Source organism: Alienimonas sp. DA493 (assembly GCF_043951915.1).
In the GTDB taxonomy this organism is placed as follows: domain Bacteria; phylum Planctomycetota; class Planctomycetia; order Planctomycetales; family Planctomycetaceae; genus Alienimonas.
In genome coordinates this window covers 1-56,389 of the sequence record NZ_JBINJD010000006.1, presented here as the reverse complement: position 1 = coordinate 56,389, position 56,389 = coordinate 1, and the positions used below count along the sequence as shown (strand labels likewise).

Annotated in this window: 49 protein-coding genes (1 of these 49 cut by a window edge); 25 read left to right on the top strand and 24 right to left on the bottom strand. The window is 70.8% G+C overall.

The features are described 5' to 3' along the window. Positions 1-569, bottom strand: partial view of an SDR family NAD(P)-dependent oxidoreductase gene (locus ACG2DA_RS01780; RefSeq protein ID WP_395253744.1) — the 5' portion only. It extends 208 nt beyond the left edge of the window; 569 of the gene's 777 nt are visible here — the first part of the coding sequence; its start codon is at positions 567-569; its stop codon lies off the left edge, out of view. Positions 570-1,287: 718 nt separating this feature from the next. Here ACG2DA_RS01780 and ACG2DA_RS01775 point away from each other — a divergent pair. The 3 genes from ACG2DA_RS01775 to ndk all read left to right on the top strand — a co-directional run bounded on the left by ACG2DA_RS01775 (position 1,288) and on the right by ndk (position 3,482). Then, the gene (locus tag ACG2DA_RS01775) at positions 1,288-1,623 is read left to right on the top strand and encodes an ArsR/SmtB family transcription factor (RefSeq protein WP_395253753.1); all 336 of its coding nucleotides are present in this window, start codon (positions 1,288-1,290) and stop codon (positions 1,621-1,623) included. A gap of 126 nt (positions 1,624-1,749) precedes the next feature. After that, positions 1,750-2,889 carry a glutamine-hydrolyzing carbamoyl-phosphate synthase small subunit gene (carA, locus tag ACG2DA_RS01770; protein WP_395253743.1) on the top strand — a complete coding sequence of 380 codons (1,140 nt, stop codon included), beginning with the start codon at positions 1,750-1,752 and terminating at the stop codon, positions 2,887-2,889. A 125-nt stretch (positions 2,890-3,014) separates the two neighbouring features. Beyond that, positions 3,015-3,482 (top strand): nucleoside-diphosphate kinase, encoded by a 468-nt coding sequence (gene ndk, locus ACG2DA_RS01765; protein ID WP_395253742.1) that lies wholly within the window; start codon positions 3,015-3,017, stop codon positions 3,480-3,482. Between the two features lie 15 nt (positions 3,483-3,497). Here the strand turns inward: ndk and ACG2DA_RS01760 are convergent, their stop codons facing one another. The 4 genes from ACG2DA_RS01760 to sucC form a co-directional block, all read right to left on the bottom strand. Further along, positions 3,498-4,346: a DUF4328 domain-containing protein gene (locus ACG2DA_RS01760; RefSeq protein ID WP_395253741.1), complete on the bottom strand. Its 849-nt coding sequence runs from the start codon at positions 4,344-4,346 to the stop codon at positions 3,498-3,500. Between the two features lie 69 nt (positions 4,347-4,415). Continuing rightward, positions 4,416-6,518, bottom strand: a complete 2,103-nt coding sequence (locus ACG2DA_RS01755) for a DUF5722 domain-containing protein (protein ID WP_395253740.1) — start codon at positions 6,516-6,518, stop codon at positions 4,416-4,418. Between the two features lie 44 nt (positions 6,519-6,562). Beyond that, the gene (gene sucD, locus ACG2DA_RS01750) at positions 6,563-7,444 is read right to left on the bottom strand and encodes a succinate--CoA ligase subunit alpha (RefSeq protein ID WP_395253739.1); all 882 of its coding nucleotides are present in this window, start codon (positions 7,442-7,444) and stop codon (positions 6,563-6,565) included. Between the two features lie 91 nt (positions 7,445-7,535). Next, a complete protein-coding gene (gene sucC / locus ACG2DA_RS01745) occupies positions 7,536-8,723 on the bottom strand; it encodes an ADP-forming succinate--CoA ligase subunit beta (protein WP_395253738.1) in 1,188 nt (395 codons plus the stop codon). A 304-nt stretch (positions 8,724-9,027) separates the two neighbouring features. Here sucC and ACG2DA_RS01740 point away from each other — a divergent pair, with 304 nt between their 5' ends. Both ACG2DA_RS01740 and ACG2DA_RS01735 read left to right on the top strand, forming a co-directional pair. Further along, positions 9,028-9,243, top strand: a complete 216-nt coding sequence (locus tag ACG2DA_RS01740) for a CsbD family protein (RefSeq protein WP_395253737.1) — start codon at positions 9,028-9,030, stop codon at positions 9,241-9,243. A gap of 234 nt (positions 9,244-9,477) precedes the next feature. Beyond that, on the top strand, positions 9,478-10,386 hold the full coding sequence (locus ACG2DA_RS01735) for a glycosyltransferase family 2 protein (protein ID WP_395253736.1): 909 nt from the start codon (positions 9,478-9,480) through the stop codon (positions 10,384-10,386). Positions 10,387-10,545: 159 nt separating this feature from the next. On the opposite strand, the gene ACG2DA_RS01730 is transcribed toward ACG2DA_RS01735, so the two are convergent. The 3 genes from ACG2DA_RS01730 to ACG2DA_RS01720 form a co-directional block, all read right to left on the bottom strand. Beyond that, entirely contained in the window at positions 10,546-11,694 is a 1,149-nt protein-coding gene (locus ACG2DA_RS01730) for a DUF6398 domain-containing protein (RefSeq protein WP_395253735.1), read from the bottom strand. 65 nt (positions 11,695-11,759) lie between these two features. Beyond that, positions 11,760-13,076, bottom strand: a complete 1,317-nt coding sequence (locus ACG2DA_RS01725; protein WP_395253734.1) for an adenylosuccinate synthase — start codon at positions 13,074-13,076, stop codon at positions 11,760-11,762. Between the two features lie 102 nt (positions 13,077-13,178). Further along, the gene (locus ACG2DA_RS01720; RefSeq protein ID WP_395253733.1) at positions 13,179-18,278 is read right to left on the bottom strand and encodes a PQQ-binding-like beta-propeller repeat protein; all 5,100 of its coding nucleotides are present in this window, start codon (positions 18,276-18,278) and stop codon (positions 13,179-13,181) included. A 244-nt stretch (positions 18,279-18,522) separates the two neighbouring features. On the opposite strand from ACG2DA_RS01720, the gene ACG2DA_RS01715 reads away from it, so the two are divergent. The 7 genes from ACG2DA_RS01715 to ACG2DA_RS01685 all read left to right on the top strand — a co-directional run bounded on the left by ACG2DA_RS01715 (position 18,523) and on the right by ACG2DA_RS01685 (position 24,753). Next, a complete protein-coding gene (locus tag ACG2DA_RS01715; RefSeq protein WP_395253732.1) occupies positions 18,523-19,206 on the top strand; it encodes a 50S ribosomal protein L25 in 684 nt (227 codons plus the stop codon). Positions 19,207-19,288: 82 nt separating this feature from the next. After that, complete coding sequence (gene pth / locus ACG2DA_RS01710; RefSeq protein ID WP_395253731.1) at positions 19,289-19,897, top strand: aminoacyl-tRNA hydrolase; 609 nt, start codon at positions 19,289-19,291, stop codon at positions 19,895-19,897. 124 nt (positions 19,898-20,021) lie between these two features. Next, positions 20,022-20,444, top strand: a complete 423-nt coding sequence (rpsF, locus tag ACG2DA_RS01705) for a 30S ribosomal protein S6 (protein WP_395253730.1) — start codon at positions 20,022-20,024, stop codon at positions 20,442-20,444. Between the two features lie 133 nt (positions 20,445-20,577). Continuing rightward, positions 20,578-21,108 carry a single-stranded DNA-binding protein gene (ssb, locus tag ACG2DA_RS01700; RefSeq protein ID WP_395253729.1) on the top strand — a complete coding sequence of 177 codons (531 nt, stop codon included), beginning with the start codon at positions 20,578-20,580 and terminating at the stop codon, positions 21,106-21,108. Between the two features lie 114 nt (positions 21,109-21,222). Next, positions 21,223-21,747 carry a 50S ribosomal protein L9 gene (gene rplI, locus ACG2DA_RS01695; RefSeq protein ID WP_395253728.1) on the top strand — a complete coding sequence of 175 codons (525 nt, stop codon included), beginning with the start codon at positions 21,223-21,225 and terminating at the stop codon, positions 21,745-21,747. Positions 21,748-21,956: 209 nt separating this feature from the next. Further along, entirely contained in the window at positions 21,957-23,420 is a 1,464-nt protein-coding gene (gene dnaB, locus ACG2DA_RS01690) for a replicative DNA helicase (RefSeq protein ID WP_395253727.1), read from the top strand. Between the two features lie 160 nt (positions 23,421-23,580). After that, complete coding sequence (locus tag ACG2DA_RS01685; RefSeq protein ID WP_395253726.1) at positions 23,581-24,753, top strand: zinc-dependent alcohol dehydrogenase; 1,173 nt, start codon at positions 23,581-23,583, stop codon at positions 24,751-24,753. 98 nt (positions 24,754-24,851) lie between these two features. Here the strand turns inward: ACG2DA_RS01685 and ACG2DA_RS01680 are convergent, their stop codons facing one another. The 4 genes from ACG2DA_RS01680 to argJ form a co-directional block, all read right to left on the bottom strand. Further along, complete coding sequence (locus ACG2DA_RS01680) at positions 24,852-26,462, bottom strand: arylsulfatase (protein WP_395253725.1); 1,611 nt, start codon at positions 26,460-26,462, stop codon at positions 24,852-24,854. Positions 26,463-26,511: 49 nt separating this feature from the next. Further along, on the bottom strand, positions 26,512-27,690 hold the full coding sequence (locus tag ACG2DA_RS01675) for an aldose epimerase family protein (RefSeq protein WP_395253724.1): 1,179 nt from the start codon (positions 27,688-27,690) through the stop codon (positions 26,512-26,514). 89 nt (positions 27,691-27,779) lie between these two features. Then, on the bottom strand, positions 27,780-30,884 hold the full coding sequence (locus ACG2DA_RS01670; RefSeq protein ID WP_395253723.1) for a proline dehydrogenase family protein: 3,105 nt from the start codon (positions 30,882-30,884) through the stop codon (positions 27,780-27,782). 112 nt (positions 30,885-30,996) lie between these two features. Next, a complete protein-coding gene (gene argJ, locus ACG2DA_RS01665) occupies positions 30,997-32,187 on the bottom strand; it encodes a bifunctional glutamate N-acetyltransferase/amino-acid acetyltransferase ArgJ (protein ID WP_395253722.1) in 1,191 nt (396 codons plus the stop codon). A gap of 98 nt (positions 32,188-32,285) precedes the next feature. Here argJ and ACG2DA_RS01660 point away from each other — a divergent pair, with 98 nt between their 5' ends. Then, the gene (locus tag ACG2DA_RS01660) at positions 32,286-32,570 is read left to right on the top strand and encodes a hypothetical protein (RefSeq protein WP_395253721.1); all 285 of its coding nucleotides are present in this window, start codon (positions 32,286-32,288) and stop codon (positions 32,568-32,570) included. 42 nt (positions 32,571-32,612) lie between these two features. Beyond that, positions 32,613-32,870, top strand: coding sequence for a type II toxin-antitoxin system RelE/ParE family toxin (locus ACG2DA_RS01655; RefSeq protein WP_395253720.1), 258 nt, complete (start codon positions 32,613-32,615; stop codon positions 32,868-32,870). An 8-nt stretch (positions 32,871-32,878) separates the two neighbouring features. On the opposite strand, the gene argC is transcribed toward ACG2DA_RS01655, so the two are convergent. Continuing rightward, positions 32,879-33,913, bottom strand: coding sequence for an N-acetyl-gamma-glutamyl-phosphate reductase (argC, locus tag ACG2DA_RS01650; protein ID WP_395253719.1), 1,035 nt, complete (start codon positions 33,911-33,913; stop codon positions 32,879-32,881). A 129-nt stretch (positions 33,914-34,042) separates the two neighbouring features. Here argC and ACG2DA_RS01645 point away from each other — a divergent pair, with 129 nt between their 5' ends. From ACG2DA_RS01645 to ACG2DA_RS01605, 9 genes are all read left to right on the top strand, one after another. Then, complete coding sequence (locus ACG2DA_RS01645) at positions 34,043-35,263, top strand: hypothetical protein (protein WP_395253718.1); 1,221 nt, start codon at positions 34,043-34,045, stop codon at positions 35,261-35,263. A gap of 14 nt (positions 35,264-35,277) precedes the next feature. Continuing rightward, positions 35,278-35,694, top strand: coding sequence for a four helix bundle protein (locus tag ACG2DA_RS01640; RefSeq protein ID WP_395253717.1), 417 nt, complete (start codon positions 35,278-35,280; stop codon positions 35,692-35,694). 71 nt (positions 35,695-35,765) lie between these two features. Continuing rightward, on the top strand, positions 35,766-36,800 hold the full coding sequence (locus ACG2DA_RS01635; protein WP_395253716.1) for a sugar phosphate isomerase/epimerase family protein: 1,035 nt from the start codon (positions 35,766-35,768) through the stop codon (positions 36,798-36,800). A gap of 107 nt (positions 36,801-36,907) precedes the next feature. Then, the gene (locus ACG2DA_RS01630; protein ID WP_395253715.1) at positions 36,908-38,053 is read left to right on the top strand and encodes a Gfo/Idh/MocA family protein; all 1,146 of its coding nucleotides are present in this window, start codon (positions 36,908-36,910) and stop codon (positions 38,051-38,053) included. A gap of 172 nt (positions 38,054-38,225) precedes the next feature. Further along, positions 38,226-38,708, top strand: a complete 483-nt coding sequence (gene greA / locus ACG2DA_RS01625; protein WP_395253714.1) for a transcription elongation factor GreA — start codon at positions 38,226-38,228, stop codon at positions 38,706-38,708. Positions 38,709-38,715: 7 nt separating this feature from the next. Continuing rightward, positions 38,716-39,798 (top strand): hypothetical protein, encoded by a 1,083-nt coding sequence (locus ACG2DA_RS01620; RefSeq protein WP_395253713.1) that lies wholly within the window; start codon positions 38,716-38,718, stop codon positions 39,796-39,798. 39 nt (positions 39,799-39,837) lie between these two features. Then, positions 39,838-41,175, top strand: a complete 1,338-nt coding sequence (locus ACG2DA_RS01615) for a PQQ-binding-like beta-propeller repeat protein (protein WP_395253712.1) — start codon at positions 39,838-39,840, stop codon at positions 41,173-41,175. Between the two features lie 61 nt (positions 41,176-41,236). After that, positions 41,237-41,440, top strand: a complete 204-nt coding sequence (locus tag ACG2DA_RS01610) for a hypothetical protein (RefSeq protein ID WP_395253711.1) — start codon at positions 41,237-41,239, stop codon at positions 41,438-41,440. Beyond that, a complete protein-coding gene (locus ACG2DA_RS01605) occupies positions 41,385-41,852 on the top strand; it encodes a type II toxin-antitoxin system death-on-curing family toxin (RefSeq protein ID WP_395253710.1) in 468 nt (155 codons plus the stop codon). Before ACG2DA_RS01610 ends, ACG2DA_RS01605 begins: the two co-directional genes overlap by 56 nt. Positions 41,853-41,928: 76 nt before the next feature. Here the strand turns inward: ACG2DA_RS01605 and ACG2DA_RS01600 are convergent, their stop codons facing one another. Continuing rightward, complete coding sequence (locus ACG2DA_RS01600) at positions 41,929-42,231, bottom strand: hypothetical protein (RefSeq protein WP_395253709.1); 303 nt, start codon at positions 42,229-42,231, stop codon at positions 41,929-41,931. A gap of 593 nt (positions 42,232-42,824) precedes the next feature. After that, on the bottom strand, positions 42,825-45,011 hold the full coding sequence (locus ACG2DA_RS01595) for a sigma 54-interacting transcriptional regulator (protein WP_395253708.1): 2,187 nt from the start codon (positions 45,009-45,011) through the stop codon (positions 42,825-42,827). Between the two features lie 165 nt (positions 45,012-45,176). Here ACG2DA_RS01595 and ACG2DA_RS01590 point away from each other — a divergent pair, with 165 nt between their 5' ends. Together ACG2DA_RS01590 and ACG2DA_RS01585 are read left to right on the top strand one after the other, a co-directional pair. Beyond that, complete coding sequence (locus tag ACG2DA_RS01590; RefSeq protein ID WP_395253707.1) at positions 45,177-46,475, top strand: PQQ-binding-like beta-propeller repeat protein; 1,299 nt, start codon at positions 45,177-45,179, stop codon at positions 46,473-46,475. A gap of 83 nt (positions 46,476-46,558) precedes the next feature. Beyond that, complete coding sequence (locus tag ACG2DA_RS01585) at positions 46,559-46,987, top strand: hypothetical protein (protein WP_395253706.1); 429 nt, start codon at positions 46,559-46,561, stop codon at positions 46,985-46,987. A gap of 48 nt (positions 46,988-47,035) precedes the next feature. Here the strand turns inward: ACG2DA_RS01585 and pheS are convergent, their stop codons facing one another. From pheS to ACG2DA_RS01540, 9 genes are all read right to left on the bottom strand, one after another. Further along, complete coding sequence (pheS, locus tag ACG2DA_RS01580) at positions 47,036-48,085, bottom strand: phenylalanine--tRNA ligase subunit alpha (RefSeq protein WP_395253705.1); 1,050 nt, start codon at positions 48,083-48,085, stop codon at positions 47,036-47,038. A 109-nt stretch (positions 48,086-48,194) separates the two neighbouring features. Beyond that, complete coding sequence (gene rplT, locus ACG2DA_RS01575) at positions 48,195-48,560, bottom strand: 50S ribosomal protein L20 (protein WP_395253704.1); 366 nt, start codon at positions 48,558-48,560, stop codon at positions 48,195-48,197. Between the two features lie 127 nt (positions 48,561-48,687). Then, complete coding sequence (gene rpmI / locus ACG2DA_RS01570) at positions 48,688-48,888, bottom strand: 50S ribosomal protein L35 (RefSeq protein WP_395253703.1); 201 nt, start codon at positions 48,886-48,888, stop codon at positions 48,688-48,690. 138 nt (positions 48,889-49,026) lie between these two features. Continuing rightward, positions 49,027-49,569 (bottom strand): translation initiation factor IF-3, encoded by a 543-nt coding sequence (gene infC, locus ACG2DA_RS01565; RefSeq protein WP_395253752.1) that lies wholly within the window; start codon positions 49,567-49,569, stop codon positions 49,027-49,029. 123 nt (positions 49,570-49,692) lie between these two features. Beyond that, positions 49,693-50,772, bottom strand: coding sequence for a flagellar motor switch protein FliM (fliM, locus tag ACG2DA_RS01560; protein WP_395253702.1), 1,080 nt, complete (start codon positions 50,770-50,772; stop codon positions 49,693-49,695). A gap of 177 nt (positions 50,773-50,949) precedes the next feature. Then, positions 50,950-52,209, bottom strand: coding sequence for a glutamate-5-semialdehyde dehydrogenase (locus ACG2DA_RS01555; protein WP_395253701.1), 1,260 nt, complete (start codon positions 52,207-52,209; stop codon positions 50,950-50,952). Positions 52,210-52,460: 251 nt separating this feature from the next. Continuing rightward, positions 52,461-53,159, bottom strand: a complete 699-nt coding sequence (locus ACG2DA_RS01550; RefSeq protein WP_395253700.1) for a Crp/Fnr family transcriptional regulator — start codon at positions 53,157-53,159, stop codon at positions 52,461-52,463. 138 nt (positions 53,160-53,297) lie between these two features. Next, positions 53,298-54,527 carry a Glu/Leu/Phe/Val dehydrogenase gene (locus ACG2DA_RS01545; RefSeq protein WP_395253699.1) on the bottom strand — a complete coding sequence of 410 codons (1,230 nt, stop codon included), beginning with the start codon at positions 54,525-54,527 and terminating at the stop codon, positions 53,298-53,300. Positions 54,528-54,603: 76 nt separating this feature from the next. After that, positions 54,604-55,743 (bottom strand): hypothetical protein, encoded by a 1,140-nt coding sequence (locus ACG2DA_RS01540; protein ID WP_395253698.1) that lies wholly within the window; start codon positions 55,741-55,743, stop codon positions 54,604-54,606. Between the last annotated feature and the right edge of the window lie 646 nt (positions 55,744-56,389).

The window sequence follows — 56,389 nt, the reverse complement described above, 5'->3', positions numbered from 1 at the left end:
CGCACCTCCGGCGCCAGCGAGACCGCCAGCGACCGGGTGAAGGCCATCACGCCGGACTTAGCGACGGCGAAGAGCTCTCCGCTGTCGCCGTCCATGCCGGTCGCGGCCTGATCCCAGCCGACGTTCAGAATCGCCCCGCCGCCCCGCTCCCGCATCGCCGCCCCGACTGCCCGGGAGAGGGCGACCGTGGCCGTCACGTCCACCGCCAGCAGGGCGGCGAGCTTCTCCTCGTACGACAGCGAGCGGCCGGCGCCGGTCAGCAGGTCGACGCCGGCGTTGTTGACCCACACGTCGGGCGTGCCGAGGGCGGCGGTTGCTTCGGCGAGCAGCCGGTCCCGCTCCGCCGGCTCCGCCAGGTCTCCGACGAACCGGCCGACCGCGGAGACCTCCTCGGCGACGGCCGCCAACCGATCCGCGGAGGCCCGGCAGGTGAGAAACAGCGTCGCCCCGGCGGCGTGCAGTTCCCGGGCGATCGCGGCCCCGATCCCGCTGCTGGCGCCGGTGACGACTGCCGAACGGCCGGGCAGCGCCGCAAATCCAGCAGGCGGGCCGGAGATGGGATTCGGCATGAGACGGTCGTGATGCATTGGGAGCGATGGATCATTCATCAGGCGCCTCTGCCCGCCAAATGGGCAGGGTCGGTCGGCGAGACGCCGCGGCCGTTCGCCGCACTGAGGCTAAGACATTTTTTCACCGGTGACCGGGGTGCAGACGCTATTGGCCTCGCAATGAACGCAACTCTAGCAACGGAATCGAAAATCTGCATGAAGACTCAGCGGCACGGAAATCGACTGTTGACTACGAGTCCCGTACTGTAAGACTCCTGCGAACCGCCTGATGGGTCTCCCCCCGCATCCCCGGCCAGCGGCCGTCACGAGTCTCTCGTGCCGAAGCCAGACGCGGGATTGCCGTTCCGGCGGACGCCCCGCGGACGACGAGCCTTTGGCACGCCGCTTGCGGATGCGTTGATCGGACGCCCGCCCTCCCCGTGAGACTGACGTGCGACCGTTTTCCCGACCTTGGGTCGGCTCCACCCACACTACGATATCCGGCCTCTGTGCCGACCCACACCACGGACCTCTATCAATGCTCGCCACCGCCGTCGCCGAACCGGTTAACGACGTTCGTCACGCCGACGCCCCCTCCCCTTCCATCCGCACCGCGGCCACGAACGTGACCGGTCGGGCCGGGTTGGCCCACCGCTCCGACGACGTCCTGGAGGACGACTTCGGCGCCGGTCTGACCGACGTGGAGCAGGACGCCGAATCCGACGGCCGGTTCCCCGTCCTGCCGGACGCCCTGGAGCAGGACCTCGTGCAGGTCTTCAAGCTGCTCTCCGACGAGACCCGGCTGCGGATCCTGCTGTACCTGGCTCGCGAGGGCGAACTGCACGTGACCGCCCTGTGCAAGCGGCTCTCCCAGAGCCAGCCGGCGGTCTCGCACCACCTCGCCCTGCTCCGCAACGCGGGCATCATCGAGCCCCGCCGCGACGGCAAGCACAACTTCTACAGCATCCGCCAGCAGCGGTTCGTCGGGTTGATCTCCGAGTTCTTCGCCACCGTCCGCGACCCGGAGACGGACGCGGTCGAGTTCGACGAGTTCGTGCTCAGCAAGAGCGAATAACCCGTCCCCCGACGCGTTTGATCGACCGCCCGCGGCCCGGACGCATCGAGCGTCCGGGCCGTTTTGCGTAGGATGCCGCCCGAACCCCCTTCGACCCGCCCCGGGGCCCCCGCCCCCGCCCGCCCGATGCCGCAAACGTCGCCCCGCCCCGCCAAGCTCGCCCTCGCCGACGGCACCGTGTTCACCGGCGAACACTTCGGCGCGACCGGCGAAGCCTTCGGCGAAGCGGTCTTCAACACCAGTCTGACCGGCTATCAGGAGATCCTCACGGACCCCTCCTACGCCGGGCAGATCGTGACGATGACCTACCCGGAGATCGGCAACTACGGCGTGAACGCCGACGACGTGGAGTCCAAGGGGATTGCCGCCCGCGGGTTCGTCGTGCGGGAGCTGTGCCGCCGGCCCAGTAACTTCCGCAGCGAGAAGCCGCTGTCGGCCTACCTCGAGGAAGCGGGCGTCGTGGGGATCAGCGGGGTCGACACCCGGGCGCTGGTCCGCCGGCTCCGCAGCGCCGGGGCGATGACGGCGGTAATCTCCACGGAGACGCTGGACGACGCCGCCCTCGTCGAGAAAGCCAAGAGCAGCCCGGACATCGTCGGTCAGGACCTCATCAAGACGGTCATGCCGGACGCCCCCCGGGACTGGGCCGAGCCGCTGCACGAATTCGCCGCTCCCAGCGCCGCGCAGGCCACGCCGGGGCACACGCCGCACGTGGTGGCGATCGACTACGGCATGAAGTGGAACATTCCCCGCCACCTCGCCGCGATGGGCTGCAAGGTGACCGTCCTGCCCGGCACCGCGACGGCCGCCGAGGTGAAAGCCCAGAAGCCGGACGGCATCTTCCTCTCCAACGGCCCCGGCGACCCGCGGCCGCTGGACTACGCCGTCGGCACGATTCGGGAGCTGCTGGAGGACGGCGTGCCGATCTTCGGCATCTGTCTCGGCCAGCAGTTGCTCGGGCTGGCCTGCGGCGGGGAGATCGAAAAGCTGAAATTCGGCCACCGCGGCGCCAACCAGCCGGTGCTCGAAAAGGAGACCGGTCGGGTCGAGATCACCAGCCAGAACCACGGCTTCGCCCTCAAAGCGGACAGCCTGCCGGCGGACGTGGAGGTGACCCACATCAACCTCAACGACGACACCGTCAGCGGCATCCGCCACAAGACCCGTCCGGCCTTCGCGGTGCAGTACCACCCGGAAGCCAGCGCCGGCCCGCACGACAGCGGCCACCTGTTCGCCCGCTTCCGCGAGATGATGTCGAAGGCGTGAGGTTCAAGGCGGAAGGGCGAGGGGGGGGGGGAAGGCGGAAGGAACTGCGGCGTCGCGTTGAGGAACGGGCGGGGGTGTGTCATCTTTCCCCTCCGCCTTTCGCCTTCATCCTTCCGCCTTCCCGCATGGCCCTCGAACGCACCCTGATCCTCGTCAAACCGGACGCCGTCCAGCGGCGCCTGACCGGGGAGATCCTCTCCCGGCTGGAGCGGAAGGGACTGAAGATCGTCGGGGCGAAGATGCTCCGCATCACGCCGGAGCTGTCCCGCCAACACTATGCGGAGCACGTCGAGAAGCCGTTCTATCCGGACCTCGAAGGGTTCATCACCAGCGGCCCCGTCGTCGCAGTGTGCGCCGAAGGGCCCGGGGCGATCGCCGTCTGTCGGACGCTGATGGGGGCCACCAACGGCCGCGAGGCCGCTCCCGGCACGATCCGCGGCGACTACGGCCAAAGCCGCAGCATGAACCTGATCCACGGCAGCGACGGTCCGGAGGCCGCCGCCCGCGAGTTAAATCTGTATTTCAAGGACGAGGAGCTGTTCGAGTTCGACAAGCTGATCGAACCGGTCCTCTACGAAGCGGCCGAGGCCTGACTCGGCCGGGCGGCGTCAAACAAGCGCTTCGTCCCGCCGGGCAGGATGTTCAGCGCCGCACATCGGGCAGCGGTCGGGGTCGGCGACAGGCTCGTCGGCTCCGACGGGCAACGCTTCGCCGCACTCCCGACAGGTCGCGGCGAGGTCCCGCCCTTCCCCGACGTCGGGTTCGGACCGCTTCTCCTGACGCCGTTCGCTCTGCCAGTGGAACAGCGTGCGGAACATCCAGATTGCCGTCGCGGCGCTGGCGACGCCGATCAGCGATTCTCCGATCGACAGGTAACAGGCGGTCTTCGCCATGGAGAAGTCTCCAACGCCCGGTTCCTGCATCGCCATGCGGGCGCTGACTTGGCCGAGGACGCCGCCCAGCAGCCAGAGACCCCACCAGACCCGCAGCAGCCCGGGGACGCGATTATCCTGCCAGTGCTCCGGCACGCCGCCCTCGGACCGCGGCCGGCTGGCTCGGAAGTACTCCGCCATCGCCTGATACGGCCGGACGAGGTTCAGGAACGGCACGAAGTACCACCCCACCGCCCACCCGGCGGCGTACTGCACCCGCGGGGCCAACGTGTGAGCGTTCGCCCCGGCCCGGTAGGTCAGGCAGAGGAAACAGATCGCGGTGACGAGAAAGATCAGCACCGCCAGGATGGCCGCGGCCCCCACCGCGACGGACATCGAATCTGCGTCAGCCTGCAGGGCGAAGTCCTGCGCCACGTCCGGGGACTCGGCCCGCTCGTAGATCGACACTTCCCACAGGTTCAGCGGGATCAGCACAACGTCCACCGCCGCCCCGAAGGCCAGTAGCGCGACCACCGCGGTCAGTAGCAGTCCGCCGGACCTGTACTGGTAATTTTTGCGAGCCACGGTCGACTGCCGAATGAGGAGCAGGGATTTCCCGGGGTTATCGCGGGGCCGGCCGCCCGTTGCGAGCGTTTACGGATCGTCCCGCTCCGCCGGTCCGCCGGGGGCGCCGACGGCGTCCAGCAGCCAGCGCCACCGCGCTTCTTCCGGAGTGCCGAGGTCTCGGTAGACCTCCCACGCCAACTTCTTTGGGCCGTCCGGTTCCTCGGGGGTCGGTTGGCGCCGCAGGCCCAGTCGCAGCGGCCCCTCGCCCGGGTGGTCGATCCAGCGGTGGTTGTGGAACGCCTCGACCACCGTCAGTTCCCGCAGCCGATCCCAGGTGTAGAGAAACGCCGCCGCCTGCACCCGTTCATGCTGCGCCCGCTCGGCGGGATCGTCCGTCTCCGGCGTGTGGAACCCCTGTTCCGACAGTAGCACGCCCCGCACGACGCCCTCCACGGCGCCAGGCGGGCGGAACCGCAGCTCCGGGCGGTGCAGAAAGCGTTCGAGGACGGCCAGATTGCGGGGGGTGATCATCGGCGTGTCGTCCCGGTCGGTCGGCAGACGATCGCTCCACGGCGTCGGCCGCAGGAGACTTTCCGGATAGGGGTGATAGGCGACGCCCCACTCGAAGTCCCCCTCCCGCCGGGACAACGCCGCCAAGTCTTCGAGCAACCGCTTGGGCGCGTAGGTCCGCCAGGTCGGGTCGGGCGGCTGGTCCCAGTGGTGGGTCAGCGAGACGAAGGTGCGGGCGTGCGGATCGTTGCGCCGCGTCAGGGCATGGGCCAGACGCATCGCCCGGTAGTAGGTCTCCAGATACCGCAGCGGCGGCTGCTCGCCCATGTTCGTCCAGTGGGCGCCCTGGTCGATCTCGTTGTGCAGGATCCAATTGACGATGCGGCCGTGATCCTCGCCGGCCGAGCCGTCCGCGGGTCGGGCGTAGCGGTCGCTCAACAGGGCGATCGCCGCCCCGTAGGCCGCGACGCCCTCTTCCGTAGCGAGGTTCGGCATGGCGTAGGCGGCGCCAGCGTTCACCGCTTCCGGGTGCGCCAACGTGCGACCGAACTCGTTCTCGGAGAACGTGATCAGCAGGATCGCGGAGACGACGATTCCCTGCTCCGTCGCCGGACCGATGAGCGCGTCGTACCGGCGGAGGGCGTCGTCGACGGCGTACCAGGTGCGCCCGGCGTGGCGGAACGGCGTTCGCCCCGGCCCGGGGGTCGTGCGAACGAACAGGCTCAGCGGGACGTTGATCGTGGCGTTGTGAATGCCCAGTTCGGTCCAGTCCGACCGCGGCCCGCGGTCGGAGATCCCGCCCAGCCCCTTTACCGACCGCGGCTCCAGGCGTCCGAGAGCACGGCGGGCGGCGACGGCCGTCGGATAGGCGACGTGAGAGTTCAAGACCCAACGGTCCCGCTCTCGCCGGGCGAGCGCCCAGCGGGAGGTGACGCGGTCGCCCCCGTCGGTCGAACGCGGCAAGCGCGCTCTGAACGGCCCCGTGGGCAGTTCCTCGACGGCCCGGGCGTGCGCCGCCTCGATCCGCATCGCCGTCGGCGCCCACGGGAAGATTTCCACCAGCGTCGCCGGCCGCTCCGCCCGGCCGACCAGCCGAATCTCCTCCTCCAACGCGACGACCCGCTCGATCGCCGAGGGGAAGTCCGCGTCGAGCACCGCCTGCACCGCCGCGGCGTCGCGCCGCTTGCGGTCGCGTTCCCGCTGTCGCTCGGCGGCGGAGCGACGTTCCGATTCGTTGAGCGGCCGCAGTCGCAAACCGCGGACGCTCAGCGCCACACCGGCGCGGCGGCCGAAATCCAGCCGCAGCTCCCGCGTCGCCGGGGTCCAGCGGCCGCCGGACGCCTCACGGAGGTTCACCGCGAACCGGGCCCAGCCCTCCGCCTTCGCCAGCGGCCCGGCGTCGATCGATCGTAACTCCGCGAACGGCGAGCCGTAGTAGACCCGCAGGCCGTCGACGCCGTCCGGGCAGAGGTACTCGAACTCGAGCACGACGGCGTCCGGCTCCGCCGCGGCGGGGTCGAGCGGCCGCAGGGGGACGTACGGGTCGGCGCCGGTCGTCGTCAGCGTCGCCCCGTCGTCCATCGGCGTGATCGTCAGGTCGTGGGCCGCGGCGGCGTCCCACGTCAGCGGGACGTCGGATGGGCCGCACAAAATCAGCAGGAGCGGGGCGAGCGTGAGCATCGCCCCACCCTAGCCGGCGGGAAGAATCCTCGCCGTCCCGCCCGCTACTTCATCGCCCGCTGCACCGCGGCGCCCATGTCGGCGGGGCTTTCGGCGACTTCGACGCCGGCGGCCTTCAGGGCGGCGATCTTCTCCTCCGCCGTGCCGCTGCCGCCGGAGATGATCGCCCCGGCGTGGCCCATCCGCTTGCCCGGGGGGGCCGTGCGGCCGGCGATGAACCCGGCGACCGGCTTGGTCACGTGTTCCTTGATGTACTCGGCGGCCTGCACCTCGGCGTCGCCGCCGATCTCGCCGATCATCAGGATCGCGTCCGTGTCGTCGTCCTGCTCGAACAGTTCGAGCAGGTCGATGAAGGTGGTGCCGATGATCGGGTCGCCGCCGATGCCCACCGCGGTGCTCTGGCCGAGGCCGACGTTGGAGAGCTGCCAGACGGCCTCGTAGGTGAGGGTGCCGCTCTTGGAGATCAGGCCAATCCGGCCCGGGGTGTGGATGTAGCCGGGCATGATGCCGATCTTGGCCACGCCGGGGGTGATGATCCCGGGGCAGTTCGGGCCGATCAGCCGGGACTTCGTCTTCGCCACGAAGTCGTACGCCTTGACCATGTCCAACACCGGGATGCCCTCGGTGATGGCGACGATCAGGCCGCCGCCGCGGCTCTCGAAGGCGTCGGCGGCCTCCATGATCGCGTCGGCGGCGAAGGGCGGCGGGACGAAGATCAGGGAGCAGTTCGCCCCGGTTTCCTCGACGCACTCGTCCACGGTGTTCCAGACCGGAAAGCCGTCCACCTCCGTGCCGCCCTTGCCGGGGGTCACCCCGCCGACCAGCGGCGTGCCGTACTCCCGGCACTGCTGGGAGTGAAACAGGCCCGCCGACCCGGTGATCCCCTGCGTGAGGACCTTGGTGGCGGAGTCGACGAGAATGCTCATGCGGGCGGCGGGGCTGTGGGGTCGCCGGGAACGGCGGGATCGGTGCGGGTGAGGAGAGTCGGCGCGAGCGCCGGCGGAAAACGCCGGGGGATCAGGCGCTCAGCGACGCGACGACCTTCTGGGCGGCGTCGGTCAGGTCGGCGGCGGTGGCGATGTCCTTGCCGCTGTCGGCGAGCATCGTGCGGGCCTTCTCCACGTTCGTGCCCTCCAGCCGGACGACCAGCGGCACGGTGATGCCGACCTTCTCGTAGGCCTCCAGCAGGGCCTCCACGACGTAATCGCACCGCATGATCCCGCCGAAGATGTTGACGAGGATCGCTTTGACGTTCGGGTCGGCGAGGATGATCTCGAACGCCTCGGTGATCGCCTCGACGCTGGCGCCGCCGCCGACGTCCAGGAAGTTCGCCGGCTCCCCGCCGTGCAGCTGGATCAGGTCCATGGTGCTCATCGCCAACCCGGCCCCGTTGACCAGGCAGCCGATGTTGCCGTCGAGCTTGACGTAGCTGAGCCCCGCCTTGCCGGCGCGGATCTCGCTTTCGTCCTCTTCGGTCAGGTCGCGGTACTCGCCGAGGTTCTTGTGGCGGAACAGGGCGTTGCCGTCGAAGCTGACCTTGGCGTCCAGGGCGACGAGGTCGCCGGCGCCGGTGACGACCAGCGGGTTGACCTCCGCCATGTCGCAGTCGGAGTCGAGGAAGAACCGCACCAACGCCGGCAGGAATTTGGCGGCGTTGCGGACGGCCTTGCCCTCCAGGCCCAGCTGGAAGGCCAACTCCGTCGCCTGGAAGGCGTGAAGGCCGTAGCCGCCGTCGACGGCCACCTTGAGGATCTTCTCGGGGGTGTTCTCGGCGACCTCCTCGATGTCCATCCCGCCCTCGCTGGAGGCGATCAGGATCGGCGTGCGGCGGTCGCGGTCGACGGTGACGGCGACGTACAGCTCGCTGGCGATGTCGAGGCCCTCCTCGACCAGCAGCGTGTTGACCTTCTTGCCCTCCTCGCCGGTCTGGATGGTCACCAGCGTGGAGCCGAGCATCCGGGCGGCGTTTTCCTTCGCCTCCTCGGCCGACTTCACCAGCACGACGCCGGCCTGCTCGGCGTGCTCCTTGAAGCGGCCCTTGCCGCGGCCGCCGGCGTGGATCTGGCTTTTCACGACGGCCAGGCTGCCGCCCAGTTCGCCGAAGGCCGCGGCGACTTCGTCGGGCGAGGAACACACGATGCCGCGCGGCGTGGGCACGCCGGCGTCGCGGAACAGTTCCTTGGCCTGGTACTCGTGAATCTTCATGGCGGGAGGGTAAACGGGCGGACGCGGAGGCGGAAGCGTGCGGGGACGGTCCGCCGGACGCCGACGCGGGAACCCGCCGCCGAGTCCGCGAGAACTCCCCCGTCCCGGCTGCGCTGGCCGGAGCGTCCCCGGATCGCCCCCGGGGTCCCGCCGGACGTTCGCCGGGCGGCCGCACGGCGTCTCCCCCGATGCCCCCACCCCAAGTCGGGGCGACGATGCGGATGTGCTCCTCGGCCGACCCGGCCTTCACCGTCCGGCCGTCCGCCCGAGGATCCCCAACCTCGTTCGAAGAAGGGACAGACCGATGAACTGGGACCGAGTCGCCGGCAACTGGAAGCAACTCAAGGGCAAAGCGAAGACTGAGTGGGGCAAGCTGACCGACGACGACCTCGACGTGGTCGACGGCCAGCGGGACGTGTTGATCGGCAAGGTTCAGGAGCGATACGGCATCACCCGGGACGAGGCCGAGCGGCAGGTCGACGAATTCGGCGCCTCCCGCACCGTCTCAGGCAGGCCCTGAACTGACCGGCGACGCCCCGCACGTCGCCCCCGACGGAGAGGTTCTGCAGAGCGGCGCAAGCGGGGGGAGACCCCGCGGCGAAGCGTGACGAACGAATCGCCCGTCGAGCTCTCGCTTCAAACTGGCGGGGGCGTCCGCTCCGCCTTTCCACAGCGGGGCTCGCGCAGTTCAATCGTCCGTCCGCCCCGCATCGCCCGCCGTCCCGGGCGGGCGCCGTCCCCGCAGCTGTTTGCCGTGCTCTTTAGCGTCGTCGTTCCGACCTACAACTACGGGCGGTTTCTCCGCGCGGCGTTGGAGTCGGTCCTGGAGCAGCCGGGCGACGATTACGAGACGATCGTCGTCGACGACGGCTCCACCGACGACACGCCCGCGGTCATGGAGCGGTTCCTCGCCGACCTGCCGGACGACGACCGCGGCCGCGTCCGGTCCGTGCGGCAGGAGAACGCCGGGCCGTCCGCGGCGAGAAACCGCGGGGCGGCGGAGGCGACCGGCGACTATCTGCTGTTCCTCGACGCCGACGACCGGTTGCTCCCCGGGGCGCTGGAGCGCTTCCGCCGGGCGGGGGCGGCCGACGGAACCTTCGACCTGATCTTCGGCGGCTACGAGGCGGTCACCCCCGAGGGCAAACGGACCCCGCGGCCGGCCAAGCCGCTGAGCGAATCGAACCGGATGAACTTTAAGCGGTTCCTGCGACGGAAGCTCGGCAGCGTACGACTCGGCGCCGCGGTGATCCGTCGGGAGCGGTTCGCGCAGCTCCGCTTCCCGGAGGGCGTGCATCACCATGAGGACGTCGTGCTGGTCGCCCAGTTGCTGGCGACCGGGCGGTGCGCGTCATTCCCGGAGCCGGTTCTCGCCGCCCTCAAACACCCGGACAGCCTGCGGCACGACATCAAGGGGCTGGAATCGGCCTCCACGCAGGCCGCCGACGCCCTGTTCGACCCCGCCGTCCTGCCGGCGGAGATGATGACGATGCGGCGGGAGTACCAGAGCGACTTCTTCCTCACCCAGTTCGGGGCGCTGGCCCGGGCGGGACGCTACGCCGACGCCCGGGCGGTCTACCGCCGGGCCGTCCGCGAATACCCCCGCCACCTGCTCCGCTGGGCCAAGCTGCGACGCTACCTGCGGATCGCGTGCAAGCGCTGAGGGACCGCCCCCGTGAGCGCGTTTCCCGGTGACTGATCGCAGCAATCCCAGCCCGGAGCGCAAGCTCCGGCGGCGCCGCGTTCTCCCCGACGGCTGCGCCGACAGCCGATGCTTGCGCATCGGGCTGGTATCAGCCGCTACGGACTTGCAGGAACCGCGTTAGCGGGGACCGCGTCTCCGCCGCCCGCGACCGCGTCGGGGGGCCCTCGCCAGGGCGACGGCGTAGTGAACCATCGCTAATTGGGTTCGCAGGCGATCCACCCCCGGGTGGTCCGGGGCGATCTGCTCGCACATTTCCAGGTCCGCTTGCGCCGCGTCGTAATCGCCGATCGCCCCGTGGTACTGCCCCATCAGGACGTGGAACCCAAGAAACTCGCTGACGTGAAAGCGTCCCTCCCGTTCCGGGTACAGCCACGCCAAGGCCAGGCGGTTCTCGAACACCGCCGGCACCTCGTCGGCTCGATCCGCGTCGAGGAGTCGGTGGGCATAGTTCAGTCGAGCGAATAGATACTGCGGGAACCGGCGGTAAGTGCGTTCGATCTCCGCGTCCGCCTCTTTCCCGCGGCCGGCAGTTTGCAGGGCGACGCACAGAAAGTTCCGGAGCGGCGGGTGGTCCGGATGGCGGTCGATCAGGGTCCGGATCTCCGGCAGCCGCCGCGCCGCCTCCCCGGCGAGGGCCGCGGCGCCGACGGCTTCGATCGCCTCCCGCTCGGCCGACGGCAGCGCTTCCAAGTAGGCGTCCGGAAACGGTTCCTCGGTGATCTCGTACTCAAGCAGATGGACTTCCTCCGGATCCCCCGCCCCGGGCGCCGGCCCACCGAACGCCGCCAGCGGACTCCGCTTCCGACGCTCCGACAGCATCCACTCCGGGTCCAGCGGGGAGAGGTCCAACCCCTCCCGCAGGACCCTCGCCTTGTTGTACATCGTGGCCGGGGAGACGCCGCACGCCGCCGCGATCTCCTCGGCTCGCAGGTGCGGGTCTTGCGAGGGGTCGGTGAGGAAGTTGACCGAGCCAACGCTGTAGACCACTCCCGCCGCCCAACTCTCCGCCTTCCCGCGGCCGACCGGAGCCCCCTCCTGGCAGAGCGCGGCGGTCATCGCCCGGCAGAGGCCGCGGTACTCGTCCGTCAGGTGGGCGTCGCAGACCGCGTCGGTCCGTTCCACGATCTCCAAGAACCGCGGTCGAAGTTTGAGGGGAACCTCGTCCAGCAGCGGGCCGGCGTCCTCTCCCTCGTCGTCCCCGGCGCGTCGCGTCATCGGCTCGCCCTCGTCGGTGTTGAGATCGCCCCCGCCCGCCGGGTGCGGCACCGCACTCTACCGGAGGCCCGTCGGCGGCGCCCAACCGGGCCGGCCGAGCCCCCGCCCGGGCGGCCTCACACCCGGATGGTCTGAGCCCGGTCCGGGCCGACGCCGACGTATTTCAACTCCGTGCCCAGCACCTCGGCGACCGTTTCCAGGTAGGTGCGGGCGTTCGCCGGGAGGTCGGCGTAGGTGCGGCAGCCCGTCGTGTCCTCGCTCCAGCCGGGAAGCGTGCGGTAGACCGGCGTCGCCTCGGCGAGGTCGTCGGCGTGGCTGGGGAAGTCGGTCGTGCGTTGGCCGTTCAGCTCGTAGGCCTCGCAAATTTTCACCTCCTCGAAGCCATCCAGCACGTCGAGCAGGCTGACGGCAAGGGCGTCCACGCCGGAGAGGCGGGCGGCGTAGCGGGCGGCGACGGCGTCGAACCAGCCGCAGCGCCGCGGCCGGCCGGTGACGGTGCCGAACTCGTTGCCGCGGGTGCGGATGCGGTCGCCGGTCTCGTCCTCCAGTTCCGTCACGAACGGCCCGCCGCCGACCCGGGTGCTGTAGGCCTTGACCACGCCGAGCATCGTGTCGAGGTGCCGCTCCGGCACGCCGCTGCCGGGGTGCACCCCGCAGCCGGAGCTGTTCGAACTGGTCACGTAGGGGAAGGTGCCGTGATCGATGTCCAGCATCGAGCCCTGGGCGGCCTCGAACAGAATGCTCTTCCCGCTGTCAACGGCGTTCAGCAGGTAGGCGGTGGTGTCCGTGAGGTACGGGCCCAGCCGCTCCGCGAAGCCGAGGTAGCGGTCGGCGATTTCGTCCGCGTCGAACGGTTCGAAGTCCCCCTTCCCGGCCGAGGCGGTCATGGCCCCAAGCAGGCGGTTCTTGAAAGCGCACACCTCCGCGACCCGCCGGCGGAAGCGGTCCGGCCGCAGCAGGTCGCCGGCCCGCACGGCGTGGGTGCGGCCGGCCTTGTCCCGGTAGCAGGGGCCGATGCCGCGGAGCGTGGTGCCGATCTTCTGCTGGCCGGCGTCGCCGCGGTCGGTTTCGAGGGCGGCGTCCTCGGCGAGGTGCCAGGGGAAGATCAGGTGGGCCCGGTCGGAGATCAGCAGCTCCGTGCCCTCCGGCGGGACGGGGCCGCCCATCGACTGCTCGGCCCGGTCCATCTCGTTGAGCAGGGCCGCCGGGTCAAGCACCACGCCGGTGGCGATCACCGCGGTCTTGCCCGGGTGCAGCACCCCGGCGGGCAGCAGGCTGAGTTTGAACGTCTTGCCGTCGAACACGACCGTGTGTCCGGCGTTGTTCCCGCCGAGGTAGCGGCAGACGACGTCGTGCTGATCGGTGAGGACGTCGACGAACTTCCCCTTCGCCTCGTCCCCCCACTGCAAACCGATCACGCTGGTGGCGGGCATCCGGACGAAACTCTGGGCGGGGGGTTGAGCGGCAAAAAGACGAACGACGCGCGGTTCGCGCCGCGCGCCGACGCCCCACCCTAGCGATCGTCGCGGCGTTCGTCAGCGCGGCGGGCCGGCATCCAATCGCCGCCGCAGCGCGTCCCGTTCCAGCGCCTCGCGGGCCGCCCTGAACCGGGCCTCCGCCTCGCCGCGGGCCTGGAACCGTTCGATCGCCCGCCGACGCTGCGGCTCCCGGGCCGCCTCCCGCCGTTGGGCAGCCATGCGGGCCGCGGCCCCGGGGAGAATCTCGGCGGACGCCGCATCGATTGCGTCCTCCTCGCCGGATGAATCTTCCCCGTCGGCCGCCGCGGGCTCGGCGGCGGGCTCGACCGGGAGGAGCCGCACCCGCCAGTACTCCTGGGTGCGGGCGTTCGTGTTCCACAGGTGCAGGGCGTCGCCGGCGGGCGTCACGGCGCTCTGCTCCAACTCGTCGAGCACCGGGACGACGGTCCGCAACAGCTCCCGGCCGGTCGCTTTATCGAGGGCGAGGACCTCCACCTCGGTGAGCTGCCCCCGCGGGGCGTCTTTCTCCGCGGTCAGCAGCGTGACGAACGCGGCCCGGTCGATGCCGTCGTGCAGCAGTTCGACGCCGGGGGCGTTCGTCCGCCACAGCCGTCCGCCGCCGCGGGAGAAGACGTCCAGCGTGCCGCCGATCGTGGTGGTGGGCAGATCGTCGATGCTGTACTGCCGGGAGGAGCCGCGGCTGGGCCGGGCGACCAGCAGCACGCGGTCGGCGTCGGACAGCGCCGCCAGCGATGCCCCGCCGGTGTTCACCCCGCCCAGCACCGTCGAGGCCCCGGTGCGGAGGTCCACCAGCAGGCCGTCGTCCTCCGTGTCCTCGTCCCCGTCGTCGGGGGTGACGATCACCGCCGTCGGCGGGCCGGCCTCGGGCAGGACGATCATCTTCGCCTCGCTGTCGACCCCGCGGATCCACAGCGGGCGGTCGTTGCCCGGATCCCAGGAGGTGAAGAAGTACCCGCCCGCCGGGCCCTCCACGACGTGCACGACGCCCGCCCCGGCGATCGCCAGCGCCCGGGCGGCGACGTTCAACGCCCGGTCGGCGGCCTCCAGCGGAGCGCCCTCGCGGGCCGTCAGGGCCAGTCCGCCCTCCCCGGCGCTACTGCGGGGGGTCACGATCACGGCGGTGGAGGTCGCCACGGCGACGGCGTCCTCCGGCTCCAGCCGACGGCGAACCCAGATCGTCTCGCCGGTCAGGGCGTCCAGCACGGTGAGGACGCGGTCCTCCAGCACGACCACGACCTCGGCGTTCGCGGCGACCACCCCGCTGAGCGGCCGCCGTGAGGTGGTCCGGGCCCAGCGGGCGGCCCGCTGCATCGTCCGCGGCCCGCCTTCGGTATGCGCCGGCACGCCCAGGGCCAGATCGCCGGGGGCGGCCGGCTCGGCGCCCTCGACCGGGCGGCTCCACAGCGTGGCGCCGGATTGCGGGTGCAACGCCGCCACGGCGCCGCGGGTTACGGCGAAGATCACGCCGCCCGCCGCCGCCACCGCCGGTCGGGCCGTCGTCCCCCCGGCGCCGTAGGAGAGGAACGCCTGCTGCCCCCGCATCTGGATGAGTTGCCGGGCGGTCGAGTACGGCGTGTCGCCCAGCAGCGGGAAGCGGGCCGCGACCGTCGGCCGGACGCCGGAGGCGTCCGCGGCGCCGACGTTCAGCACGTCCAGCCGGGTGCCGTCGCCGGAGGCCACCAGCACGTGGGAGCGGAAGAACGGCCGCACCGTCGCCGGGGCCGGCAGGGCGGACGGCGGACGGACCTGCAGATCACCCGCCAGCGCCTCCAGAACGGCGGCGGACTCCGCATTGTCTCCCGCAGACTCGCCCCCTAACTCCCGCAGACTCCCAAGCAACGCCTCGGCCCGCTCGGCGACGGCGTCGTCGCGGTTGTCGGCGAGCCGGAGGAGGACCAATTCCGCCGCCCCCGCCCGGCCGGCGGGCGTTGCGGCGTCCGCGGCGGCGAGAGCGGCCTCCGCCCAATCCAAGGTCGCCTCGGCGATCGCCGGGTGGAAGGGGAGCAATTCCGCAGCGGGGGCGGTCGGGGGCAGGCCGTCGGCCGCGTCGGCCAGCCACGTTTCGGCGAGGGCGTCCACGGCCTCGCGGCCGGCGACGGCCGGGGCGGAGGCCCCCTCGCGGCCCCCGGCCTCCCAGATGAGGCGAAGCGCCCGAGAGACGTCCCGACTCAGCCGCACCTCCGCGTCCGGGGCGGGGGCGTCCGGCTCGGCGGCGGGGGGCGGCGGGGCCCCGCCCTCCGCCGCGGGCGCCAGCGGGTTCGCGTCCGGCACGGCGCCCTCCCGCAGCCGATCCTTCATCAACTCGCTCAGGGTCGCGACCGCCTTCGCCGGTTCCCCGCGAACGCGAAGCCGATCGGCCCGCAGACGGGCGGCGGCGATCTCACGGGCCGGGGTGTCGGCGAGGCTCGCCAGCCGGTCCAGCAGTTCGTCCTGCCGGTCCGGCTCCGGCGACGGCTCGCCGGGCGCCCCGAGGATCGCGTCCCGCAGGGTCGCCCGCAGCAGGCTCCGGTACCGCTCGGCGTCCGCGGGGGAGAGGCCCGGCGGCGGAGCGTCCAGCGGGGCGTCGCCCCGGATCGCGTCGAGCTTCGCCAGCACCTCGGCCGTTTTGCGGGCGGTCCGCAGCAGCTCGGCCTCCCGGAGGGCCAGCAGCGGCCCGGCCGGCGCGCCGGAGTCCGCCGCGGCGGCGAGGTCCGCGGCCAGGCCGGCCCGGTCCTCGAACCCGACGAAGCCGCTGGGGCCGACGCTCAGCAGGCGTCCGCCGGAGACGCCCAACGCCCCCAGCCCGCGGGCCGGGCCGCCGGCGTCGGTGCGGCGGGAGATTTCGACCCGCTCGCCGGTCGCGGCGTCCAGCGTGATCAGCGCCCCGCCGGAGACCGGCACCAGCAGCCGGCCCCCCGCCACCAGCGGCATCCCGCTGGGCCGGCCGAGCTCCTTCGGCAGCGTGTAGGTCCAGACGCGGGCGGCGCCGTCCACCAGGGAAACCGCCGCCAGACTCGCCGGACCGACCAGCACGAAGGCCCCCTCCTCCGCCGTGGGCTTGCCGAGGGCTTTGTTCCCCGCGAAGACCGAGCCCGGCAGCAGGGCGGCGACGGCCTTCCAATCGCGGCGGCGCTCCGGCGGCCGGGAGGGCCACAGCGGTTCGCCGGTCAGCAGGTCCAGGCCGTACAGGCGATCCTCGCCGGGCGGGGTGACGATCAGCTTGCGACCGAGAACCCGGGGCGGCCCGGGCCGCCAGTAGTCCTTGAGAGCCTGCGGCAGGACGTTCGCGGAGTTCATGCCGATCCGCAGGTTGCGGAAGCCGCCCCCGCCGACGTCCTGCTGTTCGTACACCCGCTCGACCCACAGCACCTCGCGGGTGAGGCGGTCCACGCCGGCCACCCAGCCGACGGTGGTGGGCACGACGATCACGCCCCGCTCCACGACGCACCAGGCGCCCCACTCCGCCCGGACGGGGTCCTCGTTGATGGAGGCCTCCGCCGTGGCGACGTTGCGGTGCCAGCGGGCCCGCCCGGTCACCGGATCCAGGCAGAACAGGTCGATCCGCCGCAGCCCCTCCGCGGCGACGCGCTCCGCGACGACGAACAGGTCCCCGCCGTCGACCGTCGGCGCCGCCAGCGGCCGCCAACCGGCCAGCGGCAGGTCGAACGGTTCGTCCCGCAGGGTCCCGCCGACCTCCCAGTCCAGCCGCCCGGTGTCCAGCCGGTAAGCGACCAGCCGCACCGGCCGGCCGAGGGCCCCGGGCGAGCGCCCCGTCAGGCTGATCGGGGGGCCGGCGGGGTCTTCGTCGGCTTCCAACAGGAAGACGCGGGCGCCGTCGGTCGTCAGCTTGCCGAACGCCGCCTCGCGGTAGACGGCGGAGACGGTCTCGTTGCGCTCCGCTTCGCTCTGCGACCGCGAACGCTGGTAGCTCATCCGCCGCTGGGACGCCCCCCGCACCGCCAGGCCGGAGTCGCGGCTGCGCCACTGCACCTCGCCGGTCACGGCGTCGACCGCCACCACCCCGGCGGTCGTGCGGGAGAGGGCCAGGTCGCGGCCGCCCACCGTCACCGTCAGCGGCTCCCAGACCGGCAGCAGGGCGGCCCCGCTCCGCTGGAGGCGGTCCACGGCCTCACGGAAGTCCTCCCGCTCCGTCGGGTCGGCGACGATCGGCACGGACCACCGCGGCACCAACAGGGGGTCTTCGATCCGGGCCGGCGGAACCCCCTCCCCCGCGGCGTCGGCCCCCGCGAGGGCCGCGGGCACGCCGTCGGCCTCGGCGGCCGGCGGCAGACCGAGGGCCTCCCGGGCGGCGGGGGACGTCGCGGCCCACAGCTCCGCGGCCAGTTCCGGGCTCCCGCCCCGGGCGAACGCCGCGACGACCGCCGCCCGCCGGCGGGGGTCGTTCAGCAGGAACGCGGCGTGTTCGGCGTTCCGCAGTAGGTCGACGAACCCCCGGACCGCCAACCCCGGCTCCCCGCGGTCGAGGTGCAACAGGGCGAGGCGGACGCGGGCGTCGCGGGCGGCGTCGGTCGTGGGGAACCGCACCGCCACGTCGCGGATCGCGGCGGCGTCGCCGTTCGCCACCGCCTCGTCCAGCGCCTGCCGAGCCGCTCCGCCCAAGCGACGCTCCAGCGCCCGGCGCTCGCCGGCGGGGAACTGCTCGAACAGCCGCCGAGCCTCGTCCACCACCGTGGCGGAACGCCCGTTGGAGAGCCGCACGACCTCCCCCTCCGCCTCGCCGAGGATGAAAAGCAGGGCGTCGGAGGCCCGGTCCCAGTCGCCGGCCTCGATCGCCCGGCTGATCGCCTTCAACTGGCGGACGCGTTCCGGGTTCTGCGGGAAGCGGGCGTCGACCGAGTCCGCCTCCCCGTCTTCGGCGGGGAAGTCGTACCGCCCGGCGCCGGCCGCGGGTTCGGCGAGGGGCCGGGCCGCCTCCTCGCCGGTCCCGTTCTCGAATTCCTCCAGCAACCCCAACGGCTGCTGCCCCCGCGCCGAGGGGACCAACCCGGCCGGGGCGAAGGCGGCCGCGGCGACCGACAACAGCCCGACCGCCCGCAGCGCCGTCGCCCGCAGCCCGCCCGCCGACGGGCGGCCCCCGCGGCGGACGCCCCGGCCGGGATCGGGGCGGCGGGAACCGAGGCGGAACGGGTGCGACACGGGGGCGACTCCGACGGCGACCGGGGCGGGTGCGGGGTCCCAGTGTACCCGCGACGGCGCCTCACGTTCCCCCATCTCGCCGCACGTCCCCCCGCGCGGCCGGGGGGTCGCGGATTGCTTGCGCGACGGTCGGTTGATGGTCCGGGCGGGGGCCGATACCCTGCCCCGCTTCTCCGAACCGCCCCCGCCGCGCCCGGTCCGCCAAGACCCCGGCCGGCCCCGTCGATATTTCCGTTCGCTCCGCATGGCCGCCGACCCCACGCTCCTCGCCGAATCCCGCACCCGGCCGGGCACCGCGGAGAGCCGCCGCCTCCGCGCCCGCGGCATCGTGCCCGGCGTCGTCTACGGCCACGGCGAGGGCTCCGTGGGCATCGCCGTGCCCGCGCACGACCTCCGGCCGATCCTCGCCAGCGGCCATCAGGTGGTCGACCTGAAGCTGGACGGCAACGTGCAGAAGTCGATCTTCAAGGAGGTGCAGTACGACACCTTCGGCCAGCACGTCCTGCACTTCGACCTGCAGCGCGTCAGCGCCGACGAGAAAATCGAAACGGACATCCGGGTCGTCTACACCGGCGTCGCCCCCGGCTCCGAGGCGGGCGGGGTCGTCCAGCACGATCTGGACTCGGTCCACATTCGCTGCTCCGCCGTCTCCATCCCGGACCAGATCGAGGTCTCGGTCTCCGAGATGCAGGTCGGCGACGAAATTCGCGTGGCGGATCTCGTCCCGCCCGAGGGCGTGGAGTTCCTGACCGACCCGCACACCCGCGTCGTGCACGTGATCGACGCCGACGAACTCGCCGCCCGGCAGGAAGCCGCCACCGAGGCCGCCACCGTCGACGCGCTCGAACCCGAGATGGTCGGCGAGGGCGACGAGGACGCCCCGGCCGCGGAGGACGACGACGCCCCCGCCGACAAGGAGGAGGGCTGATCGTCGTCCCGCCCGCCCCTCCGGAGGTCCGCCTCCGGCTTGAGCGGGGCGTCGCGGACAACTGCGGCGCGGGAGTCCTGCGATGAAACTGGTCGTCGGTCTCGGTAATCCGGGCGACCGCTATCGCGGCACCCGGCACAATGTCGGTTGGGAGGTGCTGGCCGAGTTGGCCCGCCGCCACGCCCCCGACGCCCGGCCGGAGTCGAACTTCGAGGCGGAAACCCTCCGCGTCGAGGTTCCCCCGGGGAAAGGACGCCCGGTCTTCGAGAGCGCCAAGGCGCTGCTCGTTTCGCCGCTGACCTACATGAACCTGTCCGGCCGCAGCGTCGCCGCGGCCACCCGGTTCCACAAAGTCGATCCGGCCGACGTGCTGATCGTCTGCGACGACCTGAACCTCCCGCCCGGCCGCCTGCGGCTGCGGGGGAAAGGGTCCGCCGGCGGGCAGAACGGCCTGAAGGACGTGATCGCGAAGCTCGGCACGGACGAATTCCCCCGTCTGCGGGTGGGCGTCGGCCGCCCGCCGGGCCGCGTCAGCGCCGCCGACTACGTGCTCTCCCGGTTCACGCCGGAGGAGCGGACCGAACTCGACCTCGCCGTGCAGGACGCCGCCGACGCCGTCGAACTGTGGCTGACCCGCGGTCTCCAGACCGCGATGAACGCCGCAAACGCCCCGCCGCCCGGCGGGGACTGACCCACCGCCCCCACACTTTTCCCCGTTCCGCACCCACCGCCCGTCCGACGGGCGGCCGCCCGCACCCGATCGGCGCTCCGGCGCCCCTCGACCGCCGGCGGTCCAGCGACCCACGCCCCACGCCATGCCCGCCACCGCCGAAGCCCCCTCCGCTGAGTCCTCCGAACACGCGCACGACCCCGCCGTCGAGGGGCTGTACGAGGGGATGTTCGTGTTCGACTCCGCCGACTACGCCACCGACGGCGAGGAGTACGTCGCCCGCGTGCTGGAGCTGATCGAGAAAGCCGGCGGCTCCGTCGACGCCGACCGCATGTGGGTCGACGGCCGCCTCGCCTACCCGATCCGCAACAAGCGGAAGGGCGTGCACCACATCGTGCTGTTCCGCATGCCCCCCGGGAACGTCAAGGACCTGGACCGGGCCTGCAAGCTGGAGGATCGCATCCTGCGGCACATGGTCATCCGGCCGCCGGAAGAGATCTACCACGCCACCGTCGAGGTCGTGAACCCCTCCGAAGAGGGCGACGACGAGGTCGAGATTCCGGAGTGACCCGCCGCCCCGGCGCCTGACGGGTTCCCCGAAGAAATGGGGCGCCGGTCGGGCGGCCCGGGGTTCCGTCCGGCGGCGCCGCTTCGTAGTGTACGCACCGCCAGTTTGCCTCCCGACCCGCGAAAGCCCGCCCGTGGCCGCCAGCTTCAACCGCGTCATCATCATGGGGAACCTCACCCGGGACCCCGAGGTGCGCTACATTCCCAGCGGGATGGCGGTGTGCGACCTCGGCGTGGCCGTGAACCGGTCGTGGTACGACAAGCAGTCGAACTCCCGAAAGGAAGAGGTGACGTTCGTGGACGTCACCCTGTGGGGCCGCACCGCGGAGGTCGCCGGCGAATACCTGTCGAAGGGCCGCAGCGTTCACATTGAGGGTTACCTCAAGATGGACGAGTGGCAGGACAAGACCTCCGGCCAGAAGCGGACGAAGCTGAAGGTCGTCGCCGACAGCATGCAGATGGTCGGCGGCCGCGGCGACGACGACGGCGGCGGCCGGTCAGGCGGCGGCGGCTCGGCGGGCGGCTACCAGCGGGGCAACCGCGGCGGCGGCGGCGGGCGGCAGTCCTCCGGCGACGACTTCGGCGGCTCCTCCGGCAGCCCGGCCGACGACTACTACGACCAGAGCGCCCCCGCCGACCTCGGCGACGACGAAGTCCCCTTCTGACGCCCCCGCCGCTCTGACGCCCCCGCCGACGTTTCCGCCCCCCGTTTTCGCATCTGCCCGCCGGCCGTCGCCGCGCCTTTCCGAATCAACACCCTCACGTTCGCTGACGCTCCGATGACCTCCCCCACCAAGAAACGCGCCCGCACCTCCCGCAAAGGCGTCGGCGGTTCGAGCAACTCCTTCGTCGAAGTCCTGCTCGCCGAGCCGATCGTCGGTCAGGGCGACCGCGGGGAGATCGTCCGCGTGCGGCCCGGCTACGCCCGCAACTACCTGCTGCCGATGGGCCTGGCGACCGTCGCCACGGAGAACAACAAGCGGCAGGTCGCCAAGCACCAGGAGCGCGTCAACCAGATCGAGGGCGAACGCCTCAAAACCCTCAAGACGACCGCCGACTCCCTGGGGCGGTACTCCGTCACCCTCGAGGCCAACGCCAACGAGGAAGGCCACCTGTACGGCTCGATCGTGCAGACGGACATCTCCAAGGCCCTCAAGGATGCCAGCTTCCCGGTCGAGCCGGATCAGGTGAAGCTCGAGGGCCCGCTGAAGGAGCTGGGCATGTACACCGTCAAAATCGAGCTGCACGAGAAGGCCAAGGCTGACGTGAAGGTGTGGGTCGTCCCGGCGGCGGCCAAGGGCTGAGGCCGGTCCGCGTCGGTTCTCGCCGCATTGGTTGCCGTCGCGGCGGGGCCGACTGGCGCGATTGTGCGGCCGATCGGGCGAATCCCGTGTTCGGGAGACGGTGAACCTGTGTTCCCGCCGCCCGACGGCCGACCTAGAACGAACGGCTCCCGAGCGCGTCCCGCCGCCTCGGGCGCCGATCGTCCGCACTGACAGGAACGCCCGTCCCGATGTCCGACCGCTTCGACTCCGCCCCCGCCCCCTGGGACGCCGACGGCGGTTCGAACCTCCCCTCCAAGCGGAACAAGAAGGGTAAGGACGGCCGGGCCGAGCCGATCGACCGCACCGGCGCCCTGCCCCCGCAGAACTTGGACGCCGAGCGGGGCGTGCTGGGCAGTCTGCTGTTGATGAACGAGGCGATCGACGACGTCGCCGAGTTCCTCACCGCGGACCACTTCTACAGCGATCGCCACCGGGCGATCTTCGAGGCGATCCTCAAGCTGTCCGAGGCCGGCGCCCGCGGCATCGACCTCGTCACCGTTGCCGACAAGCTCGCCCAGACGGGCAAGCTGGAGGAGGCCGGCGGGCTCGTCTACTTGGACGAGGTGCTCACCAGCGTGCCGCACGCGGCCCACGCCAAGTACTACGCAGAGATCGTCCGCGAGAAGGCGGTCCAGCGGACGCTGATCTACGCCTGCACCGAGGTGCTCAGCGAGTGCTACGACTCCTCCCGCCCCGTGCAGGAGGTGCTCGACTCGGCGGAACAGAAAATCTTCGCCATCTCCGAGCAGCAGGACGGCGGCGAGAAGATCGCCATCGACCAGATCCTGCAGATGGCCTGGGACCGCATCGAGGAGCGGGCCAACAGCGAGGGCGACGCCACCGGCCTGCCGACGGGCTTTTTGGATCTCGATCAGAAGACCAACGGTTTCCAGCCGGCGGAGCTGATCATTCTCGCCGCCCGCCCCTCGATGGGCAAAACGGCGCTCGTCTGTAACTTCGCCGAGGCGATCGCGGACAAGACCGGCAAGGGCGTGCTGCTGTTCAGCCTGGAGCAGAGCAAGCTGGAACTCGCCGAGCGGTTCCTCTGCATCCGGGCCCGGGTGAACGGCCACAAGCTGCGGGCCGCGGACTTCGACGACGCCGAGCGCCACCGCCTGATGGTCGCCAGCGGCGAACTGAACGAGATGCCGCTGTTCATCGACGACAAACCGGGCCGGACCGTCTCGCAGATCGCGGCGATCGCCCGGCGGCTCAAACGGCAGGCGGACCTCGGCATCATCATCGTCGACTACCTCCAGCTCGTGGAGCCGGAGGACAAGAAGGTGCCCCGCGAACAGCAGATCGCCTTCATCTCCCGGCGGCTGAAATTCATCGCCAAGGAACTCGACATCCCCGTCATCGCCCTGGCCCAGCTGAACCGCGGCGTGGAGCTGCGCGAGGACAAACGCCCCCGGCTGGCGGACCTGCGGGAGTCCGGCGCCATCGAGCAGGACGCCGACCTGATCGCCTTCCTGCACCGCCCGGAGATGTACGACGCCGAGGACCGCCCCGGCGAAGCCGAGATCGTCATCGCCAAGCACCGCAGCGGCCCGACGGGCATCGTCACGCTGACGTGGCGGGCGGAGTGCATGCGGTTCGAGGACTACGCCGGCACCGCCGGCCCGGACTACGCGGTGTCTGAGGGCTTCTGAGTCGGACGGTCGTCGCCGGGCTCGCCCGATCGGCCGGTGCGGGTCGGCCCCGCGGACGCGTCCCCACCGGGCGGCGCGTCGGTCTGCGGTGTCCGCCTCGGGGGGAGACGACGACGGTGGGCGGCTCATCCCTCCCGAGCCCCCGCCCCGAATTGCACCGATGAAAGCCGTCACCTGGCACGGAAAACATGACGTCCGCACCGAGACGGTCGAAGACCCCGAGATCCTCGACCCGAACGACGTCCTGCTGAAGGTCACCAGCACCGCGATCTGCGGCTCCGACCTGCACCTCTACGCCGGCAGCATTCCGGAGATGCGGTCCGGCGACGTGCTGGGCCATGAGTTCATGGGCGAGGTCGTGGAGACCGGCGCCAACGTCTCCCGCATCAAGAAGGGACAGCGGGTCGTCGTGCCGTTCTGCATCGCCTGCGGCGAGTGCTTCTTCTGCAAGCACGGCCAGACGAGCCTCTGCGACAACACCAACCCGGACGCCCCCAAGGTGGAGGAACTTTACGGCTACAGCGGCTCCGGCCTATTCGGCTACAGCCACCTGTTCGGCGGCTACGCCGGCGGACAGGCGGAGTACGTGCGGGTGCCGCACGCGGACGTCGGCTGCTACGTCATCCCGGACGGCGTGGAGGACGAGCAGGTGCTGTTCCTCACCGACATCTTCCCCACCGGCTATCAGGCCGCCGACAACTGCGACCTACAGGGCGGCGAGACCGTCGCCATCTGGGGCGCCGGGCCGGTCGGGCTGTTCGCGGCCCTCTCCTGCAAGCTGCTGGGGGCGGAGCGCGTCGTGATGATCGACCGCATCCCCGCCCGGCTGACGATGGCCCGCGAGAAGCTGGACGTCGAGACGCTGCACCTCGACGAAGACGACGTCTACGAACGCCTCCGCGAGATCACCGACGGCCGCGGGCCGGACTGCTGCATCGACGCCGTCGGGCTCGACGCCCACGGCACCGGCATCGTGCAGGCCTACGACACGGTGAAGCGGATGCTCGGCACCGAGACCGACAACGGCACCGCGTTGCGGCAGGCGATCACCAGTTGCCGCAAGGGCGGCGTCGTCAGCGTCCCCGGGGTCTACGGCGGCGTGATGGACAAGTACCCGATCGGCGCCCAGTTCGGCAAAGCCCTGCGGATGATCGGCGGTCAAACGCACGTGCACCGCTACCTCGACACGCTCTTCGAGCACGTCCAGAACGGCGTGGACGCCAGCTTCCCCATCACCCACCGGGCGAGCCTGGACGAAGCCTCGGACCTGTACGAAACCTTCCGCACCAAAGAGGACGAGTGCGTGAAGTGCGTCATGACCCCGGGGGCGTGACCGCGGCGAGCGAGCCCTTTCACAGGCGGATCGTCCCGGACCCGGGGAGGGTCCGGGACGCTGCCGTTGCGCCGACCGACGGCGAACGGCCGCGTTCTCTACCGGCCCCGCCGGTTGAGGAACTGGTACATGTTGAACCGTTCCGGGAACGCTACGCCGGTCTCAGTTGCCCACGCCTCCCAGCGGGCGACGAGGTCGGCGGTGCGGTCCGGTTCGGCGGCGGCGCGGTCGTGCATCTCCGTGCGATCGGTCGCCAGGTCGTACAGCTCCCACGGTTTGCCGTACTCGCGGACCAGCTTCCAGTCGCCGTCGCGGACGGCGGCGTTGCCCTCGTGCTCCCAGAACAGCGGTTCGTCGTGAACCGGACCGGCCTCGCCGGTCAGCAGCGGGACGAGCGACGCCCCGGCGTGCGGCGGGGCGGTCGCGGGGTACTCGGCGTTCGCCAGCTCGACCGCCGTCGCCATCACGTCCGGCAGGTAGGCGAGTTCCCGCACAAAGCCGCCGCGGCGGTCGGCGTCGATCGCCGCGGGCCAGTGGGCGATCAGCGGGGTGCAGGCCCCGCCCTCGTGGACGAAGTGCTTGTAGAGCCGGAACGGCGTGTTGCAGGCGTTCGCCCAGGCCAGCCCCAGCCGCGGACCGTTCGTCGTCCGCAGCGGCGGGTGGCGGATCGTCTGCTCCGTCCCGCTGCCGAGCCGACCGCCCTCCTGACAGGCGCCGTTGTCGGAGAGGAACAGGATCAGCGTGTTCTCCAATTCGCCGGTCCGTTCCAGATGGTCCACGAGCGAGCCGACGTTCTCGTCGATCGCCGCGATGCAGCCGGCGTAGGCGGCCATGCGGGCGTCGAGGTCGTCCCGCTGCTTCGGCGTCAGGCTCTCCCAGTCCGGTCCGACCAGCGGGGCCGGGTCGAATTCGCCCTCGAACAGGCCCAGTTCCTTCTGTTTCGCCAGCCGACCGGCCCGCACCCCGGCCCAGCCGTCGCGGTACTTGCCGCGGTAGCGTTCGAAGTCCTCGACCTTCGGATTGAGCGGCCAGTGCGGGGCGTTGTAGGCGAGGTACAGGAAGAACGGTTTGTCGCCGTCGGCCTGCTCCGTCTCCTCCAGGAACTCGATCGCCCGGTCGGTGAAGGCGTCGGTGGCGTAGAAGTCCGGGCCGGTTTCAACCGGTTCGTTCCCCTCCGTCAGCCCGCGGTCGCCGCCGGGTTCGAAGTAGTTGAAGGCCCCGCTGAGCCCGCCGTAGAAGCGGTCGAACCCGCGTTGCAGCGGCCAGCATTCCTTCCGGTTCGCCCCGAGGTGCCACTTGCCGGTCATCAGCGTGCGGTAGCCGGCCGGGCGCAGGACCTCGGGGATCGTGACGCACTCGTCGTTCAGATAGCCCTGGTAGGGCCCCTCGATGCCCAGCGGCTGGCCCGGCGGGGCCGTCATGTGGCCGATGCCGGTCTGGTGCGGGTGCAGGCCGGTCAGCAGACTGGCCCGCGTGGGGCAGCACCGACCGCTGTTGTAGAACTGGGTGAACCGCAGGCCGTTCGCCGCGAGGGCGTCGATGTGGGGCGTGGCGATCTCCGAGCCGTAGCAGCCGACGTCGGAGAACCCCATATCGTCCACGAGGATCACGACGAGGTTCGGCCGCTCCGCCCTCCCCTCCCCCGCCGGGACCGCGGCCGCGGCGAATAGGACCGCAACGGCGGCGAGCGAGAAACGGCAACGGTGCATCAGCGCGGCGGGCGAACGGGAGAGCGGAACGGGACGAACGACGTGGGGCTCACTCCGCCGCGTCGGTGGTGAAGCGGAAGGTCGTCGTGCTGTTCAGCGTGTCGCCGGGCTTCAGGATCGTGGAGGGAAAGTTCGGCTGGTTGGGGCTGTCCGGGAAATGCTGCGTTTCCAGGCAGAAGGCGCCGCGATGCTCGTACGGCCGGCCGCTGGTGCCGATGATCGAACCGTCGAGGAAGTTGCCGGTGTAGACCTGCACGCCGGGTTCGGTCGTTTTCACCTCCAGCACGCGGCCGGTCAGCGGTTCGTGCACGCGGGCGGCGAGGACCATCTCGTCGTCGCCGGCGTCGCCGCGGTCCAGGACGAAGTTGTGGTCGTAGCCGCCGCCGATTTTCAGTTGCTCGTCGTCGGCGGCGATCTCTTTGCCAATCGGCTTGCCGGCGGTGAAGTCGAAGGGGGTGCCCTTCACCGCCGCCAGTTCGCCGGTCGGGATGAGAGTGTCGTCGACGGGGGTGAAGCGGGGGGCGTTGAGCGTCAGTTCGTGGCCCAGCACGTCGCCGGCGCCCTCGCCCTTCAGGTTGAAGTAGGTGTGCTGCGTGAGGTTCACCGGCGTGGACTGGGTGGTCGTGGCGTGATACCGGACCGTCAGCGTGTCCCCGAGCAGCGTGTACGCGACCGTCGCGGTCAGTTCGCCGGGATAGCCCTGCTCGCCGTCGGGGGAGGTGTACTCGAAGACCACCGTGCTCCCGATCGGCAGATCGGAGAAGCGGGTGAGCGCCTGACGCGCGGTCTCGTCACGGCCGGGAACGAACGTCTCCCAACGCACCTGGTCGAACCCGACGTCGCCGCCGTGCAGGCTGTTCGGGCCGTTGTTGGCGGGGAGTTCGTAGGTCTCGCCGTCCAGTTCGAACGTGGCGTCGGCGATGCGGTTGCCGTAGCGGCCGACGACGGCCCCGAAGTACGGGTTCACGCCGCTCTGCACGGCGTCGATCCAGTCGGACAGCTCCGGCCCGTGGCCGAGGGCGACGTTCGTCCGGTTCCCCTCCCGGTCCGGGCATTCGATGGACAGGATGCGGGCGCCGTAGTTCGTCACCTTGACCGTGACCCCGGCGCCGCCGTCCAACGTGTAAACGCGGTAGGCGTCGGCGGATTCGGAGGTCACGTTTTGGGCGGGGGCTGCGGGGACGGCGGCGGCGAGCGCGGCCGCGGCGAGGAACCGGAAGGAGATCATCGAGACGTCTCGGAAGGGGCGAACGCCGCTACCGTAGCCGCCGAACCCGCCGATCGCATGCGTCCGGGCCCGATCCGCCTCCCGGACCGTTATTCGCCCTTCCGCGGCGTCGGGGCCTTCGAGGAGCCGGGGGCGAAGCCGCGGCGCATCGTGTTCTCCGTCACGTTCACCGGGACGAGGAACTGGTGCAGGTAGTCCGGGCCGCCGGCCTTGCTGCCGACGCCGCTCAGCTTGAAGCCGCCGAACGGCTGGCGGTTCACCAGCGCCCCGGTGCAGCCGCGGTTCAGGTAAATGTTGCCGGCGACCAACTCCCGCCGGGCGGTGGCGAGATTCTCCGGCGAGCGGCTGAACACGCCGGCGGTGAGGGCGTAATCGGTGGCGTTGGCCTTCTCGATCGCCTCGGCGAAGGTCTTCACCTTGATGACGGCGAGGACCGGGCCGAACAGCTCGTCGTTCGCCAGCGGGTCCTCCTGCGTGACGCCGGAGTACACCTGCGGGTTGACGTAATGCCCCTTCTCCGGGGCGGAGGCGTCCGGCTCGACCGTCGCGGCCAGTTCGACCTCCTCGCCGAGGTTCTTCAGAGCCTTCTCGATCCGCTCCTTGGCGGCGGCGTCGATCACCGGGCCGACCTGCGTGCCGGGGTCCTTCGGCAGACCGACCTGCAGGCTTTCGACGGCGCCCTTCAGGCGCTTCATGAAATCGTCGTAGGCTTCGCTCACCACGATCGCCCGACTGCAGGCGCTGCACTTCTGGCCGGCAAAGTCGAAGGCGCTGTGCAGCACGCCGAGGACGGCTTCGTCCAGGTCCGCGTCGTTGTCGACGATGATCGCATTTTTGCCGCCCATCTCCGCGATGACCGTTTTGACGTGGTCCTGTCCCGGCGGGGTTTTGGCGGCCTCGGCGTTGATGGCGAGGCCGACCTCGCGGCTGCCGGTGAAGGCGACGATCGACACGTCCGGGTTGCTGACCAGCGGCGGGCCGATCAGTTCGCCGTCGCCGGGCAGGTAGTTCACCACGCCGTCCGGGATGCCGGCGTCCCGGAGGACGTCCATTAGCAGGGCGGCGATGACCGGGCTCTGCTCCGCCGGCTTCATCACGACGGTGTTGCCCGTCGCCAGCGCGGCGGCCGTCATGCCGGTGAGGATCGCCAGCGGGAAGTTCCACGGGGCGATGACCACCGCCACGCCGCGGGGGCGGTAGGAGAGCACGTTGTGTTCGCCCGGCACGTCGACCACGCGACCGGCGGCGAGGTCCCGCATCTGCTGGGCGTAGTAGTTGAGGAAGTCGATCGCCTCGGCGACGTCGGCGTCGGCCTCCCCCCACGGTTTGCCGACCTCCCGCACGATCCAGGCGGCCAGCTCGAACCGGCGGTGCTTCAGGCCCTCGGCGGCGAGTTCGAGGTATTCGCAGCGGTGGTCCGCCCCGGTGCGCATCCAGCCGGGGAAGGCCTTCTTGGCGGCGTCGACGGCGTCCGCGGCGTCGCGGGGGGTGGCGGCGGGCGTTTTGCCGATGACCGTCACGCCGTCGGCCGGGTCGCGGGAGACGAGGTTCAGGTTCGGCTGCACGCTGCGGCCGTTGATGACCAGCGAGTACTCTCCGCCCAGTTCCTCTTCGACCTGCGCCAGCGCCGCCTGCATCGCCTCGCGGTTCTCGGCGATCGAGAAGTCGATCAGCGGTTCGTTGGCGAAGCCGCCGTGCGGGGGGTTGAGTTCCACGTGCTCGGGGGGTTCCTGGTCGCCGGCGGTGACGGGGTTCATGAACAGTTCGGCGGGGTCGGCGGCGGGGTCGTGGGCGTGGCGGACGAACGAGTCGTTCGAGCTGTTTTCCAGCAGGCGGCGGACGAGGTAGGCCATCCCGGGGATCGCCTCCCCGAACGGCGTGTAGATGCGGACGCGGCGGCCGGCGTCGCGGTACAGCTCGGCCTGCTCCCCGGCCATGCCGTAGAGCATCTGCACCTCCCAGGCATCGTTCGGCACGTCCAGCGCCTCGGCGGCCGCCTCGGCGTGGGAGAGGCTGCGGAGGTTGTGCGAGGCGATCGCCGGCCGCAGCGTTTCGTGATGCGCCATCAGGAACCGGGTGCAGCGCTCGAAACAGGCGTCGCTGTCCGGCTTGCGGACGTACACCGGCACCGGCCAGCCGCGGGCCGCGGCGGTGACGGTCTCGTAGTCCCAGTAGGCCCCCTTCACCAGCCGCACGGTGATCGGCGTGCCGCGGTTCTCGGCCCACCGGCGCAGGTCTTCCAGGTCCTGCTCCGCGTCGCGGAGGTAGGCCTGAATCACCAGCCCCGCGTTCGGCCAGGCGCTGAACTCGTCCTCCGTCAGCACCCGCTTGGCGATCTGGAGGGTGATCGTCTTGTAGGAGTACTGCTCCATGTCGAAGTTGACGAAGGCCCCGTACTTCTGGGCCTGCCGCAGGATCGGCCGGAGCCGGGCCGCGACGCCCTCGTAGGTGCCCTCCGGGTCCGCCGGGTTGAACCGGGGGAACAGCGCCGACAGCTTCAGCGAGACGTTCACCCGGGGGATCGGGCCGCGATCGTCGGTGTCGGTCGGTTCGTTCTCCGGCCAGTCGTTGACGCTCTCGGACAGGCCGGCGATCAGGTCGAGGTATTGCCGCTGGTACTCGTCGGCTTCGGCGTCGGAGACGACCGCCTCGCCCAGCAGGTCGAGGGTGAAGGCGAAGCCCTCCCGCCGCAGCTTGCGGACGCTTCTCAGCACCTCGGGAACGGTCTCCCCGGCGATGAACCGCTCGGCCATCTGCCGGGCGTTCCAGCGGGCCCCCACGGCGAGGGCTTTGCCGACCATGCTGTTCGGGTCCCCGGCCAGCGCCAGCTTCGCCGGGGCCGGCAGGCGGGAGACATCCGTGAAGTACTCCCGCAGGTGCTTGGTGACGGCCCGGTGCGTTCGCAGGGTGGGCAGCACGTCCACGAAGCGGAAGGCCTGCACCTTCAGGCCCTCGTCGCCCATCGCCCACTCCATCAGGCGGTCGTCCCAGAACCGCTTGGAGAGCATCGAGCTGCCCCGGCGGCCCATCCGCTTCCAGTGGGCGGTCGCGATGCGGACCGCGGCGGCGTCCAGCGCCTCCAGGTCGAGCGCGGATAACGCCTCCGGGTCCGCGGCACGCACCGCGGGCGGGGGATCGTCCGCGGCGGACGCGGCGTGAGCGTGGTCGGGGTCGACGGGCGGGGCGATCGCCAAAGCGGGCGGATCCTACCGTGGAACGAAGCGAAGCGGGTGATTGTAACACAGTCCGCCGCGTCGTCTGCCGCAGCCCTGTGGGGCTTCCCCCGACTTTTCGCCGACGGGCGGGCTACGTCGTGTAGTCCGCGTTCAGCCGGACGTACTCGGCCGTCAGATCGCAGGTCCAGAACCGGCAGGTCCCCGGACCGCTGTTGAAGTGCAGCGTCAGCGTGCAGTCGCGGTTCGAACGGATCGACTCGCTGACGGTCGCCTCGTCGAAGTCCGTCGGCACCCCGCCCCGGCAGACGGCGTGGCCGTTGACGTCCAGGTCGAACCGCCCCGGGTCGAACGACGGCCCCGCGTAACCGGCCGCGGAGATGATGCGGCCCCAGTTCGGGTCCGCCCCGTGGATCGCCGTCTTCACCAGCGGACTGTCGGCGACGGCCCGGGCGATGGTCGTCGCCTCCTCGTCGGTCGGCAGGCCGGTCACGTCGACGGTGACGAAGTGCGTCGCCCCCTCGGCGTCGCGGACGATGTCCGTGGCGAGTTCTTCGCAGACCGCGTTCAACCCTGCGGCGAGGGCGGCCTCGTTGCACGGCCCGGCGGCCCCGTTGGCCAGCAGCAGGACGGTGTCGCTGGTGGACTGGTGCCCGTCCACGCTGATGCGGTTGAAGGAGCGGTCCACCGCCGCCCGCAGCAGGCGGTCGGCGTCCGCGGGGGCGAGGGCGGCGTCGGTCAGCACGACCGCCAACATCGTGGCCATATTCGGGGCGATCATCGCCGCCCCCTTCCCCGCGCCGCTGACCCGGGCCTCGCCGCCGGCGGCCGTCGGGAGGGTGCGGGTCGACATCTTCGGGAAGGTGTCGGTCGTCCGCATGCCCTCCGCGGCGTCCCGCAGGTTCTCCGGCGCGTCGCCCAGGGCCGCGGCGACCTGCGGCAGGCCGGAGCGGATCGCGTCCATGTTCAGGAACCGCCCGATCACCCCGGTGGAGCAGACCGTCACCGCCTCCTCCCCGCAGCCGAGGGCCGCGGCGACGGCGGCGGTCATCTCCCGGGCGTCCGCCAGGCCGCGCTCGCCGGTGGAGACGTTCGAGCACCCGCTGTTGATCACCACGGCCCGGGCGGCGTCGGTCGGCACCCGCTCCCGGCTGACCTGCACCGGGGCGCCGACGACGACGTTCTGCGTGAACACCCCCGCCGCGATCGCCGGCCGGTCCGAGGCGAACAGGGCGAGGTCACGCTTCGCCGGATCACTTTTGACGCCGCAGTGCAGCCCCGCGGCGGAGAATCCGGCGGGCAACGGAACGGACTCGGCGGGCATCGCGGCGGCGGATCTACGGTCGGTCGGGGGACGGCGGTACAGTAGCGAACGCGCCCCCGTCCGTCGTTCCCGCTCCCCCGTCCCGCGAGCCGCCCCCGATGACCACCCTCGCCGAGATCGAAGCCGCCGCCCGGCGGCTGTCGCCGGAAGATCAACTTCGACTCTGCGTTCGACTGGCTGAGTACGATATGGAGGACAGGCCTCACGACAGCGAGCACGACGACCTTCCCAAGCTGACGGCCGATCGGTGGGCCGCCTACCAGAGGGGGGAGCTGTCCGCTTCCCCTGCGGAAGACGTCATCGCACGCATGAGAGCCGCCGACGCGGCTCGTCGATCGACCGCGCCAGAAGCGGCGAAAGCGGAGGCTCTCGATGCCGCTTAGGGTTCTCGATCTCGCCGAGCAGGAGGTCGAGGAGTCGAAAGATTGGTACGGCACTCGGAACCCAGCCTTCCATCCCGCCTGACGGACGAGTTCGAAGACTGTCTGGATGCGATCGCGGCCGGGCCGTCGTCGCACGCCCATCACCCACGGATTCCGGCCCCGGCGGTTCGGGTCGTCAGCTTTCGATCGTTTCCCTACATCGTGCTGTACCGCCTTGATGCCACCGAAACGCTGGTGCTGGCGGTCGTGCATGTGCGCCGGGGCGACGACGCACTCTCCGAGGCGGCGACCCGCAGTTGACGGCGCCCTCACCCCCCGACCTCCGGGAACCCCGTGGCTTCCGAACGGCCAGTGATCAGGTTGAAATTCTGCACGGCCACGCCGGCGGCGCCCTTCACGAGGTTGTCCAGCGCCGCCAACACGACCACCCGGCCCTTCGCGGTGCGGACGGTCAGGTCGCAGAAGTTCGTCCCGGTCGTCGCCTTCGTGCCCGGCAGGTCCTCGACCACGCGGACGAAGGGGCTGTCCTCGTAGAACGCCCGCATCACGTCCAGCAGGCGTTCCGTGCCGGCGAGGTTCGCCGGGGTGGCGTAGATCGTGGCGAGGATGCCGCGGTCCATCGGGACCAGGTGCGGGGTGAACAGCACGTCCACGGACGCCCCGGCCACCCCGCCGAGCACCTGCTCGATCTCCGGCTGGTGCCGGTGAGTGCCGACGGCGTAGGCGGCGAGGCTTTCGTTCACCTCGCAGAACAACGTGCCCAGCTTCGGGTTCCGGCCGGCCCCGCTGGTCCCGCTCTTGGCGTCGATGACGATCCCCGTCGGCTCGATCCACCCGCCGGCCAGCAGCGGAGCGAGGGCGAGGATCGAGGTGCTCGTGTAGCACCCCGGGTTCGCCACCAGGGAAGCGCCGGGGATCACGTCGCGGAACAGCTCCGGCAGGCCGTAGACGGTCTCCGGCAGGCGGGCGGCGTCGGTGTGCTCCAGCTTGTACCACTCGGCGTAAATCGCCGGGTCGTTCAGGCGGTAGTCCGCGGACAGGTCGATCACCTTCGCCCCGGCCTCCAGGAGCTCCGGCACGACGGCCATGCTGGCGCCGTGGGGGGTGCAGAGGAACACGACCTCCGCCCGCTCCGCCAACTCCTGCGGGGAGAGGTTCTCGCACTGCAAGTCGAGCCGGCCGCGGAGCGACGGGTGCACGTCGGCGACGTGGGGGGCGTCGTCGCGGCGGGTGGTGAGGGCGACGATCTCCGCTCCGGGATGCCGGAGCAGGATGGTGAGCAGTTCCCGGGCGGCGTACCCGGTGGCGCCGTGGACGGCGACGGTCGTGCGGTCGTTGGACATGCCCGGGAGTGTAACGGCGAGGTCCCGCGGGGCCTCGCCCTGAGAGCGACCCGCGGTCGGTTTCGCATCGATCGGGGAACTGCCATCATCCGCGGCTGATCCGTCGCCTCGCCGATTCTTCTCACCCCCATGCCCGACGCCAGTTCCTTCGCCGCCGCCGCCCTCAAAGCCGGGGGCGGCATCCTCCGCCTGTCGCCCACCTGGGTGCCTCGGTCCTTCCTGCAACCGGGCCGGCGGCTCAAGCTGCGCCCGCAGGACTACTACGCGCTGGGCAAGGAACGCGGCGGCATCGACGAGCGCTGGTTCGCCAGCACCACCCCCGCCGCCAACGAGGGCGCCCCGCCGGACGAGGGCCTCTCCTACGTCGTGCACGACGGCGACCGGCTCACGCTCAAAGAGGTGATCGCCGAACTGAAGGCCGACGCGATCGGCGAGAGCATCTGGAACAAGTACGACCGCTGGCCGGTCTACAGCAAGTTCTTCGACAATATGGGGCCGATCCCCCACCACATGCACCAGAGCCAGGAGCAGGCCGAACTGGTCGGGCAGGAAGGCAAGCCGGAGAGCTACTACTTCCCCCCGCAGATGAACGCGATCGGGAACAATTTTCCCTACACCTTCATGGGCCTGGAGCCCGGCACGACCAAGCAGGACGTGATCGACTGCCTCGACCGCTGGAACGAGGGCGACAACGGGATCCTCGACCTGTCCAAGGCTTACCGCCTCAAGCCGGGCACCGGCTGGCTCATCCCGCCCTGCGTGCTGCACGCCCCGGGCTCGCTGGTGACCTTCGAGCCGCAGTGGGGCAGCGACGTGTTCGGCATGTATCAGAGCCTCGTCGAAGGCCGCAGCGTGCCCCGCAGCCTGCTGACCAAGGATTTCCCGAAGGAACATCACGACGACAACGCCTACCTGGTCGATGCCCTCGACTGGGACCGCAACGTCGACCCCAACTTCAAGGACAACAACTACCTGGAGCCGATCGTCGCCGACGAGGGCGAGGGCTACGTCGACAAGTGGGTCGTCTACGGCCGCATCGACGGGGCGCAGCTGTTCACGGCGAAGGAGCTGACGGTGCAGCCCGGCGCCAAGTGCACGATCACCGACGGCGGGGCCTACGGCTGGATCACCGTGCAGGGCTCCGGCAGCATCGGCGGGCTGGCGCTGCAAACCCCGGCGATGATCAAGTTCGGCGACATGACGATGGACGAAGTCTTCGTCACCGCCCCGACCGCGGCGGAGGGCGTGGAGGTCGTCAACAACGGCACCGAACCGCTGGTCGCCCTCCGCTACTTCGGCCCGGAGGCCCAGGTGAACGCCCCGGACGTGGGGGCGCATAAGGCGGCGTGAATGACGAATGAGGAATGTCGAATGACGAAGCCGTCCGCCGTGCCGACGCTCCTCCCGGTCGAACGTTCGATTTGGAGGAGCGGACGAGCGTTTTCGCGGAGAGCGTGATCGACTTCCTCAGAACCGTCCCGCTGACGCCGCTGACCAATCACGTCGTCGATCAACTCGTCCGCTGTGCGACCAGCGTCGGCGCGAACTACTGCGAAGCGGACGACGCCGGCAGCCGCAAGGAGTTCCGGTATCGCATCAGCCTGTGCCGACGAGAGTCGCGAGAGAGCAAGTTCTGGCTCAGGATGATCGCCCGGACGCTCCCCGACCGAAGGGCTCAAACACGCGACATCTGGAGAGAAGCGGACGAGTTGAATCGCATTTTCGCCGCCATCCACCGCAAGACCCAAGCGACGAACGCCGAACCGCTCCCGCCGCGGTAGTCCTTTCGTCATTCGACATTCTTCATTCGACATTCTTCATTCGACATTTACCTCACGGAGCCCGCTCGCCGATGACCGCCCCCCTCCCCAAGCTCCACAACGCCGCCTGGCCGGGTCTCGTCGGGAAGGAACCCGGGACCGACAACCCGCCGATCGACCTGGAAACGATGCTCGATCACACGGCGAAGGCCGAGGTGAACGGGCAGAAGTTCGACGGGATCGACCTGTTCCTGTTCGATCCGCACGTCTCCATCGACGCCGACCGCGGCGAATTGGAGAAGCTGGCCGAGTCGATCGGCTATCGGAACCTCGTGGTCGGCAGCGTCGTCGCCCCGGTGTGGGAGCCGACCGGCGGCGGCAGCGCCATGGACCCCGGCGAGGGCCGCAAGAAGTTCCTCACGCAGATCCGGAAGGCCTGTCGCATCGCCAAGGAACTGCGGGAGATCGGCATCCGGCGCTACGGCGTGGTGCGGATCGACTCCGCCACCCCGCCGGCCGACTGGGCCGAGCACCCGGACGCCGGCACCCGGGCGATCGCGGAAACCTTCCGCGAAGCCGCCAAGATCGCCGAGGACCACGGCGAACGCCTCGCCGCCGAGGGCGAGATCTGCTGGGCCGGCATGCACAGCTGGCGGGAGATGATCAAGCTCCTTGAGGAAGTCGATATGCCCAAGACCGTCGGCTTCCAGGCGGACATGGCTCACACCCTGCTCTATCTGATGGGCTGGAACGCCCCGGACGACGCCCTGCTGCCGCGGGACTTCGACTGGTCCGACACGGCCACCCTCGACGCCGCCTACGCGGAGATGACCGACGCCCTGCGGCCCTGGACGATCGACTTCCACGTCGCCCAGAACGACGCCACCGTCCACGGCACCGGCTCCCACGACAAAACCGGCCGCCACTGCCTGCCGAACGACCCCAACGGCAAGCTGGAGATCGCCAAGCGGGCCGGCGCCTGGCTGGACGGCGCCGCCGACCGCGGCATCAAGCACATCTGCTGGGACGGCTGCATGTTCCCCAACGACGTGATGGCCAAGGAGGAGACCTGGAACTCCATCCTGGAGGCCATGATCGCCGTCCGCGACGCCCACGGGTGGGAGTAAATCTCCAAATGAAGAATGTCGAATGACGAAACCCGTCGTTCGGCAGTCTTCGCCCCCCGTTTCGACATTCGTCATTCAACATTCGACATTCCCACGCACCGCTCCCGATGCCTGATAAACCCACGCTCAACATCGGCCTGATCGGCTACGGCTTTATGGGCCGGGCCCACTCCAACGCCTACGTGCAGGCCGGCAACTTCTTCGACCTGCCCCGCAAGCCCGTGTTGAAGGCGATCTGCGCCCGCAACAAGGACCGGGCCCAGGCCTTCGCCGATCAGTGGGGCTACGAATCCGTCGAAACCGACTGGCGCGAGCTGCTCAAGCGGGACGACATCGACGCGGTCGACATCGCGGTGCCGAACAACCTGCACCACGAGATCGCCATCGCCGCCGCGGAGGCCGGCAAGGCGATCCTCTGCGAGAAGCCGCTCGCCCTCAACGCGGCCCAGGGTCAGGAGATGGTCGCCGCCGTCGAGAAGGCCGGGGTGCCGAACACCGTTTGGTACAACTACCGCCGCATCCCCGCCGTCTCGCTCGCCAAGCAGTTGATCGACGCGGGCAAGCTCGGCCGGATCTTCCACTACCGGGCGAACTTCCTGCAGGACTGGACGATCAACGAGGAACTCCCACAGGGCGGCGAGGCCCTGTGGCGCCTCGACGCCGCCGCGGCCGGCAGCGGCGTGACCGGCGACCTGCTGGCCCACTGCATCGACACCGCCCTCTGGCTCAACGGCGGCGTCTCCGACGTCTCCGCGATGACGGAGACGTTCATCAAGGAACGCACCCACCAGGAGACCGGCGAGAAGCAGAAGGTCACCATCGACGACGCCTGCGCCTTCCTCTGCCACTTCGAGAACGGCTCGCTGGGCCTGTTCGAGAGCACCCGCTACGCCCGCGGCCACAAGGCGCTCTACACGCTGGAGATCAACGGCGAGAACATGTCCCTCCGCTGGGACCTGCACGATCTGCACCGGCTGGAGGTCTTCGACTACCGCGACGAGGGCGTGACCCGCGGCTGGAAGAGCGTACACGTGACGGACAACGGCGGCGAACACCCCTACATGGACCACTGGTGGGTCCCCGGCCTGTCCGTCGGCTACGAGACGAGCTTCGTGCACCAGTTCGTCGACTTCGCCAAGAGCCTCGACGGGGGCGAGTTCAGCGGCCCGACGTTCCGGGACGCCCTCGACACGCAGAAGGTCTGCGACGCGGTGCTCAAGAGCGCCGCGGATCGCAGTTGGGAGAAGGTCTGACGCATTCGGCCCGCCGCCGCCCGCACACCTGACGGGCGGCGGTCGCGCGCCTACACTGAGGTCTTCCCGCCGACCGCCGCAACGACCGGGGGACGCCCAACGTGGCGTCCCCCGGTCGTTTGCGCCGTTGTCGGCTCAGCGATTCACGTTCTCCACGCACCGGGCTCACCCAATGGAACGCCAGCCGATCACCCGCGAGGGGTACGACAAGCTCAAGGCGGAGATCCACGAGATCGAAACCGTCCTCCTCCCCCGCTGCCGCGAGGCCATCAAGACCGCCCGCGAGGAGGGCGACCTCTCCGAAAACGCGGAGTACCACGGCCAGCGGGAGACCCAGGGCATGCTCAACGCCAAGGCAGCCCAGCTGAAAACGAAGCTGGCGAACTGCCAGATCGTCGAGGTCGGCGACCTGCCCTCCGACAAGGTCGCCTTCGGCTGCGTCGTGACCGTCAAGGACGAAGACGGCGAGATCAGCCGTTACGAACTCGTCGGCCCCGGCGAGGACGACTACATGGCCGAGCCGATGAAGATCCTCACCGCCACCCCGGTCGGCGAGGCGCTGATGGGCAAGAAAGTCGGTCAGAAGGCCAAGGTGGAGAAGCCGACCGGCACCGTCACGCTGGAAGTGGTGAAGGTCGAGGCCCCCTCCTCCTGACGATCCGATGCCGGATCTCGCCTCCGCGGCCCTGCGACTGGACGACCCGGCGGAGGCCGCGCAGGCGGCCGACGCCGTTGCGGGCGCTCTGACTCTCGGCAAACCGCTTTACCGCAAGCGGGACGTGCAGTGGTTGGAGTGGTACGCCGCATTGCCGCCCGTCTGGCCGCGGTGGGCGGCCAATAACGAGCCCGGAGACCTCGCTTTCGCCGCCCTTTACTCCGAGGACGTCGGCGGCGATCTGTCCGGGTTCGCCCGTGCGGCGGTCGACCTGCTCGCGAGCGGGGAGCAGCCCCCGCCGCCGTTCCAGTTCCGTTTCGACGCAGCGACTTGCTATTCGGTCTACTCGACCGAGTCGGGCGAATGGCGGTTCGTCGTGGCGTCGCTCCGCAAATCGGGAGCGAAAAAGGCCTCTGACCGGGGGCTGCCCGATCCGATCCGTCGTCATTGGGCGGAGCACGCCCCTCCGGTCGTCGCCGTCACCCGCAGCACGCGGAACGAGCCGACCATGTTGGGCGTGCCGAAGCCGCTCGTCCGTCGGTCGGACTGCTCCGGCGATCCGGACGTCCTCGACGCCGCGTTGGCAGGCACGGATTGGGTCGACTTCTCGGTTCGCCTCCCCTGGACGGACCTGGCGCCGTTCGCCCTCCCCGTCCTGCGGGAGTTGCCGGACGATCCGACGCTGGAATCCGCTGACGTTCGCCCCGGCGACCTCGACCGGACCGGGTTGCTCTCCGTCGTGGCGGGCTTGGAGCCGCGACTCGGCCGCCCGCTGTGGACGCAGTTCGTCACCGCCTTCCCGCCGCTCGGTCCGACCCGGAAGCCGCGGTGGAGCCCGTTCGAACGGCCCGACGACGCGCCAGCGGACGAACCGGTCCGGTTCCCGCTCTACGAACGGCAGCGGGGCGACTTCCTGACCCGACTGGACGTCCTGCACCCGTCCGGCCGGCCGGGGGAGATCGTGCTCGACCTCCAGCAACTCGACCGCTCCCCCCGCCGCCGCGCCGCCGCCAAGCTGGCCGAGGTCGCGGAGAAGACCGGCCGGGACTTCGAACCGTGGAACGGCGCCCCGTGGGGCCGGTGGGAGTGACCGCGGGACGCGGGACTGCGACGCCGGTACGCTTTCGACATGAACCGCTCCCTCCCGTTCCTGTTCGCCCTCACCGCCGCGGCCGCGGCCCCCGCCGGCGATTGGCCGGAGTTCCGCGGTCCGGACGCCCAAGGCCACGCCCCCGCCGACGAGACTGGGCTGCCGGTCGAGTGGAGCGAGACGAAGAACGTCGCCTGGGCGGTCGACACCCCGCCGGGCTGGTCCTCGCCGGTGGTGGTCGGCGACCGCGTCTACCTCACCGCCGCCGCGGAGCCGGAGGACGGCGCGGCGACGCTGTCGGCCCTTTGCCTCTCCACGGAGGACGGGTCGGTCGTCTGGGAGACGGAGTTGTTCCGCAAATCGACCGAGGAGCGGATGCACAGCAAAAACAGCCGGGCCAGCCCCACGCCGATCTTCGCCCGCCTGGCCGACGGCTCCGCCGAGGACGGCGCCCTGTTCGTGCACTTCGGCCCGAACGCCACCGCCCGCCTCAAGGCCGACGACGGCGCCGTGGTGTGGAAGCGGGACGACATCGACTACCCGCCCGTCCACGGCGGCGGCCCCTCGCCGGCGCTGGTGCAAAACGTCGAGGGCGGGCCGATCCTGTTCCTCCCCTGCGACGGCGGCGAAGACCCGTTCGTCATCGCCCTGGACGCCCTCACCGGCGAAACGAAGTGGCGGAAGGACCGGCCGAACGTCGGCGCCACCAAGACCTTTTCCTTTGCCACTCCCCTCGTCGTCCAGGTTCCCTCGGACGGGGGCGACAGCGACGGCCCCGCGGACCAGCAGATCCTCAGCCCGGCGACGAACATGATCGTCGCCTACGACCCGGCCGACGGCGAGGAGCTGTGGGCCGTGCCCTACGAGGGCTTCAGCGTCACGCCCCGCCCGGTGGTCGGACACGGGAAGGTCTACCTCTCCACCGGCTTCATGCGGCCGACGGTTCTGGCGATCGACCTTGCCGAAGCCCTCGCCGCCGGCCCGCCGGACGACGACGGCCCCGTCGACGCCGCCGAGGACGCCGTCGCCTGGGACGTCTCCCGCGGCGGGCCCAATACGCCCAGCCCGCTGCTGATCGGCGACCTGCTGTACTTCGTCAGCGACAAGGGCGTCGCCTCCTGCGTGGACGCCCAGACCGGCGAGGTCGTCTGGACGGAGCGGCTGGGGGGGAACTTCTCCGCCTCGCCGATCTACGCCGACGGCCGCATCTACTGGCTGGACGAGGACGGCCGCTGCACGGTCTCCGCCCCCGGCGAGGAGTACCGCGAACTCGCCGTGAACGAACTCCCCGGCCGCACCCTCGCCTCCCCGGCCGTCAGCGGCGGGGCGATCTACCTGCGAACCGACGAGACGCTGTTCAAGCTGGCCAAGCCCTGACCGACCGACCGTCGGGACCGTTACACTGAACCGGCTCACCGCCCTGCCTGTCCGGTTCAATATGAACGCCGCCACCACGCTAACCGTCGAACTGGAGCCCGAGCGTCTGCGTCGGCTCTACGAAGAGGCCGAGCGTGCCGCGATCCCGCCGTCGGATGTGCTGAAACTCGCCTTGGACGAGTGGCTCGCCCGCCGCGCCCGGTTCTCCGATGCGATGCAACATTCGCTCGACAAGAACGACGAGGTCCTCCGGAGGCTCGCGTGAGCGATCCGGCGAGCTTTCTGACTATGGAAGAAGTTCTCGAACTTCAAGCGGCGACCATCCGACGCCACGGAGGCTCCACCGGTTTACGAGATCGGGGCTTGCTCGAATCTGCGGTCGCGCAGCCGACGACCTCCTTCGGCGGACGTCTCCTCTACACGACGCTTACACGACGCTCGTCGAACAGGCGGCGGCCGTGGGATTCTCGCTCGTGTCGAATCATCCGTTCGTTGACGGAAATAAACGCGTCGGACTCCTCGCGATGGACGTTTTCCTCCGGATCAACGATCACGCACTCTCCGCGGACGATGACGACGCCGAAGCGACAATCCTCGCTCTTGCCGCAGGCACGCTCACGCGGGAGGAACTGACGGCGTGGGTGCGGGATCACGTCGTCCCGCGGCCGCTGTCCTGACTGTCCCGCCCGCGCATGCAACGACCCGGACGCCGTCGGCGGCCGGGTCGTTCGCGGCTCGACTCAGGTCAGCCGATCAGTTGCCGACGCCGAAACCGGCGAGGATGCCGGCGAAGCGGTCCGGGGCGTGGTCGCAGCAGTCGTCGGTGTGCCAGAGGGGCAGGCCGGCGGCGTAGCGGGCGGCGAGGACCAGCACCTTGTCTTCGCTGCCGGGCTTGGCTTCGGTCGGGCGGGCGGGGTCGATGCCCATCGCCAGGAAATCCGCTTCGTCCGTAAAGCCGTCGCCGACCCCCTCCATCTCCTGAAAGCCCTCCATGGGCAGATCGTCAACGGCCAGACCGTCGTCGGCGAAGGTGGGAGCGGAAAACTGCAGCGACATGAGCGTAGTTTCTTTTCGTCAGGCCGGCGTCCGTCCGGGGCGAGGCGTCCGGGGTCGGAGTCGGCGGTCGTTACGGCGAACCGGGAGCGGCGTCCCGGTGTCGGAATAAGGAACGGTGGTGTGGAAAACAGGTGAGGCCCCGCCGCAAAAGCGAGCGAATCCGGCCGTCGCCCACTCTGCGGGCGAACGAACGGTCAGGCGGCGGGGTGGCGGAAGGAGTCCAGGCCGCCGCATCGTGCAGGCCGGGGAAGGGACTCCGTCGGCCGGGTCGCCGTCGCCCGCCCGCACCGTGCGGGTGAACCGGGGGCGACCCGATGAGCCGGAGGGCTGATTCTCCGCCCGCGGTGCGTTGTGTCAACAAAATCTTGGCAGAACCGGGCCATTCCGGCACTCTCAAGTCCCCGTTTTTCGCCGAACCGGCAACGCCCCTATCGACCCCCCGGGCGACAACCTGACGCAGGGCCCGCGGGCGCCCGACGTTGTCCTACGAACTTCTGTTCACATGCCCGAACGCCGGCCCCGCCTCCGCCCGACGCCGGGCTTCTCGGGGTGACGCCGGGCATCTCGGGGTGACGCCGGGCGTCTCGGGGACGTCACGCGTCCGCCCCGGGTCGCTCGACGCCGTACTTCTTCAATTTGCGATCCAACGTGCTGCGTTCAATCCCGAGGATTGACGCCGCGCGCGACTTGTTCCAGCCGGTGTGCTTCAGCGTCGCGAGAACGTGCTCCCGCTCCAACACCTCCAGGGAGACGGACCGGTATCCGGCCCGCCGGGCCGGGCCGGCGTCGTCGGGGGCGTCGCCGCGGCCCGGGGCGGCGGGCGGGTTGAACGCCGTCAGCCGCAGGTCTTCCGGTTCGATCTCGTCGCCGCGGCAGAGGGCGACGGCCCGCTCCACCGCATTCTTCAGCTCCCGCACGTTGCCGGGCCAGCGGTACTCGGTCAGCAACTCCGCCGCCTCGTCGCTGAAGCCCTCGATCGAGCGGCCGGCCCGGGCGGAGCTGACCTTCAGGAAGTGCTCCGCCAGCAGCGGGACATCCTCGGGCCGGTTCCGCAGCGGTTCGACCTGCAACGTGACGACGTGCAGGCGGAAATAAAGGTCCTCCCGGAAGGCTCCCTTCTCCACCGCGGCTTCGAGGTCGCGGTTGGTCGCCGCGACGACCCGCACGTCGCAGCGGATCGGTTCCCGTCCGCCGACCCGCTCGAAGGCGTGCCCCTCCAGCGCCCGCAGGAACTTCGCCTGGATGGCCGGGCTCATCTCCCCGACCTCGTCCAGGAACAGCGTGCCGCCGTCGGCGGCCTCGAACTTGCCCACCGTCTTGGCCGTGGCCCCGGTGAAGGCGCCTTTTTCGTGCCCGAACAGTTCGCTTTCCAACAGCGATTCGCTCAGGGCGGCGCAATTCATCGTGACCAGCGGACCGGACGAACGACGGCTGTGGCGGTGCAGCGCCCGGGCGACCAGCTCCTTGCCGACGCCGCTCTCCCCGCGGATCAGCACCGTGGCGTCGGTCGGGGCGATGCGGCGGACGTCCTCCCGCAGCGCCTCGGTGGGGCCGCTGGCGCCGATCATCTCCCCGCCGCCGGGCCCGTCCCCGTCCAGCAGGGAGCGCCGCAGCGTGGCGTTGACCCGCTCCGCCTTCGACAGCCCCGCGGCCAGCGATTCGGTTCGCTTCGTCAGCTCCTCCCGGTCGTGGGCGAGGTCGTCCCGGTCCCGCAGGTTCGCCAGGGCCAGGGCGAGTTGATCCGCGACGGCGAGGGTGAAGTCGAGGTCCCCCGAGTCCAGCGGGTTGTCCGGGTCCGACGAATACAGGTGCACCAGCCCCGCGATGCGATCGTCGGCCTTGTCTGTGCCGTCAGCCCCGTCCGTTCCGTCCGGCACGGGGCGGAGCGGGGCGCAAATCAGGCTTTCGGCCCGCAGTTGGCCCAGGCTGTCGCGGCCGGCGAGGCGGTCGTCGTCGTCCAGGTCCTCGGCCAGCACGGCCTCCCCGCCGGCCAGCACGGCCCGGGAGAGGCTCTCGCTGACCAGACGGTACGGCCCGTCGGTGCGGGCCCGGTGGGCGACGAGGCTGAGCCGGCGGGCCGTGCGGACGGCCCGCCGGTGGGCGTCGGGGTCCTCGGCCCCGGCGGCGTCGGATTCGTCCCCGACGAGCAACAGCACGGCCCCGATGTCGGCGGAGGTGCGGTCCAGCAGCACGTCCAGCGCCGCCTCCCCGGCCGCGGCGGCGTCGTGGGCCGAGCCGAGGGCCAGCGCCAGCCGGTACAGCGTTGCGGCCCGCCGATCGCCGGCGGCCGGCCCCTCCGGCGACCGCCCCGACAGCCGGGTGTCCCGCCGCCGGGCGAGGATCTTCGGCGCCTCCGCCGTCCCGCCGGCCGCCGCCGGCAGCGTCCCGCCGCGGGTCTCGCCCTCCAGACCGTCGTCTTCCTCCGGCAGCGGGGCGGCGGGATCGTGTGTGAAGATCAGGCAGCTTTCGCCGACCGTCAGTTCGTCCCCCTCCTCCAACGCCCGGGGGACGTCCGGGGGCACGGTCTCGCCGTTGACCGCCGTGCCGTTGCGGCTGTCGAGGTCGCGGACGTGCCACCGGCCGGCGCCCTCGCCCGAGGTCGGCACGAACACCTCCGCGTGGCGGCGGCTGGCGCGTTCGTCGGCGAGGGTCACGCGGCAGTCCATCGACCGCCCGACCGTCGTGGTCGCCGCCGGGTCCAGCCGGTACAGGTCCCGCCAGCCGGCCCCGCCGCGGGTGGCGAGGTAGGCGGTCGGCGGACGGGACGGGGCGGCGCTCATCGGGGGCAGTCTATCGCCCGGCCGCCGACGGTTCGCCCGCCGCGGACGGCCCGCCCGCCGCAGACCTCCCCCGAAACGCATCCGCCGGAGCAGTTGCGAACGGGGCGGGCCGTGAAGAAGGTGCACCGTCTCGTTCCGCTCGTCTTCTCCCCGGACCGCCCGCCCGTGCTCGCCGCCCCCCTGCTGTTCGCGGCCCTCGCCTGCGCCGCGCCCGCCGATCCGTCGCCCGCGGACGCCCGGCCGGCCGACGCCGATCAGTGGCCGCGGTTCCGCGGCCCGGACGGCGCCGGCGTCGCCGCCGGGACCTTCCCGGATACGTTCACCACCGACGACCTCGCCTGGAACGCCCCGCTGCTGGGGACCGGCGTGTCCAGCCCGACGGTGTGGGGCGACGCGGCGTTCGTCACCTCCGCGGACGGCCCCCGGCGGTGGCTGATCCGCCTGAAGGTCGACACCGGGGCGATCGTCTGGACGCGGGAGGTGACCCTGAACCCGGACGGCCCGCCGGCCGAGCCCAGCCTGCACGCCAAGAACGACCCCGCCTCCTCGACCCCCGCCGCCGACGCCGAACGGGTGTTCGCGCTATTCTCCGACGGGGAGCGGATCGTCCTCAGCGCCTTCACCCACGCCGGCGAGCCGGTGTGGCGGCGGGACCTCGGCCCCTTCAGCGGACAGCACGGCCACGGCACCAGCCCGGTGCGGGTGGACGTGCCGGCGGAGGACGCCCCGGGGGCGAACGCCGTGCGGGAGTTGCTCGTGCTCTCCAACGATCAGGACGACGACGGCGGCGTGCTGGCGCTGGACGCCGCCACCGGCGAGACCGTCTGGACCGCCGCCCGGGACAGCCGGGAGGTCGCCTACGCCACGCCGGTCGTGCTGCGGCGGCCGGGGAAGCCGCTGGCCCTGCTGACCGCCAGCGGGGCGGCGGGCATCGTGGCCCTCGACGCCGCCACGGGGGCGGAGCTGTGGCGGACCGGCGAGTTCCCCGCCCGGGTCGTCGCCTCCCCGGTGATCGCCGGCGGCAAGGCGTGGGCCCAGTGCGGCGCCGGCGGGGCCGGCAAGCTGCTGATCGGCGCCGACCTCGACACCGGCGAGGTCGAAGTCGAACGCACCCGCTCCCTGCCCTACGTGCCCACGCCGGTCGCCGCGAACGGCCTGCTGTTCCTCTGGGGCGACCGCGGCGTCGTCACCGCGCTGGACGCCGAGACCGGCGAGGCCGTCTGGGCGGAGCGGGTCGGCGGGAACTACAGCGGCTCCCCGGTCGTCATCGGCGAGAAGCTGATCTGCGTGACCGAGGACGGCGTCGTCACCGTGCTGGCCGCCGACGACGAATATCGCCTGCTCGGGAAGACGGAACTGGGCGCGGCCAGCAGCGCCACGCCGGCGGTGTCCCGCGACCGGGTCTTTTTCCGCTTGGAGGATCGGCTCGTTTGTCTCCCGCTGGGACCGGCGCCGGGCGACTGATCCAGGCCGCGGCTCGCTGACCCCAACCGTCGGTCGCGGTACGCTGGCCGCCTTCACCGCACCTTCGTGACGAGTCGAAACTGATGCCGGCGTGGAATGGGGGCCCCTGCCCCGGGTGCGGCGAGGACGTGCCGCCAAAGGTGCTGCGGTGCCCGACCTGCCGCACGCTGCTGGACCCGGAGCTGTCCCACCACGAGTTCGCCCCGCCGGAGTTCGCCCCCCTGGCCGAGGCGGACGGCCCGGCGCTCGTGCGTCCCAAGGCCGAACGGACCCGCTGCCCGGGCTGCGGCGAGGAGTTGCGGATCGCTGCGAAATACGCCGGCGTGCCCGTCGCCTGCAAGAAGTGCGGCGAGCCGATGACCGCCGGCGACGCCGAACGCCGGGTCGCCTTCCTGGCGGACTGCCCGCACTGTCAGAAGGAGATCCGCGTCGGCGTGAAGTACGTCGGCCAGCTCGTCAGCTGCAAATTCTGCGACGGGCAACTGACCGTCGCGGAGCGAGACGAAAACTAGCCGCTCTTTTAAGAGAGCGGCGAACGCCCGTGCGGCGAACGAAGGGACTCAGCCGAACTGTCGTAGGAACCGCACGTCGTTTTCGGTCAGCAGGCGGATGTCGCTGATGCCGTGGCGCATCATGCAGAAGCGTTCCATGCCGAAGCCGAACGCGAAGCCGCTGACCCGCTCCGGGTCGTAGCCGACCGCTTTCAGCACGTTCGGATCGATCATCCCGGCGCCGCCCAGTTCCAGCCAGCGGCCCTCCTCGCCGCCGTCGCCGGTGCCGGCGCCGTGCCAGAGGGCGTCGGCCTCCACGCTGGGTTCGGTGAACGGGAAGAAGCTCGGCCGGAACCGCACCTTCGTGCCCTCCCCGAGGTAAGCCCGGCAGAACAGCGTCAGCACCGTCTTGAGGTGGGCCATCGTCACGCCCTCGCCGACCATCAGCCCTTCCATCTGGTGGAACTGGCAGTGGTGCGTGGCGTCGATGGTGTCCGGCCGATAGACGCGGCCGATGGAGATCACCCGCACCGGCGGCGGGTTCTGCTCCATCACGCGGATCTGCACCGTGCTGGTCTGCGACCGCAACAGTAGCGGCCCCCCACCCTTCCCGACCGACGCCGCGGACAGGTAAAAGTTCTCGAGCGGGTCCCGGGCGGGGTGGTCGTCCGGAATGTTGAGGGCGTTGAAGTTGTGCCGCTCGTCCTCGACCTCCGGCCCCTCGACCGCAGCGAAGCCGAGCCGGCCGAGGATCGTCTTGAACTCGGCGATCGTGCGGGTCAGCGGGTGCACCGCCCCGACGGCGTGCGGCGCCCGGCCCGGCAGCGTGACGTCGAGGGCGTCCGCGGCGGCGGCGCCCTCGGCGGATTCCAACTCCGCCTGCCGGGCGTCCAGCGCAGCCTGCACCCGAGTCTTCACCTCATTGAACGCCTTGCCGACCGCCGGCTTGTCCTCCTTCGGCACGGAACCGAGAGACTTCTGGAGGTCGCGCAGCCGGCCCTGCTTTTTGCCGAGGAACTCGATCCGGGCGGCTTCGAGATCCTCCGGCGTCGCCGCGGCGGCGAGGGCGGCGGTGGCTTCGCGCTCGTACTCGGCGAACGCGGCGGTGGGGTCGGACATGGGGGAAGCTCCAACTTCCAAGAGATCAAGAACCAAAACGGACGGACGACGGCATCAAGCCCCGCGACCCGGTTTGGTTCTTGAGTTCTTGGTCCTTGATGCTTCGCGGCTACGCCGCGGTCGCCGGAATCGCGGCCTTGGCCTGCTCGAAGACTTCGTCGAACACGGCCGGCTCGTGGATCGCCAGCTCGGAGAGCGTCTTGCGGTCCAACTCGATGTTGGCGTTCCGCAGGCCGTGGATGAACTCGCTGTACCGCAGGCCGCGGGCGCGGCAGGCGGCAGAGAGACGGGTGATCCAGAGGCGGCGGAAGACCCGCTTTTTCGTCTTCCGGTCCCGGTAGGCGTAGGCCCGGGCGCGGATGATCGATTCCTTCATCGTCCGCAGCAGCTTGCTGCGACCGCCGCGGAAGCCGCGGGCCTCACGGAAGAGGCGGTTCTTCTTCTTGTTCCGGGCGGACCCGATACGGACGCGCATTGAACTGACGGGGTTGTGCGGAACCCGGGGCGGCACGCAGCCGACTTACGCCCGAAGCCCCAGCGGGGGAGAGAAAAACGGCGGGGATCAGCCGCCCTCGTCGAGAGAGCGGCGAACGACGATCGAACTATTTGCCGGGGGCGATCGCTTCCGCGATCTTCTTCGCCATCGTCCCGGTGACGAGACCCTCGGTCCGCAGGTGCCGCTTGCGCGACGCCGACTTGCTGGACAACTTGTGTCCGCGGTTGGCGCTGCGGTGGGTGGCTTTGCCGGACGCGGTGATCTTGAACCGCTTTTTCATGCCCTTGTGGGTCTTCTGCTTGGGCATAACGGTGCGGCGGGCTGGCGGGGCTCTGGCGGAAACGGAGGGTCGGGAACGGTAGCGACGCGGCGGCGGGCAGTCCAGTCCGCGCAAAATGAAATGCGGAGGCCCGGCCGGGCCTCCGCATCACGGGATCGACGGCGGCTACTTCGGCGCCAGGACGGTGCTCATGATCCGGCCGCCCTCCATGCCGGGCGGCTTCTCGACCTTGGCGATATCGTCCATATCCTCGATCACTTTGAACAGGATCTCGCGGCCCCGTTCGTGGTGAGCGTTCTCGCGGCCGCGGAACAGGATGTTGACCTTCACCTTGTCGCGGTGGCCCAGGAACTCCCGGGCCTTTTTCATCTTGAACTCGATGTCGTGGTCGCCGGTCTTGGGCCGCAGGCGGACCTCTTTGATCTGGCCGTGATGGCCGCCCTTGCCCTTCTGGGACCGCTTCTTCTGCTGATACTTAAACTTGCCGTAGTCCATAATCCGGCAGACCGGCGGCCGCTCGTTGGGGGCGACCTCCACCAGGTCCATTCCGGCGGAGCGGGCGGTTTCCATCGCCTGCTCGGTCGGGATCACCCCGAGCATCTCGCCGTTTTGGTCAACCACGCGGACGGGGGAGAGGCGGATCTGTTCGTTGATCCGCTGGGCGTCTTTGTCGGTTGCGGTGCGGTCTTCGCGGGGGGGACGACGAATGGGAGGGGCCTTGCGGTCGGACTGAGGGGCGAGATACGGGCGACGGGGGGACGCGAACCGATTGTAGCGGCTTCGGGCGTCCCGGACATCTGTGCGAACATCTAGCCGCCCGACGGCGGCCCGTCAAGAACCAACGCCCGCCGATGCGTTCGACGGCGTCTCGGCGGCGGTTTTCACCTCGTCGGGGGGCGCCGAACGGGGGTCGACCGGCTTGAGCACCGGCCCCGTCACCCGGACCGCCTTGTGCCCCCGCAACGCCCCGGGTCGGCAGCGGAACGCCGGCTTGCCGCCCACCCGCAACTCCAGGCCCTCGCGGCTGTCGCACTCCGTGAGGATCACGTCGCCGGGGGCCAGGTCGGCGAGGTCGCGGGCCGTCAGCGTGGTCGTCGCCAGGGTGACGTCCAGCGGGACGCGGGCGCGGCTCACGCCGCGGTCCAGCACGACGCGCTCGCGGGGGTCGGAGCTGCGTTTGCCGTAGCTGCTCCAGGCGTCGCCGCTGAACCGGGCCGCGATCGGTTCGAGGGTGTTGAACGGGATGCAGAGGTTCATCATCCCCCGCGCCTCGCCCAGCGTCAGTTCGAACGCCACCAGCACGACGACCTCGTTCGGGGGAACCACCTGCACGAGTTGCGGATTGCTCTCGGTTTGCACCAGCGAGAGCTGCAACGTCGCCAGCGACTCCCACGTGCGGTCCAACGCCTCGACGGCGAGCGACGTCATTCGGCCGACCAGCCGGCTTTCGATGTCCGTCAGCGGGCGGTCCGGCGGCGGGTCGCCCGCGGCGGCCCCGCGGCCGCCGCCCAGCAGGCGGTCGACCAGCGGGTAGACCACCGCCGGACTCAGTTCCAGCACCATGTGCCCGTCCAGACCAGCCGCCCGCAGCAGGTTGAAGCAGGTCGGGTTCTCCAGACTGAACAGGAACTCGCCGTAGGTCAGCTGGTCGACCGCGACGAGCTTCACCTCGACGATCGTCCGCATCAGGTTCGACAACCCGGCGCCGAACTCCCGACTAAATCCTTCGTGCAGGCCGCGGAGGGCTCGGATCTGCTCCTTGGAGACTCGCTCCGGCCGTTTGAAGTCGTAGAGGGCCACGCCGTCCGCGGAGGCGTCGCCGCGGCTGACGGGCGCGGTCGCCGCCGGCCCGTCCGGCTCCAGGGCCGCGAGCAGCGATTCGACTTCGGACTCGGTGAGGACGTCAGGCATCGGGCGGGCACGCGGGGTGTCCGGCGGTTGTACGTCACCCGGGCGGAATGGCGAATGCCGAATGACGAAGCGAAGTGGGGCGGACCCGCCCCACTTCGTGATTCGACGTTCCTCTTTCGTCATGAGGAGTCGACGCTCCCGCGCCGCTCCTCCGGGACGGATCACCTACTCCCGCACCTACTCCCGCACCTGCCCCTCGCCGCGGACGAGGTACTTGTAGCTGGTCAGTTCCTTGAGGCCGCAGGGGCCGCGGGCGTGCAGCTTGTCGGTGGAGATGCCGATCTCCGCCCCGAGGCCGAACTCGCTGCCGTCGTGGAACCGGCTGGAGCAATTTACCACCACCGCGGCGGCGTCCACGGCGGCCTCCCACCGCCGGGCGGCGGCGAGGTCCTTCGTGACGATCACCTCCGTGTGCCCGCTGCCGTGGGCGGAGACGTGATCGACCGCCGCATGCAGATCCTTCACCACCTTCACGCTGAGGATCAGGGCGAGGTACTCCGTGTCCCAGTCCTCGGCGGTCGCCGGCTTGGCGTCCGGCAGGATCGCCCGGGTGCGTTCGCACCCGCGGAGTTCGACCCCCTTCTCCGTCAGCGCGGCGCCGACCTTGGGCAGAAACTCCTCGGCGACGTCCTCGTGGACCAGCAGCGTTTCCAGGGCGTTGCAGACGCCGGGCCGCTGGGTCTTGCCGTTGACGGTCAGATCCACGGCCATATCGAGGTCCGCGGCGGCGTCGGCGTAGAGGTGGCAGACGCCGTCGAAGTGCTTGATGACGGGCATCGCCGCCTCGCGGGTGACGCGTTCGATCAGCCCTTTGCCGCCGCGGGGGATGGCGACGTCAATCTCGCCGCGGCGCTTGAGGAACTCGCCGACGGCGGCCCGGTCGGTGGTTGGCACCAACTGCACGGCGGCCCGCGGCAGGCCGTGTTCCTCCAATTGATCCGCCAGAATTTTGTGCAGCGCCGTGTTGCTGTGGAACGCCTCTTTGCCGCCCCGCAGAATCACCGCGTTGCCGCTTTTCACGCACAACGCGGCGGCGTCGGCGGTGACGTTCGGGCGGCTTTCGTAAATGAAGAACACCACCCCCAGCGGGACCCGCACGCGGGTCAGCTCAATGCCGTTGGGGCGGCGGGAGCCGTCGATGATCTCGCCGACGGGGTCCGGCAGGTTGGCGACCTCTTCCAGGCCGACCGCGACGGACTCCAGCCGGGCCGGGGTGAGCCGCAGGCGGTCGACCTGGGCCTCGGTCAGCCCGAAGTCCGGGGCGGCGGCGAGGTCGCGCTCGTTTTCGGCGGCGAGTTGTTCGGCGTTCGCCCGCACCGCGGCGGCGCAGCCGCGGAGCCACTCGTTCTTGACGGCGGCGGAGGCGAGGGCGAGTTCGCGGCTGGCCTGCTTGGCGTCGCGGGACAGCTCGGAGGCGAGTTCGGCGTGGTCGGACATGACGTATTTCTCGATCGGGTCGCCCCCATCTTCGCGTCCGGGGCCTCGTCTGTCAGCCCCACCTCGCCGCACGCCCCGCCAAGCTGGAGCCACGGCTCCGGCGTCGAGGCCGTCGCAAGACGACCTCAAAGTCAGCGAAGGATGCGGGCGTCGCACGCCTTCGGCGACCGTATCCGCCGTCCGGAGGGCTCTCGCTGACGCTGCGGGTTGTGGTGTTTGACGTCCCGACCCGGCAGCTTCGCTTGGCCGCCTCAGCCGTTGAACAACTTGCGGCGGAATTCGTTCCACTCGTCGTTCCGCTTCGCCCGGGCGGCGGGATCGGGGGTTTCGTCCAGCACGCGGGTGATCCACTCGTCCATGCGGCGGAGGCGGTCGCTCATCACCGCGGCGGTGTGCCGGGCGATGTGGAAGGCCGGCCGCAGGCCGATCTGCTCCAGCACGGCCCAATTCTCCGCGGTCATGCGGAGCACGGTGCAGTCGCTGGTCGCCCGCACGTTGGCGGAGTGCGGGCCGGGGCTGAAGAAGCTCATTTCGCCGAACAACGCCCCGGCCTCCAGGGTCGCCAGCACGCGGTCGCCGCCCTCCGGCAGCGTTTTCACCACCTCGCAGGCGCCGGAGAGAATGAACCACAGGCAGCGGGTCTCGCGGCCCTCCTCAAGAATCGTCTCGCCGGCTTGGAAACGGTGCCGGCTGGCGAGATCCAGAAACTCCCGCCGCTGGGAATTCGTTAACTTGGCGAACGCCGGACAGACCTCCAGATCGGCCGGGGCGACGGCGGGGGCGTCCTGGTCGGATTGATCCATGGCGACAAGTTCCGCCACGGAGAGGCCCGCCCGGTTCGACGCCGCGGCGCCCGGCCCGGCCGTTTTGTCTTTGTCGTCCCGCTCCATTTCAGTGGGCGACTTGGCGGAGGGCGTTTTGCGGGCGGCCGAAGCGAGGGTGGCGGGCATTACGACGGGAGGGGAGCGGGACGGGGCGAGCGACTCAACGATAGTTCGCGTTAGGGCCGTCGTCACCGTGAATCCCCGCACGCTCCCCTCCGCGGGACTGAAGCGTCTCCCCCCGCTCCGCGGGCGGGCGCCGCCCGTTCAGATGCCGGCCAGCACCGTCGCCCGGCCGACCCGGCCGATGCCGACGAGGTAGGCGGCGGTCCGCAGCGGGACCTTCTTCGTCGTCGCCCGTTCCCAGACGGCGTCGAAGCTGGCGTTCATGATCTTGTCGAGTTCGTTCCGCACCCGGGACTTGTCCCATTTGAAGTGCTGGCGGTTCTGAACCCATTCAAAATAGCTGACGGTCACCCCGCCGGCGTTGGCGAGGATGTCCGGGACGACCTGCACGCCGTTGCGGTGGAAGATCTCGTCCGCCTCCGGCCGGGTGGGGTTGTTGGCGGCCTCGACGACGTATTTGGCCCGCACGTGGCCGGCGTTTTCGGCGGTGAGCACCCCGCCGATCGCCGCGGGGATCAGCAGGTCCACGTCGCTGGTGAGCAACGCCCCGCCGTCGAGGGCGTCCCCGCCGACGAAGCCCTTCACCCCGCCGGTCTCGCGGCTGTGCGTCAGCAGCGCCGGGATATCGAGCCCCTCGTCGTTCCAGACCGCCCCGTAGGCGTCGGAGACGCCGCGGATCTTCACGCCGGCCTCGTGCAGGAACTCCGCGGTGTAGGTGCCGACGTTGCCGAACCCCTGCACGGCGGCGGTCGTTTGCTCCGGGGGGCGGTTCTCCTTCTTCAATAACGCCAGCGACACGGTCGCCACGCCGCGACCGGTCGCCTCCTCCCGGCCGTCGGCCCCGTGCAGCTCGACCGGTTTGCCGGTCACGCAGGCGGGGTTGAAGCCGTGGTATTTCTGATACTGGCTCATAATCCAGGCCATTACCTGGGCGTTGGTGCCCATGTCCGGCGCAGGGATGTCCTTGTCGGGGCCGATCACGTCGTGGATCGCGTCCACGAAGCCGCGGGTGACGCGTTCCAGCTCCGAGGGGGAGAGCGTTTTCACGTCGACCGCGATGCCGCCCTTCGCCCCGCCGTAGGGGATGTTGACCACGGCGGTCTTCCACGTCATCAACGTGGCGAGGGCGAGCACCTCGTCGGCGTCCACGGCCGGGTCGAACCGCAGCCCGCCCTTCATCGGCCCGCGGGCCCGGTCGTGCTGCACGCGGTAGCCGATGTAGGTGGCGATCTGCCCGTCGTCCTTTTGAACGGCGACCTGGCACTTCACCTCCCGCTGCGGGGTGAGCAGCAGGGTCCGCATATTCTGCGACAACCCCATCAAATCCGCGGCTTCGTTGAAGTAGCGGACGGTCGCGGCGTAAGCGGTCACGGCGGAAGCCTGTGGGGGAGCGAGCGTGCGACGCCGGCGAGCCGGCGGACGCACAGGGTACGGGGCGCAGGTCGTTTTATCCCGCCGACCCGCCGGGCGGCGGCGCGGACAGCAGAAACGCGGCCAGCGTCTCGGCCAGCCGAGCGTGACCGGCTCGGGTCAGGTCGCCGCGACGGTTGAGGAGGGGCCCGGCTTCGGTTCCGGCGAGCGCCCCGTCCGCGGGCTCCGCCCCCGCCAGAACCGGCGTGGCGTCGAAGACCCGCAGGTCGGCGGATTCGCAGGCGTCGAGGATCAGCTGCACGGCCGCGGCGGCCCCCGTCGCGGCCGGCCCCGACCGATCCGGCAGCACGACCACCGCCGCCCGCACGCCCAGGCCGTCGGCGATGCGGGTCAACTCCGCCAACGGGGCGAGAGCCTGCTCGGCGGCCAGCGCCGCCTGCGGGCCGCCGCCGACCGGATCGAACGCCGGCGCCACCAGCTCGCCCGTCAGCGGACAGCGGTCCGGACCGACCAACGCCCGCCCGGCCAGCCGCACGGCCAGCAGGTCGCGCCACCACGCCGGCTCCGGCGCCGCGGCCGTCGACTCGCCCCCGGTCACGGCCGGGTGCGGACAGGCGACCGGCCGGCCGTCGCCGTCCGTCAACAAGTCGCGGCGGTAGCGGGCGTCCTCCCCCAGGTCCGAGGGTCGCACGCACAGCAGGATGAGGTCCGGCTGCAACGCCCCCAACCGCCGGAGTCGCAACACGCTCAGCAGCGGGCAGTCCCCGGGGATGGCGGCGTTGACGATCTCCGCCGACGTTCCCGGTTCGGCCCGGGCGGCCGCGGCGGAAAGCGCCGGGCCGAGCAGGCCGGCGAAGGTCTCCGCGTCCGGCAGGCCGGCGGCGAAGACGGCTTCGTCGCCCAGCAACAACACCCGTCGCAGGCCGACCGGCTTGGGCACCGCCGCCTCCCCGCCCCGCAGGCCGAGGCTGTTCAGCGTCACCTCGTGCGGGCCGCCGGTGTCCGGATCGCGGGCCAGCACCTGCCCGAACGCCGGCAGGGCGTGTCGCGCCAGGGCGCTGGGCACCGTATAGGCGGTGGGACACGGCGGGCGGGAGAGGGCGCCGCCGGAATAACTGTCCGCCGCCCGCACGCCGAGCTCCACCCCCGCCGCCGCGAGCGGCAACAGCCCGACGGCCAGCAGCAGGGGCCGCAGGCGGGGCGGGCGGGTCGGCATCGCGGCGTCGTTCGCGGGCCGGGGACGAGGGGGACGGGTGAGGGAACGAAACGGCCGCCGTCGCTCTGCGAGGGCGGACCGCCGGTGATAGAGCACGGCCGCCAATCGACTCAACCCCGCCCCGCCGACCGCCCCGCCCCGCGGCCGGGGATTGGAGATCGGAGATCGGGGCCGAGACCGGCGTTAAGTCCGGGGTCGACGGTCCTCCGGCGCCGGACGGCCGATCATCAAAGCGGTAACGATCGCGCCGACCGATCGGCCGCATTGAAACGTTCTCTAAAAGTTTGAGTCCGCCGCGCACCGCGACATTGACGAGGCGTTTAGCGACGGATATCTATTTTGCGAATGTAACGTCGGGTCTTAGAGACGATCCGCCGCCCGGAGTCGGGCGTGGGCCTCCGTTCAAGAACCTCTGTTCCGTCGGAACGTCGTCCGCGTCGCCTTCTCTCCTTCCATCCCTGTCTCATCATCGGGCCGCCCGGCCCCTACCAATCGCACATGGCCAGCCTGTCCTCGCTCTCCACTGAAGAACTTGAACGCGAACTCGAACAGCGCAAGGGGGCGCTGTCCGGTCTCTTAGAAAAGCGCGAGGAGCTCGAAGCCGAACTCAAAGAGATCAACGAGCAAATTGCCGCCGGCGGCGCCG

What these genes read in the sequence shown, in the direction of transcription:
- carA (WP_395253743.1), top strand. Translation starts at nt 1,750, where the DNA reads ATGCCGCAAACGTCGCCCCGCCCCGCCAAGCTCGCCCTCGCCGACGGC.
- ndk (WP_395253742.1), top strand. Translation starts at nt 3,015, where the DNA reads ATGGCCCTCGAACGCACCCTGATCCTCGTCAAACCGGACGCCGTCCAG.
- ACG2DA_RS01755 (WP_395253740.1), bottom strand. Translation starts at nt 6,518, where the DNA reads ATGCTCACGCTCGCCCCGCTCCTGCTGATTTTGTGCGGCCCATCCGAC.
- sucD (WP_395253739.1), bottom strand. Translation starts at nt 7,444, where the DNA reads ATGAGCATTCTCGTCGACTCCGCCACCAAGGTCCTCACGCAGGGGATC.
- sucC (WP_395253738.1), bottom strand. Translation starts at nt 8,723, where the DNA reads ATGAAGATTCACGAGTACCAGGCCAAGGAACTGTTCCGCGACGCCGGC.
- ACG2DA_RS01740 (WP_395253737.1), top strand. Translation starts at nt 9,028, where the DNA reads ATGAACTGGGACCGAGTCGCCGGCAACTGGAAGCAACTCAAGGGCAAA.
- ACG2DA_RS01725 (WP_395253734.1), bottom strand. Translation starts at nt 13,076, where the DNA reads ATGCCCGCCACCAGCGTGATCGGTTTGCAGTGGGGGGACGAGGCGAAG.
- ACG2DA_RS01715 (WP_395253732.1), top strand. Translation starts at nt 18,523, where the DNA reads ATGGCCGCCGACCCCACGCTCCTCGCCGAATCCCGCACCCGGCCGGGC.
- pth (WP_395253731.1), top strand. Translation starts at nt 19,289, where the DNA reads ATGAAACTGGTCGTCGGTCTCGGTAATCCGGGCGACCGCTATCGCGGC.
- rpsF (WP_395253730.1), top strand. Translation starts at nt 20,022, where the DNA reads ATGCCCGCCACCGCCGAAGCCCCCTCCGCTGAGTCCTCCGAACACGCG.
- rplI (WP_395253728.1), top strand. Translation starts at nt 21,223, where the DNA reads ATGACCTCCCCCACCAAGAAACGCGCCCGCACCTCCCGCAAAGGCGTC.
- dnaB (WP_395253727.1), top strand. Translation starts at nt 21,957, where the DNA reads ATGTCCGACCGCTTCGACTCCGCCCCCGCCCCCTGGGACGCCGACGGC.
- ACG2DA_RS01685 (WP_395253726.1), top strand. Translation starts at nt 23,581, where the DNA reads ATGAAAGCCGTCACCTGGCACGGAAAACATGACGTCCGCACCGAGACG.
- ACG2DA_RS01680 (WP_395253725.1), bottom strand. Translation starts at nt 26,462, where the DNA reads ATGCACCGTTGCCGTTTCTCGCTCGCCGCCGTTGCGGTCCTATTCGCC.
- ACG2DA_RS01675 (WP_395253724.1), bottom strand. Translation starts at nt 27,690, where the DNA reads ATGATCTCCTTCCGGTTCCTCGCCGCGGCCGCGCTCGCCGCCGCCGTC.
- argJ (WP_395253722.1), bottom strand. Translation starts at nt 32,187, where the DNA reads ATGCCCGCCGAGTCCGTTCCGTTGCCCGCCGGATTCTCCGCCGCGGGG.
- ACG2DA_RS01660 (WP_395253721.1), top strand. Translation starts at nt 32,286, where the DNA reads ATGACCACCCTCGCCGAGATCGAAGCCGCCGCCCGGCGGCTGTCGCCG.
- argC (WP_395253719.1), bottom strand. Translation starts at nt 33,913, where the DNA reads ATGTCCAACGACCGCACGACCGTCGCCGTCCACGGCGCCACCGGGTAC.
- ACG2DA_RS01645 (WP_395253718.1), top strand. Translation starts at nt 34,043, where the DNA reads ATGCCCGACGCCAGTTCCTTCGCCGCCGCCGCCCTCAAAGCCGGGGGC.
- ACG2DA_RS01640 (WP_395253717.1), top strand. Translation starts at nt 35,278, where the DNA reads ATGTCGAATGACGAAGCCGTCCGCCGTGCCGACGCTCCTCCCGGTCGA.
- ACG2DA_RS01635 (WP_395253716.1), top strand. Translation starts at nt 35,766, where the DNA reads ATGACCGCCCCCCTCCCCAAGCTCCACAACGCCGCCTGGCCGGGTCTC.
- ACG2DA_RS01630 (WP_395253715.1), top strand. Translation starts at nt 36,908, where the DNA reads ATGCCTGATAAACCCACGCTCAACATCGGCCTGATCGGCTACGGCTTT.
- greA (WP_395253714.1), top strand. Translation starts at nt 38,226, where the DNA reads ATGGAACGCCAGCCGATCACCCGCGAGGGGTACGACAAGCTCAAGGCG.
- ACG2DA_RS01620 (WP_395253713.1), top strand. Translation starts at nt 38,716, where the DNA reads ATGCCGGATCTCGCCTCCGCGGCCCTGCGACTGGACGACCCGGCGGAG.
- ACG2DA_RS01615 (WP_395253712.1), top strand. Translation starts at nt 39,838, where the DNA reads ATGAACCGCTCCCTCCCGTTCCTGTTCGCCCTCACCGCCGCGGCCGCG.
- ACG2DA_RS01610 (WP_395253711.1), top strand. Translation starts at nt 41,237, where the DNA reads ATGAACGCCGCCACCACGCTAACCGTCGAACTGGAGCCCGAGCGTCTG.
- ACG2DA_RS01605 (WP_395253710.1), top strand. Translation starts at nt 41,385, where the DNA reads ATGCGATGCAACATTCGCTCGACAAGAACGACGAGGTCCTCCGGAGGC.
- ACG2DA_RS01600 (WP_395253709.1), bottom strand. Translation starts at nt 42,231, where the DNA reads ATGTCGCTGCAGTTTTCCGCTCCCACCTTCGCCGACGACGGTCTGGCC.
- ACG2DA_RS01595 (WP_395253708.1), bottom strand. Translation starts at nt 45,011, where the DNA reads ATGAGCGCCGCCCCGTCCCGTCCGCCGACCGCCTACCTCGCCACCCGC.
- ACG2DA_RS01585 (WP_395253706.1), top strand. Translation starts at nt 46,559, where the DNA reads ATGCCGGCGTGGAATGGGGGCCCCTGCCCCGGGTGCGGCGAGGACGTG.
- pheS (WP_395253705.1), bottom strand. Translation starts at nt 48,085, where the DNA reads ATGTCCGACCCCACCGCCGCGTTCGCCGAGTACGAGCGCGAAGCCACC.
- rplT (WP_395253704.1), bottom strand. Translation starts at nt 48,560, where the DNA reads ATGCGCGTCCGTATCGGGTCCGCCCGGAACAAGAAGAAGAACCGCCTC.
- rpmI (WP_395253703.1), bottom strand. Translation starts at nt 48,888, where the DNA reads ATGCCCAAGCAGAAGACCCACAAGGGCATGAAAAAGCGGTTCAAGATC.
- fliM (WP_395253702.1), bottom strand. Translation starts at nt 50,772, where the DNA reads ATGCCTGACGTCCTCACCGAGTCCGAAGTCGAATCGCTGCTCGCGGCC.
- ACG2DA_RS01555 (WP_395253701.1), bottom strand. Translation starts at nt 52,209, where the DNA reads ATGTCCGACCACGCCGAACTCGCCTCCGAGCTGTCCCGCGACGCCAAG.
- ACG2DA_RS01550 (WP_395253700.1), bottom strand. Translation starts at nt 53,159, where the DNA reads ATGCCCGCCACCCTCGCTTCGGCCGCCCGCAAAACGCCCTCCGCCAAG.
- ACG2DA_RS01540 (WP_395253698.1), bottom strand. Translation starts at nt 55,743, where the DNA reads ATGCCGACCCGCCCGCCCCGCCTGCGGCCCCTGCTGCTGGCCGTCGGG.